The organism is Citrifermentans bremense R1, from assembly GCF_000426865.1.
In the GTDB taxonomy this organism is placed as follows: domain Bacteria; phylum Desulfobacterota; class Desulfuromonadia; order Geobacterales; family Geobacteraceae; genus Geomonas; species Geomonas bremensis.
On sequence record NZ_AUGE01000006.1, the window covers coordinates 115,344 to 167,224 of the forward strand.

Annotated in this window: 46 protein-coding genes, 1 tRNA gene, 1 pseudogene and 2 riboswitches (1 of these 50 only partly in view); of the genes and pseudogenes, 20 read left to right on the forward strand and 28 right to left on the reverse strand. The window is 59.2% G+C overall.

Going from position 1 to position 51,881, the window contains the following annotated elements:
* The 7 genes from K419_RS0106780 to K419_RS0106805 form a co-directional block, all read left to right on the forward strand.
* Positions 1-436 carry the 3' portion of a YdjY domain-containing protein gene (locus tag K419_RS0106780; RefSeq protein WP_026840926.1) on the forward strand. It extends 323 nt beyond the left edge of the window, so 436 of the gene's 759 nt are visible here — the last part of the coding sequence; its start codon lies off the left edge, out of view; it ends in the stop codon at positions 434-436.
* 15 nt (positions 437-451) lie between these two features.
* Positions 452-1,561 carry a metabolite traffic protein EboE gene (gene eboE, locus K419_RS0106785; protein WP_026840927.1) on the forward strand — a complete coding sequence of 370 codons (1,110 nt, stop codon included), beginning with the start codon at positions 452-454 and terminating at the stop codon, positions 1,559-1,561.
* A complete protein-coding gene (locus tag K419_RS0106790; protein ID WP_026840928.1) occupies positions 1,539-2,906 on the forward strand; it encodes an alkaline phosphatase family protein in 1,368 nt (455 codons plus the stop codon). Before eboE ends, K419_RS0106790 begins: the two co-directional genes overlap by 23 nt.
* Position 2,907: 1 nt before the next feature.
* Positions 2,908-3,660, forward strand: a complete 753-nt coding sequence (locus tag K419_RS0106795; RefSeq protein ID WP_026840929.1) for a UbiA family prenyltransferase — start codon at positions 2,908-2,910, stop codon at positions 3,658-3,660.
* A 59-nt stretch (positions 3,661-3,719) separates the two neighbouring features.
* Positions 3,720-3,974 (forward strand): type II toxin-antitoxin system HicA family toxin, encoded by a 255-nt coding sequence (locus K419_RS21720; protein ID WP_035496958.1) that lies wholly within the window; start codon positions 3,720-3,722, stop codon positions 3,972-3,974.
* Positions 3,971-4,297, forward strand: a complete 327-nt coding sequence (locus K419_RS0106800; RefSeq protein WP_026840930.1) for a type II toxin-antitoxin system HicB family antitoxin — start codon at positions 3,971-3,973, stop codon at positions 4,295-4,297. Before K419_RS21720 ends, K419_RS0106800 begins: the two co-directional genes overlap by 4 nt.
* 125 nt (positions 4,298-4,422) lie before the next feature.
* Complete coding sequence (locus tag K419_RS0106805) at positions 4,423-5,214, forward strand: sulfite exporter TauE/SafE family protein (RefSeq protein ID WP_026840931.1); 792 nt, start codon at positions 4,423-4,425, stop codon at positions 5,212-5,214.
* Between the two features lie 186 nt (positions 5,215-5,400).
* On the opposite strand, the gene K419_RS0106810 is transcribed toward K419_RS0106805, so the two are convergent.
* On the reverse strand, positions 5,401-7,875 hold the full coding sequence (locus tag K419_RS0106810; protein ID WP_026840932.1) for a methyl-accepting chemotaxis protein: 2,475 nt from the start codon (positions 7,873-7,875) through the stop codon (positions 5,401-5,403).
* A 742-nt stretch (positions 7,876-8,617) separates the two neighbouring features.
* Here K419_RS0106810 and K419_RS0106815 point away from each other — a divergent pair.
* Together K419_RS0106815 and K419_RS0106820 are read left to right on the forward strand one after the other, a co-directional pair.
* Positions 8,618-10,882 carry an alpha-amylase family glycosyl hydrolase gene (locus tag K419_RS0106815; protein ID WP_026840933.1) on the forward strand — a complete coding sequence of 755 codons (2,265 nt, stop codon included), beginning with the start codon at positions 8,618-8,620 and terminating at the stop codon, positions 10,880-10,882.
* Between the two features lie 29 nt (positions 10,883-10,911).
* A complete protein-coding gene (locus K419_RS0106820) occupies positions 10,912-11,223 on the forward strand; it encodes a helix-turn-helix domain-containing protein (RefSeq protein ID WP_026840934.1) in 312 nt (103 codons plus the stop codon).
* Positions 11,224-11,365: 142 nt separating this feature from the next.
* On the opposite strand, the gene K419_RS23475 is transcribed toward K419_RS0106820, so the two are convergent.
* The 16 genes from K419_RS23475 to K419_RS0106900 all read right to left on the reverse strand — a co-directional run bounded on the left by K419_RS23475 (position 11,366) and on the right by K419_RS0106900 (position 26,024).
* Positions 11,366-12,217, reverse strand: coding sequence for a hypothetical protein (locus tag K419_RS23475; protein ID WP_156912183.1), 852 nt, complete (start codon positions 12,215-12,217; stop codon positions 11,366-11,368).
* 647 nt (positions 12,218-12,864) lie between these two features.
* Positions 12,865-13,779 carry a type II secretion system F family protein gene (locus K419_RS0106830; RefSeq protein ID WP_026840936.1) on the reverse strand — a complete coding sequence of 305 codons (915 nt, stop codon included), beginning with the start codon at positions 13,777-13,779 and terminating at the stop codon, positions 12,865-12,867.
* A 10-nt stretch (positions 13,780-13,789) separates the two neighbouring features.
* Complete coding sequence (locus K419_RS0106835) at positions 13,790-14,740, reverse strand: type II secretion system F family protein (protein WP_035496961.1); 951 nt, start codon at positions 14,738-14,740, stop codon at positions 13,790-13,792.
* A gap of 2 nt (positions 14,741-14,742) precedes the next feature.
* Positions 14,743-16,056, reverse strand: coding sequence for a CpaF family protein (locus tag K419_RS0106840; RefSeq protein ID WP_026840938.1), 1,314 nt, complete (start codon positions 16,054-16,056; stop codon positions 14,743-14,745).
* On the reverse strand, positions 16,053-17,219 hold the full coding sequence (locus K419_RS21725; RefSeq protein WP_051292912.1) for an AAA family ATPase: 1,167 nt from the start codon (positions 17,217-17,219) through the stop codon (positions 16,053-16,055). The genes K419_RS0106840 and K419_RS21725 overlap by 4 nt, the downstream gene beginning before the upstream one ends.
* 45 nt (positions 17,220-17,264) lie before the next feature.
* A complete protein-coding gene (locus tag K419_RS0106850) occupies positions 17,265-18,320 on the reverse strand; it encodes a pilus assembly protein TadG-related protein (protein WP_026840939.1) in 1,056 nt (351 codons plus the stop codon).
* A complete protein-coding gene (locus K419_RS0106855) occupies positions 18,299-19,783 on the reverse strand; it encodes a type II and III secretion system protein family protein (RefSeq protein ID WP_026840940.1) in 1,485 nt (494 codons plus the stop codon). Before K419_RS0106855 ends, K419_RS0106850 begins: the two co-directional genes overlap by 22 nt.
* Positions 19,784-19,855: 72 nt before the next feature.
* Positions 19,856-20,725 (reverse strand): Flp pilus assembly protein CpaB, encoded by an 870-nt coding sequence (gene cpaB / locus K419_RS0106860; protein WP_026840941.1) that lies wholly within the window; start codon positions 20,723-20,725, stop codon positions 19,856-19,858.
* 30 nt (positions 20,726-20,755) lie between these two features.
* The gene (locus tag K419_RS21730) at positions 20,756-21,154 is read right to left on the reverse strand and encodes a TadE/TadG family type IV pilus assembly protein (RefSeq protein WP_051292914.1); all 399 of its coding nucleotides are present in this window, start codon (positions 21,152-21,154) and stop codon (positions 20,756-20,758) included.
* A gap of 77 nt (positions 21,155-21,231) precedes the next feature.
* Entirely contained in the window at positions 21,232-21,414 is a 183-nt protein-coding gene (locus K419_RS21735) for a Flp family type IVb pilin (protein ID WP_035496964.1), read from the reverse strand.
* Positions 21,415-21,542: 128 nt separating this feature from the next.
* Complete coding sequence (locus K419_RS22765; RefSeq protein ID WP_051292916.1) at positions 21,543-22,175, reverse strand: outer membrane beta-barrel protein; 633 nt, start codon at positions 22,173-22,175, stop codon at positions 21,543-21,545.
* Between the two features lie 59 nt (positions 22,176-22,234).
* Entirely contained in the window at positions 22,235-23,371 is a 1,137-nt protein-coding gene (locus K419_RS0106880; RefSeq protein WP_156912184.1) for a hypothetical protein, read from the reverse strand.
* 590 nt (positions 23,372-23,961) lie between these two features.
* The gene (locus K419_RS0106885; RefSeq protein ID WP_026840943.1) at positions 23,962-24,156 is read right to left on the reverse strand and encodes a DUF2314 domain-containing protein; all 195 of its coding nucleotides are present in this window, start codon (positions 24,154-24,156) and stop codon (positions 23,962-23,964) included.
* A 508-nt stretch (positions 24,157-24,664) separates the two neighbouring features.
* Positions 24,665-24,739, reverse strand: a tRNA-Cys gene (locus tag K419_RS0106890).
* A 59-nt stretch (positions 24,740-24,798) separates the two neighbouring features.
* On the reverse strand, positions 24,799-25,392 hold the full coding sequence (pgsA, locus tag K419_RS0106895) for a CDP-diacylglycerol--glycerol-3-phosphate 3-phosphatidyltransferase (protein WP_012530304.1): 594 nt from the start codon (positions 25,390-25,392) through the stop codon (positions 24,799-24,801).
* Positions 25,393-25,409: 17 nt separating this feature from the next.
* The gene (locus K419_RS0106900; RefSeq protein WP_012530305.1) at positions 25,410-26,024 is read right to left on the reverse strand and encodes a lytic transglycosylase domain-containing protein; all 615 of its coding nucleotides are present in this window, start codon (positions 26,022-26,024) and stop codon (positions 25,410-25,412) included.
* 188 nt (positions 26,025-26,212) lie between these two features.
* Here K419_RS0106900 and nadB point away from each other — a divergent pair, with 188 nt between their 5' ends.
* The 7 genes from nadB to K419_RS0106935 all read left to right on the forward strand — a co-directional run bounded on the left by nadB (position 26,213) and on the right by K419_RS0106935 (position 34,702).
* A complete protein-coding gene (nadB, locus tag K419_RS0106905; protein ID WP_026840944.1) occupies positions 26,213-27,814 on the forward strand; it encodes an L-aspartate oxidase in 1,602 nt (533 codons plus the stop codon).
* Between the two features lie 7 nt (positions 27,815-27,821).
* Positions 27,822-28,097 (forward strand): chorismate mutase, encoded by a 276-nt coding sequence (locus tag K419_RS0106910; protein WP_026840945.1) that lies wholly within the window; start codon positions 27,822-27,824, stop codon positions 28,095-28,097.
* A gap of 17 nt (positions 28,098-28,114) precedes the next feature.
* Entirely contained in the window at positions 28,115-28,324 is a 210-nt protein-coding gene (locus tag K419_RS0106915) for a hypothetical protein (RefSeq protein ID WP_012530308.1), read from the forward strand.
* Complete coding sequence (glnD, locus tag K419_RS0106920; protein WP_026840946.1) at positions 28,324-31,008, forward strand: [protein-PII] uridylyltransferase; 2,685 nt, start codon at positions 28,324-28,326, stop codon at positions 31,006-31,008. Before K419_RS0106915 ends, glnD begins: the two co-directional genes overlap by 1 nt.
* Positions 31,008-31,886, forward strand: coding sequence for a site-specific tyrosine recombinase XerD (gene xerD / locus K419_RS0106925; protein WP_026840947.1), 879 nt, complete (start codon positions 31,008-31,010; stop codon positions 31,884-31,886). Before glnD ends, xerD begins: the two co-directional genes overlap by 1 nt.
* Before the next feature lie 91 nt (positions 31,887-31,977).
* Positions 31,978-33,177 (forward strand): cofactor-independent phosphoglycerate mutase, encoded by a 1,200-nt coding sequence (locus K419_RS0106930; RefSeq protein WP_026840948.1) that lies wholly within the window; start codon positions 31,978-31,980, stop codon positions 33,175-33,177.
* 220 nt (positions 33,178-33,397) lie between these two features.
* Positions 33,398-34,702, forward strand: a complete 1,305-nt coding sequence (locus tag K419_RS0106935; RefSeq protein ID WP_026840949.1) for an aminotransferase class I/II-fold pyridoxal phosphate-dependent enzyme — start codon at positions 33,398-33,400, stop codon at positions 34,700-34,702.
* Between the two features lie 226 nt (positions 34,703-34,928).
* On the opposite strand, the gene K419_RS0106940 is transcribed toward K419_RS0106935, so the two are convergent.
* From K419_RS0106940 to K419_RS0106955, 4 genes are all read right to left on the reverse strand, one after another.
* Entirely contained in the window at positions 34,929-36,464 is a 1,536-nt protein-coding gene (locus K419_RS0106940) for a c-type cytochrome (protein ID WP_026840950.1), read from the reverse strand.
* An 89-nt stretch (positions 36,465-36,553) separates the two neighbouring features.
* Positions 36,554-36,629: riboswitch (cyclic di-GMP riboswitch) on the reverse strand.
* 111 nt (positions 36,630-36,740) lie between these two features.
* Positions 36,741-36,817, reverse strand: a riboswitch (cyclic di-GMP riboswitch).
* A 306-nt stretch (positions 36,818-37,123) separates the two neighbouring features.
* Positions 37,124-37,801, reverse strand: coding sequence for a signal peptidase I (gene lepB, locus K419_RS0106945; RefSeq protein ID WP_026840951.1), 678 nt, complete (start codon positions 37,799-37,801; stop codon positions 37,124-37,126).
* Positions 37,802-37,853: 52 nt separating this feature from the next.
* Positions 37,854-39,653 (reverse strand): translation elongation factor 4, encoded by a 1,800-nt coding sequence (gene lepA / locus K419_RS0106950; RefSeq protein ID WP_026840952.1) that lies wholly within the window; start codon positions 39,651-39,653, stop codon positions 37,854-37,856.
* Between the two features lie 217 nt (positions 39,654-39,870).
* A complete protein-coding gene (locus tag K419_RS0106955) occupies positions 39,871-41,514 on the reverse strand; it encodes a methyl-accepting chemotaxis protein (RefSeq protein WP_026840953.1) in 1,644 nt (547 codons plus the stop codon).
* Between the two features lie 212 nt (positions 41,515-41,726).
* Between K419_RS0106955 and K419_RS0106965 the strand changes: the two genes are divergently transcribed.
* Together K419_RS0106965 and rocF are read left to right on the forward strand one after the other, a co-directional pair.
* The gene (locus tag K419_RS0106965; RefSeq protein WP_026840954.1) at positions 41,727-42,836 is read left to right on the forward strand and encodes a putative NPN-dependent ornithine cyclodeaminase; all 1,110 of its coding nucleotides are present in this window, start codon (positions 41,727-41,729) and stop codon (positions 42,834-42,836) included.
* Positions 42,837-42,862: 26 nt separating this feature from the next.
* Complete coding sequence (gene rocF / locus K419_RS0106970; RefSeq protein ID WP_026840955.1) at positions 42,863-43,753, forward strand: arginase; 891 nt, start codon at positions 42,863-42,865, stop codon at positions 43,751-43,753.
* Positions 43,754-43,771: 18 nt separating this feature from the next.
* Here rocF and K419_RS0106975 read toward each other — a convergent pair whose 3' ends face one another.
* The 7 genes from K419_RS0106975 to rsmD form a co-directional block, all read right to left on the reverse strand.
* A complete protein-coding gene (locus tag K419_RS0106975) occupies positions 43,772-44,161 on the reverse strand; it encodes a hypothetical protein (protein WP_026840956.1) in 390 nt (129 codons plus the stop codon).
* A gap of 605 nt (positions 44,162-44,766) precedes the next feature.
* Positions 44,767-45,309 carry a beta-class carbonic anhydrase gene (locus K419_RS0106980; protein WP_026840957.1) on the reverse strand — a complete coding sequence of 181 codons (543 nt, stop codon included), beginning with the start codon at positions 45,307-45,309 and terminating at the stop codon, positions 44,767-44,769.
* 214 nt (positions 45,310-45,523) lie between these two features.
* Positions 45,524-47,773, reverse strand: a complete 2,250-nt coding sequence (locus K419_RS0106985) for an NADP-dependent malic enzyme (RefSeq protein WP_026840958.1) — start codon at positions 47,771-47,773, stop codon at positions 45,524-45,526.
* Positions 47,774-47,838: 65 nt separating this feature from the next.
* Positions 47,839-48,405 (reverse strand): helix-turn-helix domain-containing protein, encoded by a 567-nt coding sequence (locus tag K419_RS0106990; protein ID WP_026840959.1) that lies wholly within the window; start codon positions 48,403-48,405, stop codon positions 47,839-47,841.
* A 394-nt stretch (positions 48,406-48,799) separates the two neighbouring features.
* Positions 48,800-48,994 carry a DUF1858 domain-containing protein gene (locus tag K419_RS0106995; RefSeq protein WP_026840960.1) on the reverse strand — a complete coding sequence of 65 codons (195 nt, stop codon included), beginning with the start codon at positions 48,992-48,994 and terminating at the stop codon, positions 48,800-48,802.
* 39 nt (positions 48,995-49,033) lie between these two features.
* Positions 49,034-49,519: a pantetheine-phosphate adenylyltransferase gene (gene coaD / locus K419_RS0107000; protein WP_026840961.1), complete on the reverse strand. Its 486-nt coding sequence runs from the start codon at positions 49,517-49,519 to the stop codon at positions 49,034-49,036.
* Positions 49,510-50,091, reverse strand: coding sequence for a 16S rRNA (guanine(966)-N(2))-methyltransferase RsmD (gene rsmD, locus K419_RS0107005; RefSeq protein WP_026840962.1), 582 nt, complete (start codon positions 50,089-50,091; stop codon positions 49,510-49,512). Before rsmD ends, coaD begins: the two co-directional genes overlap by 10 nt.
* A 231-nt stretch (positions 50,092-50,322) precedes the next feature.
* On the opposite strand from rsmD, the gene K419_RS0107010 reads away from it, so the two are divergent.
* Both K419_RS0107010 and K419_RS0107015 read left to right on the forward strand, forming a co-directional pair.
* Positions 50,323-51,474, forward strand: coding sequence for a deoxyguanosinetriphosphate triphosphohydrolase (locus K419_RS0107010; protein WP_026840963.1), 1,152 nt, complete (start codon positions 50,323-50,325; stop codon positions 51,472-51,474).
* 112 nt (positions 51,475-51,586) lie between these two features.
* Positions 51,587-51,862, forward strand: a pseudogene (locus K419_RS0107015) (transposase); the annotation flags it as partial.
* Positions 51,863-51,881: the final 19 nt, after the last annotated feature.

Here is a 51,881-nt window from a genome sequence, read left to right on the forward strand (position 1 = left end):
ACACGAGAGCCTATTGCGCACCAGGGTCCAGCCCTACCACCTGCAGCTCGCCTGTCTGCTGTTAGGCCTCGAAGGGGGGCGCAAAGCGCTTTCGGCCCAGGGGGCGGCCGAGACCCCGGAGGGCGAGACGGTGGAGCTGTCGCTTGAGCTTTCCGACGGGAAGAGGGTGCAGACCGAACAGTGGCTGATGCTCCAGGTGGCCGGGGAGCGCAGGGATGTCCCGAAGCTGAAGTGGATCTTCACCGGCTCGCTGGTGAGGGAGGGTGTCTTTGCCGCCCAAAGCGACGGTTCCATTGCCGCTTTGTACCACGACCCGGTGGCCATGATAGACAACAGCTCCCAGGAAGGTGCGAACGACGAGATATGGTACGCGAGGGAGAGCGCCGTCCCCCCCGTTGGGACGCCGGTGACCGTGCTGATCCACCTCTCCCCGTAACCAGGAGGGCTCGACATGAACTCCCGCATCATCACCTACTGCAGCAACATCCACCCGGGCGAATCCTGGGAGGAGACCTTCAAGGCCTTGCAGGAGCATGTTCCCAAGGTGAAACAGGCCGTTTCACCCGATGCGCGCTTTCCCATCGGGCTGCGCCTGTCGGCCCGCGCCGCCAGGGAACTCCTCGCCGCGGGGCGCGCCTCCTTCGCGAGCTGGCTGCGCGAGGAGGGGTGTTATGTCCCCACCATCAACGGCTTCGTTTACGGCGCCTTCCACGGGGAGGCGGTGAAACAGAAGGTCTATCTCCCCGACTGGCACAGCCGGGAGCGGGCCGAATACACGAACCTCCTCGCTGACCTTCTTGCCGAGTGGCTCCCTGCGGGGATGACCGGCTCCATCTCCACCGTCCCCATCGGATTCAAAGCGATCCTCTCCCCAGCCGAGTACCGGACCCGGGTGCTGCAGGTCCTCACGCACCTGGACTCCCTGAAGGAGGAGACGGGGGTCGACATCGTCCTCGCCCTGGAGCCGGAGCCCGCCTGCGTTCTGGAGACGACGGCCGATCTGGTGCGTTTCGTGGAGGAGATGGATCTTCCCGCACCGCTTAGGGAGCGGGTCGGAATCTGCCTTGACTGCTGTCATCTGGCGCAGCAGTTCGAGGAACCGGAATCGGCCCTGTCGCTCCTGGCGGACAGCGGCATCCGGCTGGGGAAGGTGCAGGTCTCCTCGGCGCTCTCCGCCGGGCATGGCGACCGCGCTGCGCTCTCTTCCTTCGCCGAGCCGTGCTATCTGCACCAGGTGGTGATCCGCTGCAGGGACGGCACGCTTATCCGCTACAACGACCTCCCCGCCGCCCTGGAGCAGCACCGGGGAGAGGGGGGGGACGAGTGGCGCTGTCATTTCCATGTGCCGGTATTCCTGCAGGAAGCAGGATCCCTCGGCACCACCCGCGGTTTTGCGGAGAAGCTTTTGCCGCTTCTGGACCGGGACGTGCTGCTGGAAGTCGAGACCTATAGCTGGGGGGTGCTGCCGCCGCAGCTGCGGTCGGAGGATCTCTCCTCGTCCATCATCCGCGAGATCCAGTGGCTGCAGGGGAGCGTCAATGCAACGGACTGTCGTCCTTAACGTAGTGGGCCTTACCCGGACGCTCATCGGCGACGGCACCCCGCGCCTGCGTGAGCTTCTCGCCGCAAGCGCCGACATAAAAAGCATAACGCCTGCCGTCACCTGCTCGGTCCAATCCACCTACCTGACCGGAAAGCTCCCTGCCGGGCACGGCATCGTCGGCAACGGTTGGTACTTCCGTGAGCTGGGGGAGGTCTTCTTCTGGCGCCAGTCGAACCGGCTGGTCCAGGGGGAGAAGATCTGGCACGAGGCGAAAAGGCGCGACCCCTCCTTTAGCTGCGCCAACACCTTCTGGTGGTACAACATGGTGACCGACGTCGATTACGCGATCACCCCGCGCCCTCTTTATCTCGCCGACGGCAGGAAACTCCCCGATTGCTACAGCATCCCCGCGGACCTTCGCGACCGCTTCAACTCCGAGCTAGGCCAGTTCCCACTGTTCCAGTTCTGGGGGCCTGCCACCTCCATCGTCTCCAGCGACTGGATCGGCAAGGCCGCCATGTCCATCGAGGAAACCTATCGCCCGACCCTGCAGCTCGTCTACCTGCCGCACCTCGACTATTGCCTGCAGAAGCTGGGGGCCGGGGGGGATATCTCCGCCGACCTGGGGGAGATCGACCTTCTCTGCGGGCGATTGCTCGACTTCTTCAGCGGGCGCGGCTGCCGGGTGGTGGTGCTCTCCGAGTACGGCATCACCGAAGTGGAGCGCCCGGTGCACCCGAACCGGGTGCTGCGCGAAGCGGGGCTTTTGTCGCTCAAGGTCGACCGGGGGCGGGAATACCTGGATCCGGGTACCAGCCGCGCCTTCGCCGTTGCCGACCACCAGGTGGCTCACGTCTACGTCCGCGACCCGCGCGACGTTCCGGCGGTGCGCGCCCTCTTTCAGGGAGCTCCGGGGGTGGAAGAGGTACTGGACGGGGAGGGGAAGAAGGGGGCGGGCCTTGATCACGAGCGCTCGGGCGAACTGGTGCTCGTCTCCGGCGCGAAGAGCTGGTTCACCTACTACTGGTGGCTCGACGACGCGAGGGCTCCCGACTACGCCCGCACCGTCAACATCCACGCGAAACCCGGCTATGACCCCTGCGAGCTCTTCCTCGATCCCGCCATCAGGCTCCCGAAGGTGAAGATCGCCGCGACGTTGGCAAAGAAGCTTCTAGGTTTGCGCTACCTGATGGACGTGATACCGCTTGATCCGACACTGGTGCGGGGCTCCCACGGCCGGGTCACCGACGACCCCGCCGCCGGCCCCATCTTCATGACCACGGAGCCGAAGCTCCTCGATGCGGGGAGCGTGGATGCGACCGAAGTCTACAGTCTGCTGCTGCGCCATCTGGAGGCGGACTAACATGGCCGAAGACCCTTCTGCAGCCGGCGCCGTCGTGCTGCCGCGTCACTCCAGGTTCAGGGCGTACCTTACCCTTTGCCGGGTGAGCAACCTCCCCACCGTATGGACCAATGTCCTCGCCGCAAGCCTTTTAAGCGGCGCGCCGCTCTCCTGCCGCCTGTTTCTCCTGCTGGCCTTTTCCTTATCCTGTTTCTACCTGGCGGGAATGGTGCTGAACGATCTGTGCGACTGCGAGCACGACCGGATGTTCCGCCCCAGCCGCCCCATTCCCCGGGGCGACGTTTCCGAGCGCGCGGCGCTCACACTGACGGTGGCCTTGTCCTGCGCCGGTTTAGGCGCCCTCGTCTTCGCCCCCGACCTGCGCGGAGGCCTTGCCGCTCTCTGCCTGCTCGCGGTGATTATCGCCTACGACCACCATCACAAAGAGAACCCCTTCAGCGTGCTGCTCATGGCCGGCTGCCGTTTCCTGGTCTTCGTCGTTGCTGGTTTTGCCCTCGCCGGGAAGGTGGCCGAGGCGGTGCTGCTTGCCGGGGGCGCGCAGTTCTTCTACGTCGTCGCCCTGAGCGTTTTCGCGCGCTACGACAACAGCAGGGAGACGCCGTTGCCTTTCCCCGCCATGCCCCTGCTTTTGGCAGGGATCTCGCTTCTAGACGGAGTGATGCTCATGCTTTTAGTCGAACCGGTCTGGCTTTTGGCCGGATTGAGCGGCTTCTTCCTCACCCTCGCCGGCCAGCGTTTCGTGCGGGGGGATTGAACTAGCGTGATATCAAAAAATGATTGCAACACTCTTCAGCTGCTGTTACCATCTACCAAATGAACAAGGCCCACAGGGAAACTCTGGACGCCATCTTCACGGTGCCTGTACCTGCCGCGCTCGAATGGAGACGCATCGAGAGCCTTTTCATCGCCTTAGGCGCAGAAACGATCGAGGGATGCGGTTCCCGCGTCCGCTTCGTTTTGAACGGAATTATCGGCACCTTTCATCGTCCGCATCCCGCCAAGGAAGCAAAAGCGTACCAAGTTCGTGATGCGAGAACTTTCCTGGAGAATGCTGGAGTAAAGCCATGAGCACTATGATGCATAGAGGTTACGCCGCGAAGATCGAATACAGCGATGAAGATGGCTGCTTTGCCGGCCGCATTGCCGGTATCAACGATGTGATAGGGTTTCACGCCGAGGCGGTAAAGGAGCTCAAAGCTGCTTTTGAAGAGGCTGTGGATGACTATATCGCCACATGTGAAAAGATCGGCAGAGCACCTCAAAAAGCATATTCCGGTAAACTGATGCTCAGGTTACCTCCTGAAGTACATGCCCGAGCTGCAATGATGGCTGAAGCACATGGCATGAGCCTGAATCAATGGGCCGCAGACGTCCTCTCCAAAGCGGACTGATTCATTACGTCCCTTTCCTAAGTCATTATTTCTGTCTTTTTCACTCCGTCTTTTTATTTGCTGTTTGAAAAACCACACGGTCCCGCGTATTATGCCTTGCCAAAAATGGTACCGTGAGAATGCTAATGACTATCTGGCTTTCGTATGTCGCCCTGGGGGCTTTTGCCGGGGTTTTGGCCGGCCTCCTCGGAGTGGGCGGCGGCCTCGTGATCGTACCGGTCCTTACCTTCATCTTCACCGCGCAGCACCTGCCTGAGGCGCACATCCTGCACCTGGCCCTGGGCACCTCGCTTGCCAGCATCATGTTCACCTCGGTCTCCAGCCTTAGGGCCCACCACCGCCGGGGCGCCGTCGAGTGGACGGTGGTGCGGCGCATCAGCGCCGGCATCCTGGTCGGCACCTTCGCCGGTTCCTGGGTCGCCTCCCAACTTTCCACCCGTTTCCTCAAGGGCTTCTTCGTCGTCTTCCTGTACTACGTCGCCGCGCAGATGCTGCTCAACATCAAGCCCAAAGCGCAGCGCCAGCTCCCTGGACTTACCGCCATGTCCGGCGTCGGCGGCATCATCGGTGGCGTTTCCAGCCTGGTCGGCATCGGCGGCGGTACCATGACCGTTCCTTTCCTGGTCTGGTGCAACGTAGCCATCCCCCGTGCCATCGGCACCTCGTCGGCGGTCGGCTTTCCCATTGCCCTGGCCGGGGCGGCCGGGTACCTGGTCAACGGCTGGTCCGCGGACCTCCCTCAATACAGCCTCGGCTTCGTGTATCTCCCCGCCTTGGCAGGGATTTCCGTGGCCAGCATCATGACTGCGCCCCTGGGCGCCAAACTTGCGCATTCCCTTCCCATCGACCTGCTGAAGAGGTTCTTCGCGCTGCTCCTGCTCGTGATGGGGACCAAGATGCTGCTGAGCCTGTTCTGACGCTGTCGATGCAGTTGCATGGCGAGCTGGACCAGGCTTTCGCGACGTACGTGAAACTCGCGGAGGAGACTCCGGCGCCAGGCTTAATTCAAAGGATGGACCTTGGAGGCGGGAGCTGACGAGATGGGGAAACGAAGAAGGCCGCCTCCACCCATTACGGGAGAGGCGGCCCTTTTTTGTTGAGGATTAGAACCGCTCGAAGGCGTCGTGGTCGAGCTTGATCGCTATGCCGGTCTCTATCGCCGCCGCTCGTTTCTGCCCCCTGCTGGCGACCGCCTTGGCCGCGGATCCGGAGTAGGTCAAAGACGAGTGGGCGGCGCTCCGTTTGCCGCTGTACTCCCCTTCGTGAGCCGCGCCGTTAACCCGGAAAAAGGAGATGGTTCCCTGCAACTGCCCAGCCTGCGAGGAGAGTTGTTCCGCGGTAGAGGCCATCTCCTCGGCCACCGCCGCGTTTTTCTGGATCACCTGGTCCAGCTGCTGGATCGCCTGGTTGATCTGCTGCGCGCCGCCGTCCTGCTCCCTGCTGGCGGCGCTGATCTCCTGGACCAGTTCCGCCGTCCGCTGGATGTTGGGAAGGATCTCACCCAAAAGGTGACCGGCTTTTTCCGCTATCTCCACGCTCGAGGTGGACAGGGTCGAGATCTCGCCCGCCGCCTTCTGGCTCCGCTCGGCAAGCTTTCTCACCTCGGCCGCGACCACCGCGAACCCTTTGCCGTGCTCGCCGGCCCGCGCCGCCTCTATGGCCGCGTTGAGAGCCAGCATGTTGGTCTGCCGCGCGATCTCCTCGACGATGGAGATCTTCCCTGCGATTTCCTTCATCGCGGCAAGCGTCTCGGCCACAGCTTTGCCACCTTCCTGGGCGTCCGCCGCAGATTTCACGGCGATCTTCTCCGTCTGCGAGGCGTTGTCGGAGGTCTGCCTGATGTTGGCGCTCATCTGCTCCATGGAGCTTGAGGCCTCTTCGGCCGAAGCCGCCTGCTCGGTGGCGCCCTGCGAGGTATTCTCCGCGTTTTGCGCCAGCTCCTTGCTCCCCAGGGTTACGTTGTCCGCCGCCACCTTTACGTCCAGCACCACCTCGGAAAGTTTTCCCACCATACCCGCCAGATCCTTCAGCAGTTCGTCCTTCTCGGAGCGCGGCGTCACCTCGACGGTGAGGTTCCCGTCCGCGATCTCCTTGGTTATGGAGATGATGCGGTCCATCGCCTGCTTCACGCTCTTCAGGCTGTCGTCGATGCGCAGGAAGTCGGCGTGCGACTCTTTGGTGTGCTGGTCCGGCTGCCCGATGGCGAAGTTCAGGTCCAGATCCCCCTGGGCCAGGAGCTGCAGGTTGACCGCCATGCGCTCGATCTCGCTCTTCGTGTAGTCGCGGTTCCTGATGATGGCGGTCAGGTCCTGGACCACCTCGACGTAGCCGAGCTTTTCCCCCTTGCGGTTCAAGAGGTAGGAGGTGTCCTGCTTGCATCCGGAGCCGCACCAGTCGAAATAGCTCTCGCTTACCCCCCTGTGCAGCTGCTTGATGCCGCACCCTTCCGAGTTGCAGATGTTGGCGGCGGCGTTGCTGCAGGGAAGCCCCAGCGCGGTCACCCTGTCCCTGATGCGCCCTTCTTTAACCAGCAGCGCCTCGAAAGGCTTGTTGAGGAAGGTCCAGTTCATGTCGTTGTCGGTCACGTGGATGGGGAAGGGGACCGCATCGATGATCGCCTCGTACCAGTCGTTTTTGTCCACCACCATGTCGAGTGTCTTGTTCACGCCATCGACGATGGCGCGGTACTCGCCGCGGTGCCTGGAGGCGTCGGCACGGGTCTGGAACTCCCCGGCGAGGGCCGCGCTCACCAGCTTCTCCGTGTCCTCGATCATGGCGCCCACCGCGTCCTTCACGCTGGTCAGGCTGTCGTTGATCTTCTGGAAGTCCTCACGCGCCTGCACCGTGTGCTCGTCGGCCTCCGCCACCTTGAGGTCGAAGTCGAGGTTCCCCAGGGCCAGCTTGGTGAGGTTCGCCGCCATCCGTTCCACCTCGGCCTTGCTGTAGTCGCGGTTCCTTATCATGGCGGTCAGGTCGGTGACCACCTCGACGTAGCCGATCTTCTCCCCCTTGCGGTTCATGAGGTAGGAAGTGTCCTGCTTGCACCCCGAGCCGCACCAGTCGAAGTAGCTTTCCGCTACCCCCTTGTGCAGCTGCTTGATCCCGCACCCTTCCGAGTTGCAGATGTTGGCTGCTGCGTTGCTGCAGGCAAGTCCCACTGCGGAATCGCGGTCCCTGATGCGCCCCTCGCGGACCAAAAGCTGCTCGAACGGCTTGTTCATGAAGGTCCAGTTCATGTCGTTGTCGGTCACGTGGACCGGGAAGGGGACCGCATCGATGATGGCGCGGAACCAGTCGTTTCTTTCCGTGAGCCGTTCCACTTCCGCCCGCGTCTCCGAGGCCTGCCGCTCCATCTCCGCCTGCGTCTCTGCGCCCTGCCGCTGCAACGACGCCATCTCACCTGCGACGCTGCGTGCCAGGTATGTCCCCAGCGCGACGATGGCCAAAAGCACCGCCGCGCAGGCGCTCGCCGCTACGGCTGCCGAACCTTGCAGTGCCGCATAGCATCCCAAGCAGCACAGCAGCCCTGCGGCAGCGAAGCCGAACATGATTCTCTTAGCTACGTTTAGATTTTTCATGCACTCCCTATCCTTTGATTGTTAATTGAAGATCGGATGACCCGAGGAAATCGAATTTATTATGCTTCTGTCTTGAGCACCGGCTGATCCAGTTTTGTATTACATTTTATGATATTTCGAAGTGTGTGTTTCGTTGTTGTAGACGCTTCTTCGGTTTTCAACTGATAAAGTGAAGGAAAAAAATGCTTATAAATTTGCAATTCATAAATATTCATGCTTGTAGACTGCAAAATGTATTAGATGTGAGACTACAAAATGTAATACAAAAGCTGAAATACAGTAAGAATACTGTTTGGTCCACATCGTAAGATATACAAATCGCTGAAAATATTTGTAATACATTTTACAGCGCTTGTTTTCATTCTCTTGTTACCAAGCTGAAGCTTGGGAGCCAGGCAAATATAATTCGTCCGCTGGTGGGCGGAGGGGGGTGAGTGGGGATATCGTAGATTTCGATGAGAAGGGTAGTCAGTCTTTAGCTGGAAGGGTGGAAAGCAGTACGAGGTGTTGCAAAGTAGCGGTGTGGAAGTAGTCGATTGGCAGCGTTGTTGGCTCTTTTTGGAGCGATGCGTCTGATCAGATTGTTACGTTACAGCCATAGAGAAAGCTAAAGAATACCCTAAGCTGTCTTGCCTGTTCGCAGAGTTGACTTGCCGACCTGCTGACATATAGTTCTAACCAAACTTCAGTATCTTACGTGGGAGGTTGAGCAAAGGAGAGTTCAAACGCGAAAGGAGGATGTATGGGAATACACGTCAGCATCCACTATGACAATTCGACAGGCTTCTCTGATCCTTACCTGTGGGTCTGGTATGCAGGGGCGGCTGCCGCGGATGACTTCAAGGCCACCGGAACGGACGGCTTTGGCACTGTGTTCGACGTCGACGTCAAGCGATCAGACTTTTCCTTCAAATTCAAGAACGGCCCCGGCACCTCCAGCGCATGGGAAGGCCCTGGCCTGGACCGGCGCTTCAGGCCGCTGAAGGGTTTGCCCGAGACCCAGGTGATGACGGAGATCTGGTGCCGGGGAGGCAAAGCGTTTATCTATCCCACCTTGCCGGCGGCTCCGGAAGCCGGCTCGGCTGCGAATTTCCTCAAAAGCCTGACCCCCGCCAAGGGAATCTATCTGCCCGACTCGGGCGCCCTGTCCGGGCTGGGCGCCACCCCCCTTGCCGGCGGCGGCGTGCTCTTCGGTCTCTACCACCCGAACGCCGGCCGCGTCTTCGTGTTCGGCAGCTTCAACGACTGGCAAAGACCCGGTCACAACACGCCTCTTCCCGCCAAGTTCTGCGAGCTAAAACTGTACCGGGGGTACTTCGGCATCCTCAACACCTGGCTCTTGGTACTGCCGCAGGCAAAACCCGGCGACGAGTACAAGTTCTGCGTCCAGGGGGGCGTGCCCAGCGACGACAAGGGGCGCTTCCAGCGGTACTTCACCGACCCCTATGCCAGAGAGCTTGGCCCCGACTACGGCATGAACAACAGCAAGGTAGTAGACGCCGGGACCTTTGCCTGGACCGATCAGAACTGGCACACGCCCAACCGCTCCAAGCTCATCCTGTACGAAATGAGCGTGTACGGCTTCACCGAGGGGGACAACGGGATAGTCAATCCCGGGAAGTTCGCGGGGATCACCGAGCGCATTGACCAAGGCTACTTCAACGATCTCGGCGTGACCGCGTTGGCGCTGATGCCGCTTGCCGAGTACCCCGGTCCGCAGGGCTCCCGGGTTCTCGGCTACAGCACGTCCCTTTTCTGCGCTGTTGAGCGCGATTTCGGCAGCTGCGACGACCTGCGGCAGCTGGTAGATAGCGCCCACGGCAAGGGGCTTGCCGTCATCCTCGACGAGGTGTTCAACCACACCAGCAACGACTTCAACCCCCTGTACAAAATGATCCTGGAGCACCCGGACGAGGAGTTCAACCCGGAGGAGGGGGGGCTTTACTACAGCGGCAAGACGCGGTGGGGAAACAGGGTCGCGACCGAAAAAAAGGACGTGCAGAACCTCCTGATCGACGCCTGCAAGCTGATGCTGGTGGAATATCACGTGGACGGGTTCCGCTTCGATGCGACCCATACCGACTGGATGGACCATGGCTTCGTGCTGCGCCTGGCGCGGGAGCTTACCTCCTTTTGCCCATCCGTCGTACTCATCGCCGAAAACCTCCCGAACCAGCAGGACCTGAACCGCTCGGGGTACGACGGCTTCTCCCAGTGGTCCGACCCGTTCCACGACAAGATGAAGGCGCTCTTGCGCGAAGGGGTGTTCGACAACAGCAACTTCTACAACGCCGACAAACTCGCCGACATCTTTTACTTCAGCAAGTCCCTCTACGCCGCGCACACCGACAACGCGGTCAACTACGTCGAAAGCCATGACGAAAGCAGCGTGAGCTACGAGGTCAAAACCAACCCCGCCCTGGATCAGCCCGCAACCAAAGAGCGCAAGGCGAGGCTGGGATTGTTTTGCACCATGACGGCGCTGGGGATTCCGATGCTCTACATGGGGGGCGAATTCAACGTCGAGCGGGACAGGAACATCGTGAGCTTCGACTGGCCCAAGGATGGACCCGGCAGCAACGGGTTCTTCCGGTGGGCAAGCAGGCTGATCCGGCTGCGCCGTCGCTATCCCGCGCTGCAGATCGAGGGGTACAGCCCTGCTGAGACGGGGCAGTTCGCCTGGATACTGGGACCTTGGATGGATGGGCGCCACGGCGGTGGGAGCTTGGTCCTCGGGTGGCGCCTATGGCCGACCAAGTTTGCACACGACGCCATGGTGGTGCTGCTCAACTTCGAGAACCGCACGGTGAGCGTGGATCTGGAGTTGGGAGCACGGGGCACCTGGCTTAAACTAGCCGATGCCGACAACGCCAACGACATCGCGCCCGAAGGAAGCAATTCCGTGAGCGACGCAGCCGCCATAAAGAGTTATGACGGCCGTTTCGGCAACTTCGATCTCCCCAGTTCGAGCTGCTTTCTTTACAAATGGGAGAGCGATCAGGCGTAGCAGCGCCCGTCAGAAGGAGGTATTTGGTAATGAGCTATAAACCAATTTCGTATCATCCCAAGAACAAACTGGAGCAAGAGCTTCAAGATCCCAGCTTCAAGCAGGAAGGGGAAGCCTTGGAAGATGAATTTGCCGCGTTAGATGTCCTGCTTAAAGCACGTAAAGCAGCGGGGCTTACCCAGGAACAGGTTGCCGCCAAGATGGGTGTATCACAGCCATCGTTGGCAAGGGTTGAAGCGTCGCTTTGTTCTCACCGGCATTCTCCATCTCTGGAAATGCTTCGCAAATACGCTGCGGCTGTTAATTGTAAACTTGAGATAAAGCTGGTGCCGCAGCACTGATGATATAGATCGTTTGTTGCACGGCACACGATTACTCCCCCCTCATTGCATGCCCCGCCCCCGCGATCTCCAGCGCCGGAAGCGGGTTCCACGCGTACAGTACCGCCCGCCATGGTGAGCGCCACCGGTGTCTGCGTATATTTCAGTATTCTTTCCAAACCAACCCCGTTTCTGAATTGAACTTTGTGATCCCATCTGAATCCTTAATAGTGCCGCTGAAACTGGTGTCCTCATCCCAGAGCACTCCTTCCGGCATCATTACTTTGAGAATATAATTGTCTTTGCCCACTTTTCTGGTCCCTATTTCTTTGTTAATCGGCCTGCTGCTCGTGCCGTGAATTGTCAGGGTGCATTTGGCTTCCTGTGGACCGGTATCCTCTGAGCCGCGAAATTCATATATACCGTCAGACGCAACTTCTATGACTGCCTGGATTGTGTCCTTTCCTGTAAATGATATTTTGGGGAGGATGGACTTAATGTCCCTGCTTTGCCTCATGCTCATAGGGATATGGTGGCGACGCTTCGGATATGGACGGAAGAGCACCATGATCTTGGTACTGCTGGGAGCCATGCCACTGCCGGTTACGTACAGCTCCAGATCTCCCTTTAACCCAGCCTCGAAGATGCGAGGCACTTTTCGTTGCATCTCCGCGGTTGGATTCTCTGCTTTGTCGACCGTCGGTTTTACCGGTTCGGATGCAGTCGAGGGGGGACCGGCAACAGTCTGCCGAGTAGTAAAGGGCTGCGTCACTGCGGCTGCTTTAATTTGAGTCGGCTTCTGCCGATCTGGCAGCGGCTTGGTGAGAAAACCTGCTGAAGACGAGGGCGGAATACCAGGTCCACGGATCGTATCTTTCTTGATGACTGCAGCATCGCTGGTAGCGGCTCCGGTCGCCGATCGTAAAAAGGGCGCGGGATGGGGAGGGCCCGCATCAGCAGAGTCCTGCCTCGCCAACGCACTATGTGCGGTCTCTGTCTCGCGCGATTTTGTCACCGTTCGCACCGATGCAAGGTGAGTTAGATCCCCCCTCATCGAAGACGGTCGACCATCTCGGCGGAGCTGCTGCAATGGCAGGGTAGGCGGCACTGGCGCGGCGGATACCGTACTCAGCAGCCGACGCTGCTCCGGCACCCGCGCCGAGGAAAACCTCGTCATCGGGAGGGGGAGGAACTTGGCATTAGCAGCAGGTTCCTGTAGACCAGCGGGAGCGGACGAATGGTTTGCGGGCTGGGCTGCTTCCTGAATTATTTTGGTTGCGGAAGTTGACTCCTCCATTCGCACTGGTTCCGGTTGGCCGGGTGGGGCGGGTGGGTCTGTCTTCTGCTCCATCTTTTCCGTTACCTCGTCCCTGTCAAAATGGTCGGAATGCTTCAGGTCGGGAAGCTCTGGCGGCGTGGAGTCGGCCGGCGCAGGCTCCGGCGTGAGCGTGCAAACCCACACTACCTCGGTCCTGTTTTGCCATTCCGCCGCCAGTGTTGCGATTATCAAAAGATGGAGGCAGAGCGAAAAAGCGAAAGCCCCAAGTTTCTGCCATGGGCAATGACGGTCATTTAACGCTGAGGCGCGACGACGCTTCTTACCTGCAGCACGTGACGGGGGAATTCCCACCGCTTTACCGAGATCGGTCTTCATCAGCCTATTTAATGTTTAAACATCTTGAATATGCTGAAGAAAGCCGGTACCAGCAGGACCACCATGAAGGCGGGGAACACGCAAAAAGTAAGCGGGAACAGCATCTTCACTGCCGTCTTTGCTGCTCGCTCCTCTGCCAATTGCTTCCTCTTCATGCGCAGGGAATCCGAGTAGATGCGCAGGGTCTTACCGAGACTCGTGCCGAGTTTTTCCGTCTGGATCAGCATGGAAATCAGCGCCTTGATGTCGTCCAGGGTCGTCCTCTCCGCGAGCCCCTTGAGAGCTTCCGACCTGGGCCTTCCGGCACGTATTTCAAGGATGACTGCGTTGAGCTCTGCGATCAGAGGACAGTTCTTGTGCTGGAAATTTTCCGCCGTCTTGATAATAGCGGCGTCGAGACCGAGCCCTGCTTCGACGCACACGGTGAGCAGATCTAGTACGTCCGGAAGGGCATGGAAAATTGCGATTTTGCGGGCGGCAGCGCGATGGTCCAGCCAAATGGTAGGCAGAAGATACCCTGCTATGGCACAAGCGGTTGCCACGAGCAGGGAGATACTGCTGGCCATGGTCCCTCGTGGCAGCGCGAAAAGCACCAGATAGCCGGCTGGCAGGAGAAAAGCCAAGAACAGCTTTGCTCCAAGGAAGACGTAGACGGCCTCTTTTTTGAAGCCTGCGGCTGTGACCGCTTCGCGGTAGGTACGGAGATCGGCAGGTCTTGTCTGCAGTTTTATACCCAGCTCCGACAGGATCGTCTGCCATTTTGCTGGCGTGGGCACCAGGGTGGACGCTTCTTCCTCTTGCTGCGGCATGAGTTTTGTCAGCCGTTGCCTCACCGACTCCTGTCTGCTCAGCAAAGGGTATAGCAGCACACCGGTCAGTACCGTCACGCTGGCGAAGATGAACGCGGTGATCAAGGCTAGCATGAGGTACCCCCTAGATGGCTATGTTAACTATCTTCCTGATGATAAAAAAGCCGACAACCTGGCCCAGGACTGCCGCACCTAGAATAAGCTGGCAGAGCCGTTGGGTGAAGAACACGTCCAGATATCCCGGACGAAGCAGATATAACCCTGCAAACATAACCACCGGCAGGGCGACCAGCACGTATCCGGATATGCGCCCTTCGGCCGTGATGACGTCGACCTGCCTGCGGATTTGTAACCGGGATCTGATCGTCTCGGCCAGCTTATCCAGAATTTCCGAAAGGTTCCCTCCCGATTCGCTGTTTATCCTGACCACGGTTAAAAAAAAGTTGAAGTCCTGGCTGTCGACTCTCTCGCGGAGCGAGATCAGAGAATCTGCTATCCGCACGCCGAGTTTCTGCTGTTCGTAGGCCAATTTGAAATACCCCCCCGACGGTTCCGGCAATTCAAGACTGATCAGTTCCACTGCCGCGGCCAGGGAGTGCCCCGCCCTCAGTGAGCGCGCCACCATAACCAGTGCATCCGGCAGTTGTTCGGCGAAGAGTTTGAGGCGCTTCTTCCTGCGGTAATCGAGATAAGCAAAGGGGGATGCCGCTAGTGCCAGAGCAGCCAGCAGTGAAAGGAAGACGTTTTCTTTCCAGGCAAAGAGAACGATAAAGCCCAAGGCCGAGATGGAGCCTGTCACAAGCAAAAAACCGAGGGTGGAGATATTCACCCCCGAGAGCGACACTTGTCTTTTGAGGAACGCCGCTAGAGGAAGCCGCGCGAGAAACCGCTCGGCAGCTGTCGTTTCAGGCAACAGTACATGCTTGGAGTCTGCAGTGCCGCTGGAGGCACCGTCCCCCATCTTTCTCAGTCGGTGCCTGAGCCGGTTGGAGTGTCTCGCTCTCGTTAGAACTGAAAAGAGCGAGAAAGTGCCCAGAAAAACCGCAACGAAGATCAGCAGCAAGGTCGCAGTCATTTTTATTCCCCTTCAAAAGTTTCCGCAGCCAGTGACAAGCCCTGGATCTTCATGCATTCCGCAAGCCTTGGCCGCACACCGGTTCCCCTGAACTTGCCTTGCACCCGCCCGTCTCGGTCTACCCCAGTCTGCTCGAAACAGACTATGTCCTGCATGACTATTGTTTCGCCCTCCATGCCGGTTATCTCTGAGAACTTGACGATCCTGCGGGTTCCGTCGGGGAACCGTACGAGGTGTATGATGATGTCGATCGCGGAGGCTATCTGCTCTCGGATGGCACGGTCAGGCAGCTCCATTCCTGCCATCATGACCATAGTGGAAAGCCGGGACAAGGCATCGCGCACAGTGTTGGAGTGGATAGTGGATATCGAGCCGTCGTGGCCTGTATTCATCGCCTGCAGCATGTCCAGCGCTTCTGCGCCGCGCACCTCACCCAGTATGATCCTGTTGGGGCGCATGCGCAGGGCGTTTCGCACCAGGTCCCGCTGGGTGACTTGGCCGGATCCCTCAATGTTTGGCGGGCGGGTTTCCAGCCGCACCACATGGTCCTGTTTCAATTGCAACTCGGCCGAGTCCTCGATGGTCAGAATTCGCTCGTTTTCCGGTATGAACTCGGAGATCACGTTGAGCAAAGTCGTTTTGCCCGTGCCGGTCCCCCCGCAGACCAGGATGTTCATCCGCGTCTTGACCGCTCCCTCGATCAGCGTGGCCAAGCGCTCGTCCAAGGTGCCCAACGCCAGGAGGTCGTTCATTTTGAGCGGCACCAGCCCGAAGCGGCGGATGGAGAGGGCCGGGCCGTCCAGGGCCAGCGGGGGGATGATGGCGTTGACACGGGAGCCGTCGGGTAGCCGGGCGTCGACGAAGGGGGATGACTCGTCGATTCTTCTCCCGACCCTGGTTACGATGCGCTCGATGATCTGCCGCAGGTGGTTGTTATCGCGAAACACTATATTCGTCTTTTCCAGTTTGCCCTTTCGCTCGACGTATGTACTAGCATAGCTGTTGACCAGAATGTCCGAGATGTCGGGAGAACTCAGCAAAGGTTCGATGGGACCCAAACCGAACGTCTCATGCTGCACCTCCAACACCAGGCTCTCCTTCTCTTGGCGACTAAGTGGAACTCCTTCCTCAGCGATGAGCCTCTCGATTACCGCGCCGATTTCCCGCTCCAATTCGCCGGCACGGAGCAGTTCGAGTTTGGATAGATCTATGCGGTCTATAAGCAGGCGATGGATGCGGCTCTTCAATTCCTGGAAGGAAGGCTGGACACGGTCTGTAGCAGCTTCCTGCCCCGAACGGTAATCTGAAAAATTCATGTCATCACCCCTATAGTGCCGGTTCTTAACCGTGCGCTGTCCTGGCATAACTGCCGGGCCATTTGGTCCATCGATTTGCTAAAAGACGATTTGGGGAGGTAAAGCGCCAGCGGCACTCCTTTGTTTACGGAGGTCTTGAGGTCCGCGTAGTTATTTGGAAGCATGTGATATGCCTTGGTGCGGAGCACCTTCTCGGCATCGGAAATCTTGATGTCGTCTCTGGGCAGGTAGCGGTTGACCACCAGCTTTACCCGATCCGGGCCAAAACCTACGTCAGCCATGGCAGTTAGGTACCGTTTTGCGGTTCTTAAACAGGGAACGGTGAGTATCGTTGCGAAGAGGATCCGGTCAGAGAGTTTGAAGGTGGCCAGGTTGCAACCGAATAGTTCTCCGCCTGTGTCGATCACAGTGTATTCGAAGGTGGTGCGCAGCACGCCGATGACTTCCTGAAGAAGTTCAGTAGTGATCTGGTTCGCTTCCTCCATGTGGGTCGGACCCTCCAGGACGTGCATTCCGCTTGGGTGAGGAGCGATGACGCTCTTGAGAAAACTGGCATCGATCTGGCCGGCCTTGGGCATGACGTCGGTCAGAGTGTAGCGGGGGCTCAGATCGAGAAATGCGCTGACGTCACCGCTGTAAAGGTTGAGGTCGACCAGCACAGTGCTGTGTCCTTGGGCGGCGAGCATCGCCGCCAGGTTCACTGCTATGGTGGTGGTGCCGACCCCGCCCGACGGATGGTAGACGGAGAAGACCGTCCCGCAATTTGACGCATGTAAGTTTTTGGCCGTCCGCTGCCTCGCCACTTTATTGATCGCGTCGACCAGTTCTGCGGCCGGGACTGGACGAGTCAGGTACTCACTGGCTCCGGCACGGATCAGCTTGAGTATCCACTCGGGGCTCATCGCCGCGCTGCTGATGAATGCCGTGCTCTGTGGACAGCGCGAGAGCAGGAGCTCTGTTTCCCTCGTTCCCCTCTCCAGGTCGTTGACCTCCAAAATCACTATGTGCGGGCTTGAAGTCTGAATCGCCTGCATTCCCTCCTGCAGATTCCTGGCTGCACCGACCAGGCGTACATTGCCCTCCATGTTCATCAGCGTGCTGTTGATCTGGCTGACTGAGGCGGCATCACTGTCTATGAGAAAAGCGGTTGTCTGTTGTTTCATATGAAGGAGTCCCTTCTTTTCTTCCCCTCTGGGATGGTATGCAGTTCATTGAACCAGCCGCGGCGGAGTCAAAGTGTTTGTGGGTGGCCCACCCGGCATGGTTCCTGGGGGAGAGGTAAAGTACTCGATGAAATGGCCGTACACGTACTTGCCGCTGCCGCCGACCGCTCCGTCGATATGGAAGGTGGCAAAACCGGTAATGGGGAGGTCCCCCTTCACTGAAAGATCGCTGGAGCCGGTATCTACAATCGCCATGATCACATCCTTGCCTCCCTCCGGGAGCCAGTCTGTAAGGATCGGGCTGTAGAGCGCCGCTTTAGCACCGGGCTCGATCCAGATTTCATCTCCGGTGGCAAGCGAGGTCGGGTTACCGTTGTTCATCAAGTCGGTGATGGTCGGGACATCGTTGTTATCTGTCTTAAATGAGGTCCACTGGCCTGAATAACATGTCTCTCCTCCGGGCAAGTAGGGAGAGCTGACCTTTATTTGCGGAGGAGGGTCAGGCATGGGAATCTGCGAAAAGTAATGGTCCGTCATGCACTTGGAAAGGGCTAACGGGAAAAGCCCGCCAGGGGGGACGATTCCCGGGAAGCCCAACATTGCAACTGCCGGCCTGGAGCCTACCGGCGAATAAGGCTTTTTGAAGATTTGCATGAAAAAGTTATTCACCGGGCCGCCGTTACTCCCGTCAGAACGGGAGGCTACTACTCGCACCGCCGGGATGTCCGCGGGGCCGGGACTCGCCAGCGTAGTCGGCTGCAAAACATTGCTGCTCATATTCCAGTAACCAACCTCGATCATGGCGTCTTTCAAAGCCGTATTGTCCGAGCTGTTCTCGGTGATCATCTGCTGCGCCTGGAAACGAGCCACCTCCCACTGCAGCGTCGGGAGCTGGGTAGGGTCGGTCGGCCTTGTGAAGAGGTGCCAGGCGCCCTTCAGCGCCGCGGCGTCCGCGGCGTTCTGCAGCTCGCCGCGCACCTTGAAAAGATGACCTCCGTCCACGGCCAGCCCCAGGAACCCGAACAGCATCATCAACAGGATCGCCACGTAGACGATCACCATTCCTTTTTCATCGCTGATCAATTCGGAATTGGTACCCATTGGAGTTCCTTTTCTTGCTCGGGAGTCAGAGGCTTGTCCGTGGGAAGCAAAATCCGGCTTCCCGGAGCGCTGGCAGTAACGAGCTTGGGCGTGATGAAAAAGACCAATTCTTTTTCCTTTACGTCGTCCTGGGTGGACCGGAAGAGGGCGCCAAGAATGGGGATGTCCCCCAGAATTGGTATCTTTGACATCGCCTTTATCGCCTCCTCCTGCAGCAGCCCGGCCAGGATCAGGCTTTCGCCATCCTTCAACTTGACGCGGGTACGAACCTCCCGCGTGTCGATGATCGGGTAGCCGTTTACAGCAAGGACACCCGTTATGCTGCTAACCTCGGCCGGGTCTATCTTCAGCGAGATAAGGCCGTTCTCGAGCACCTCCGGCTTGAAATTCAGCTTTATCCCTACGTCGATGAACTGGATTGATGTGGCGGATAAAGCGCCGACACCGGATACGATGGAATAGGGGATCTTGCTGCCGGCCAAGAATTTCCCCACCTGTCCGCTTTGCACCATCAGGTTCGGCTCGGCCAGCACTTTGGCCAGGTTTTTCGTAACCAGTGCCCTCAATACTGCACCTATGCCGGCTTTGAACGACGAGACGCCGAGTTGGTAAGAATCGATGGGGGTGAAATTGGCCAAGCCGGGGACAGGCCCGGCTATGCCGGTGGCCTGCGATCTGACAGACCCGTCAGGGTTTCTAATCGTGAGTTCGCCGACGGGCGCTCCCACCAAATTTGAAAACCCCTCGGCGCTGGCTCCCCTTATGAAAGCACTTATCCCCAGCGACTTCAGTGCGGTCTTATCCACCTGGGCCACCTTTACTTCCAGGAGAACCTGCTGGGGCTCGACTATCTCAACGTGATTCAGGACGGTGACCACTGTGTCAGCGCCTCCTCCCTGCCGGCCTGTTTCGGTGTCGGACAACTGATAGGAGGACCTGGATGTGTCGAGTGGCGGATCGGCTGCGGGAGCTCCCGCTTTCGAGCCGTTGCCGGCGGTATAGGCCTGCGCCAGTTGGAGCGCCTTTGCCACCGTCTGCTCGTTTGCGGCCTTCCCTGAGAGCACGATCGTATCGTTCACGTAATCGACCTTGATGCTGTCCTTCGGGGCCATATGCTGTATCTGGTCTTGCAATGCCTCGATCTGGCTCTCCAAAACGCTCTCATTACGCTTGACGCGAACGTCGAAGAAGCTGGTTTTCCCCGCTGTGTCCCAGACAATCAAGGTCGTGGAGCCCACCTTTTTCCCGTTGATCTGCAATTGAGTAGGGGAAATAACCACAAGCTCGGCAACGTCGGGAGAAGCGATAGAGACTCGCTCCGATTTCGTATGCAGATCGACCAGCACGCTCCTGTTCACCACGACCTCAGTGGTCACTGCCGCGTGCGCGGCTGCGGGAGTGCAGAGAGCTATCAAAAGTGCCAAGAGCAGGCAGACTTTCCTTCCGGTTACGAGCGGTTCCATCCAGTCACCTCGTCATAAGAAATGGAAAATAACATCTCAGCTGTTGATGGAGTTTCATATCCCAAGTGACCTCTAGTCCTGTGCAAACTCGCGCACAGACTTGCTTCCCCCTTTGATGACCTCCATCGTAAACTTAGCGGGTTCATGTGGGGGCGCCGGCTTGGCGACCGCCACCTTGGTGCGGGTTGTAGCACGTCGGACCATCTCGGGGCGCGTCGGCGTCTCGATTCCCCCCAGCGCCTTGGACACCGTGGCGCCCTTCGTGTCGATGGAAGCAACATCGATGACGTTCCTGAGGAGTAATTGGAGGGATCCCTTCTTAGTGCCGACGATGAGCTTTTCAGCCTCTTCGGGAGTCACATCCAGCGTTACCGTCGGCACAATCCCCGGCTTGCCACCTTCCTTTTGTTCGGTGACCTGCCCGGTTGCCAGCACTGGAACGTTCTGCAGGATTATCTTGCTGATGTTGTCCCGTTCGTTGGTGCTTCCTGGTCGCGGTATGGTGAGAAGGACATCGACCCTGCTGTTGGGGGTGATGAAACCCGCAACCCCTGCCACCTCGTTGACGGAGACCGTCACCGCACGGTGTCCGTCAGGCACGATGTAGGTCATAATGCCGCCGGAAGACTTGAGCGGCATGAGCTTGTTCTCCGTTATGACTTCTCCCGCGCTCAAGGGACGCACCACGACCCGCCCTACCAAGGGCTTGTAGTCCTGGTATCCACCTGCTGGCAAAGCATCCTTAGGCCACGTCGCCAGCTTGACCTGGGCGGCATCCAGCTTTGAGCCTAGGGGAAGATCCACGGCAGCGGATGCTATCGGCACACCCTCGTATGGCTTGTTTGCCTGCTTCTTGAGATAGTTGTTCGCCAGAAGGGTTGCGAGTCCGCCAAGCAAGAGCGCAACTATGGTTACCGTGGTCATGGCACTCGGTCTGGTCATGGTCCCTCCGAATTTTTTTACTGTTATCCCCTACTCATAGAACATTGATGCCTGGCCCGTTAAAGTGATGTTCAAGGTAGAGGTAACGGGATACATAAATACGAAATCGTAAGGCACTGTTACCGTTATGGTGCTCACTCCATGTTGTGGCGGCGTAGATGTAGACTCTATGGCGATAGCTTCCGGCGTGACAGGAAAGGTGCACGCATCCTTAACATGCCCTCTCAAGGTTGTCAGCGCAGGATCGACAGTAGGGTCAGTAGATGTGACGGATGCTCTGCGGGCACCCTCGCGTGCAGCGTTGGTAAGGGCATTCTTTATGTAAAAGGCCCTACCGAATTCTGTTATGCCGAACACTATAAGAAGCAAGAGTGGGAGTAGGAGTGCCAGTTCCACCATCGCCTGTCCTTTTTGGTCGCTCTGCTTCATAGCTCGCCTCTAGAATCTGTGGATTAGGGAGGAAAGAACGGTAGCCGTCTTTCCTCCCTTTGACGCAGGCTCTTACCCTAAGGAATAGCCACCGCGATTTTGCTGAAAGTAGCGCTGACATCGGTACCGACAGTTGTTACAACTCCAATGCACACCGCCGCGATAAGCGCCAACATCAGCCCATACTCAACCATCGTGGCGCCTTTTTGGTCCTGCAACTTCGAACGCATCTGGACGTACATCTTGGTAAGCTTTTCCATGTGTCATTCTCCTTTTTCAGTTAGTTGCGTTGACGTTTTGTCTCTAAAAGCGGCCCCATGCCGTTCCAGGAGATGTAATGCCCCCCCTAACACCATCACAATTCACTAACTCAAGAACAAACCACAACTCAGTTCAGAAAAAACCTCACACCGACCAGCCCCACAAAAGATATCGGATCGTATTCTGCTACGGTCGTCCCCCCCGATTTCAGATCAACATCTGGAAATATCAGGCCTCGCAAGTCCAAGTTCAAAGCTATATGTCTGGATACAAAGTAATCGCCGCCCACATTCACATGTCCTCCGACCACGGTGTCCGCCTTCCCCTTGTTACCGCTAAAATCCTTCACCGAGGAGAGAAGGACATCCACCCCGCCCCCCAAATACGCGGCGATATCTTCCGATACGTTGTTACGCAGTTGCAGCCCCAGCGAGACGTCTACGTTTTCAATCTCCAACGCCTTGACTCCAGCATTCTTGTAGTCCCGTGGTGCGAGGTAGAGCGCACCGGCTTCGATGGCCACGTTCCTGGTCAGGCCCAGGATCAACCCGCCGCCGCCGGCGAATGTCGAGCCCGAGCTGAGCTTTTCATCAGAGAGCGAGTTGGACGCGACGAAGTCCCGTGAGTAGTTGCTAGTTGCGACAGTGGCGAATCCTAGCTGCCCAGTGATGCCAATCCGCCCCGCGATGCTTTCAGCATCGGCTTTGGCGGAAGTAACAGCTAAAAGCGTGATCGCAAACAGTACGCTCCACTTTTTCATAGGTGGCCCCTTTGAATTCTCAAGACATTCGAATATGGGATGGGTTATGAATCCGCGGCTTATCTGGTTACAGATGCCGATGCAGTATTGCCTGCAGCATCCGTAACTGAAATTGATACAGGTGCCGTCCAGGCAGAGCTATCTACCAGATGAGCGGTCACGCTGGAGCCGTCGGGCAATAGAAGGGCATTTACCAATGGAGGGTTACTACTGGAAACCGAGTATGGCTTGATACCGCCGGTGATGGTGAAGTTTAGATCGGTAGACGATCCAAAGCTGGACGTGCCGGGGGCGATGGTGAGCGGAACGTATTTGGTGGTCATGGAAACGACAAACCCGGTGTAGGTCAGCAGTGCAGGCACACCCGAAGCTTCGCTGGTGACTGCTTTGTAGATGATCGAGTCAGTGTGGGTGACGCCTTGTGGAGGTGCGGTTATGGTCACGCCCACGTTGAAAATACCCTTACCGGCCGAATCGGTTATCACTGTCGGGTTTTTAAAGATGGTGGAGGCCTTCCCGGTTAACTGGTTGTCAACCGAGATTGTTACCGGAACCCCCACACGCGGATTACCGTTAGCGTCCGTCAGCTTGATGGGAAGCTGCTGCATGAACTCGAAGGTGTCTCCTGCGAAGTTGGCATCTACGATTTTGTCCAGGGTAACGAGTGTACCGTCCGGATCGGTTGGACCTTTGGAAGTGACAAACTCAATAATGCCTTTGCCTCGCACTATTTGGAAAGTCGTATAGGCACGGATGTGTTTCCCGTTAACTGTGGTTTCCGCCATCAGGATGACGTTGGTCGTGCTGAGCACGTTGCCTGGCGATACGATGCTCACCGCTTTTCCGTTGGAATCGGTAGTGACCGTAGTAAGAGCGGGATCTACAGTGGCCGGCCCTGCGGCAACGCTGAAGGCGACCGGAAGGTTCTCAACAGTTGCACCGTCTGAACCTTGAATGTTTGCTGTAGCGAGCAGTTGCCCGACATTCGCATCCAACGATGGCCGGTCGACCGCGAGCGCGATGGCAAACTTGCCTGTAGCACTGGATGTATTATTGAAGGAGGGAGGAGCCGAGGCTGAAACTTGACTGGGTGCCGGAGCAGGATTGAAGCTGCCATTGCTGGAACTGCCACAACCGCCTAAAACTAAACAGATAGCAGCCCACACTGTTATAAAAACAGGCTTTAGATATTCCATTTCTCAACCCCCCCTCAAAAAATAGGCATTCAATAACAACAGGTATTACGGTGGAGCTTTGCTAAGAGCTTGTTCACGTCAGTGAAAGATTGTTAATTTTTCTGACTGAGTGTGAATTTATCCGACATTATTTTTTTCGCAACCTTGACTGTGTTCCCGATGCGGATGTCCTTTGAGTGCAGCAGTATCGGTAACTGTGCAAATTTGTGGGGAAAACAAGCAGAAAATTTATATTCTGGCGACGAGTTACAAGGGGATTCTATTATCGATATAAGATAAATGATGGCTCCTGAATGCACCGAATGCCTAACTGGCATCTCAGGCTTATAGTGAGAGAGGGTAGCTTTAGAAGGGGGGAAAAGTGCGATGGAAGGGGAGGGATTTATCATTATGTTTGGATCTCACCCGGTCTAGGGATGGTCCGAAAGCTATCAAATCCGATAGCACGAAAAGGACTGTCCTGGAAAAGTTCTGCGTGGGGAGGAGGGGGGGACACAAGCCAGGCTGTCTAGGACTTGAATATGACGCAAGCGAGCTTGCGGTGCAGATGATGGAGGTGGGTTATTTTTTAGGTGTATGAAATGGTTGATTCAGATTTTGAACCCAGCCTTTTTCAGGAACTCTGCTTTTTCCGGCGGCGACATCTTATCCACGAAATAGCGGATCGTGTAACCCCCGACAAGCTTGCACCTGTTTAAGGCGTCACCCACACTCTCCGCACTGGGGGTACACCCTGTTCCCATAAGCATGGCCATTCCGGCGAATACCAGCAGCACTCTTTTCATGATTCCATCCTTTGCTCCAACCGCGGCCGCTCTCTTTTCCGGTGCATAGGCGCGTTGAAACTATTCTAGTATGCCTGAGGGATACGCCCCTGAGAGTAGTCTAATGTGTCATCGCCTACCACTTTGCTCTTATGAACTCAATTCCTTTAATGTTTTCGAGAACAAAGCGAAACCGTTGCGGTATTAATTTCGTCAGCCGATGTCATAACATGGCGGCGCGGCGCGCCTGGGAAGCTCTCATGTTGACCCGGTACCAATAAATGTTATAGGGTATCAGCGGAAGCAGGACAGCGGAGGCGAGATCATGCAAAAAAACACCAGCGTCACTCTTGGCGCACACTATTGAGGGTGAGGAAAGCGGCACTGCTGATTATTCCCTGGAGAGCTTACTTTCGGATCTTGACGATGAAGGGACGCAGTCATAAAGATAAGAGGAGCTTGTTGCGGTATGAATAACGCGGAAAGAAAAAAAGGCTTACAGTCATTGACTGTAAGCCTTTTTCTATTATGGAGGCGGCAATCGGATTTGAACCGATGAGTGAAGGATTTGCAGTCCTTTGCCTTACCACTTGGCCATGCCGCCTTGTGCATCGAAGGAGCCCGTTTATAACCTGAAACATTCTCTGTGTCAACGGGAAATTTCTACTTGGCTATGACCCTGACGAACTTATTGAGATAGTCGACACCGGACCAGATAGTTATCACAGTTGCGATCCAGAGATAGAACATTCCGACGTTATGCATGTTCACTACCAGCAGGGGGTGGTCGATGGAAAAGAACCAGCGGTAGTCGTAGTGCAGCAACAGGCCGATGATGGCGACCAGCTGGAAGATGGTCTTGAACTTCCCCAAATTGCTCGCGGGTATCACGATCCCCTCGGTAGAGGCGATGCCGCGCAGCCCGGTGATGATCATCTCCCGCCCGAGGATCACCAGCACCATCCAGGCCGGAACCCGGTCGAAGGGAAGGATCATGATCAGGGCGGCCATGACGATCAGCTTGTCGGCGATCGGGTCCAGGAACTTCCCGAATACGGTGACGATTCCCATGCGGCGGGCCAGGTAGCCGTCCAGCCAGTCGGTCACCGACGCCGCGGCAAAGAGCGCCGCGGCCCAGAAGCAGGGCTCGCGCTCAGGCGACAGGAGCAGGACGCACAGAATCGGTATCGCCGCGATCCGCACCATGGTGAGGATGTTGGGGATGTTCATTATCTTCGCTGGGGGGGGGGAGGACATGCTGTCTGCCTTTATCGCTATCTGTAGTTGTTCCGGTAACTCAACACTTTGGCCACGTAACTCTGCGTTTCCTTGAAGGGGGGGATGCCGCCGTACTTGGCGACGGACCCCATACCCGAGTTGTAGGCGGCCAAGGCCAGCGACTCGTCTCCCTTGAAGGTGTCCAGGAGGAACCTCAGGTAGCGTACCCCGCCGCGGATGTTGTCGGAGGGGTTGAAGCAATCCGAGACCTTGAGCCCCTGGGCGGTCTTGGGCATCAGCTGCATGAGCCCCTGGGCCCCCTTGGAGGAGACGGCGGAGGGGTTGTACCCGCTTTCGGCATGGATCACGGCTTTCACGAGCGAGCTGTCGACGCCGAACTCGCGGGAGCAGGAGTTGATTATGGGCTCGAATTCTGCGGGGTTCCTGGCGTAGCCGGGGAGCTTGAAGGCGGTCCTTAGTTTCTTGTCCTTCTTTATGTCCCTCATGAACACCTTGAACCGCTTGTCGGTAGGTGCGTCGGTGAAGTGCAGGGTCCCGTCGGGATCCTCATAACGGTATATGTCGGCACGGGCCGGGGCGAGGGGGGCGCTGGAGAGCGCCAGCAGCGTCGCCAACCCCGCAAAAAGCAGTCGTTGAGACCTACAGGGCATGAGCTTCCTTTTTTAATGGGTGAGAGAAATCAGCCACCGGAAATATAGACCAATAAGCATGATAATTCAAGGTCTAATGTGAACCCAAGGGGCGATAACCTGTCAAAAGTCTTGACAAAAATGCCGCGGAGATCAATAATTTGCCGGTTTTTCAATCAAACGGCCGATTCAAGGCTAGCGGGGGAGTTATGAAGGTGCAGAGTGATTTTCTGGTCATTGGCAGCGGCATCGCGGGGCTTTCCTTCGCGCTGCAAGCGGCGGCTCACGGTACGGTCGCCCTGCTTGCCAAACGTGATATAGCGGAGACCGCTACGAACTACGCCCAAGGGGGGATCGCGTCGGTTTCCTCGAACGAGGACTCCTTCGACGCCCACGTGCAGGACACCCTGGTTGCGGGCGCCGGCATCTGCCACGAAGACGTGGTGCGCCTGGTGGTCGAGGAAGGACCGCAGGTGATCGCCAACCTCATCGAGTGGGGGGTGAAATTCACCAGGAACACCAGCGGCGAGGCCTACGACCTCACCCGGGAGGGGGGGCACAGCCAGCGGCGCATCCTGCACGCAGCCGACATCACCGGCCGGGAGATCCAGCGCGCGCTGGTCGAGGCGGCCCACGCCCACGACAACATCACCATCTACGAAAACCATGCGGCCATCGACCTGATCACCGAGTCGAAGGTGCTCAAGAAGAAAACGGAGCAAAACCGCTGCCTGGGCGCCCACGTACTCGACGTGAAGGCGGGGGTTGTGAAGACCTTCAGCTCCCGCATCACCCTTTTGGCCTCCGGAGGGGCTGGGAAGGTCTATCTGTATACCTGCAACCCGGACATAGCCTCCGGCGACGGGGTTGCCATGGCCTACCGCGCCGGCGCCACCATCGCCAACATGGAGTTCATGCAGTTCCACCCGACCACTCTGTTCCACCCCAACGCTCGCTCCTTCCTGATCTCGGAGGCGGTACGCGGCGAGGGGGCGATCCTCAAGCGCCGCGACGGCACCGCCTTCATGGAGCGCTACCACCACCTCAAAGACCTGGCCCCCCGCGACATCGTGGCCCGCGCCATCGACAACGAGATGAAGACCCACGGCGACGACTGCGTCTACCTGGACATCAGGCACCGAGGCGCTGAATACATCACCTCCCGCTTCCCCAACATCTACCAGACCTGCCTCGACTACGGCATCGACATGACCAAGGAGATGATCCCGGTCGTGCCTGCGGCGCATTATCTGTGCGGCGGGGTGGCGGTGGACAAGAACGCCGAGACCGACGTGAAGCACCTCTATGCCATCGGCGAGGTCGCCTTCACCGGCCTGCACGGCGCCAACCGGCTCGCCAGCAACTCCCTTCTGGAAGCGGCCGTCTACGCCGGGCGCGCCTTCCACCACGCCGTCGAAGTCTTGAAGGGGGGAGGCTTTCCCTCCTACGCCATCCCGGAGTGGGACAGCGGCACCGCCACGAACTCCGACGAAATGGTCGTCGTCTCGCAGAACTGGGACGAGATCAGGCGCTTCATGTCCAACTACGTGGGGATCGTGAGAAGCGACAAGAGGCTTGCGCGCGCCATGCACCGCATCGAGCTGATCCAGGACGAGATCGAGGAGTACTACTGGAACTTCATCGTCACCTCGGACCTGATCGAGCTCAGGAACATCGCCACCGTCGCCCAGCTCATCGTCACCTGCGCCCAGATGAGGAAGGAGTCGCGCGGGCTCAACTACAACATCGATTACCCGAACGTGGACGACGCCAACTGGAAGTGCGACACCTTCGTCAAGAAGCAGTTCTGAGGAAGACATGACCATAGACGAGATCAGGCAGGAGATAGACCGGCTGGACAGTGAACTGCTGCGTATTTTCAACGAGCGGGCCTCTCTTGCCCTGAAAATCGGTGAAATCAAGAAGGGTCTCGATCTGCCGGTCTACGACCCCGCGCGGGAAAAGCGGATCTTCACCAGGATGAGCGCTGAAAACAGCGGTCCCCTGGACGACCAGGCCATCGTGCGGCTCTTCGAGAGGGTGGTCGACGAGTCCCGCCGCCTGGAGCGGATCAAGACCGCAGGGGATCACTGAGGCAACAGGAGGTTCAAGTGCTGATAGTAATGCGCAAGACGGCCGACGAAGGGGCGCAGGACACCATAAAGGCGTACCTCATCGACCGCGGTTTCGACATACATCAATCCACCGGCGCCAACCGCGTCATCATCGGCGTGATCGGCGACACGGAGAGCATACCGGAGGCGGAGATAGCGGCGTTCCCGGGGGTGCTGCAGGTGGTCCGGATCGCCAAGGAAGAGTGATGCGCCTGAACATCAACGCATACCTCTCCGAGTCGCACAAAGGCGACGGCAAGAGCTTCGAGGAGAAGCGCGGCGCCTACTTCGCCGCTGCGCGCGAGTTCCTGGAACACTTCAGGGAGGAGTCCAAGCGCGGCCACCGCGAGGGGGAGGACGGCATCTCGGTGGTGCAGTCGATCACGGCGATGACGGACGCACTGGTGGTCCGGCTCTTCACGGCGCTCTCCGACGACCTGCAGATGCATAAGACCGGGCAGCTTGCGCTGGTGGCGGTCGGGGGGTACGGCCGGCGCGAGCTGAACCCTTACTCCGACCTGGACCTGATGTTTCTCTACAGCGGCAAGGAGTCCAAGGTGGTGGAGGAGGCGGCCAACCGTCTGCTCTATTTCCTGTGGGACCTGCGCCTGGACGTCGGCTACTCGGTGCGCACCCTTTCTGACTGCGTCGAGATGGCGGGGGGGGACCTGACCGTCAAGACGGCGCTTCTGGATGCGCGCCTTCTGACCGGGAGCGAGCAGCTCTATAACGACCTGAAGAAGCTGATGGTGACCCAGGTGCTCTCCAAGAGAAGCGACTCCTTCATCTCGGCGAAGCTCGACGAGCTCAAGAAGCGGCGCGAGAAGTACGGCTCCAGCGTCTATATCCTGGAACCCAACATCAAGGAAGGGGAGGGGTGCCTGCGCGACCTGCATACTGCGATGTGGGTGGCGAAGATCAAATACAAGGTGGACGAGCCGCGCGAGCTGGTGATCAAGGGGGTGCTTTCCGAGGAGGAGCTGGGGCTCTACTACAGCTCGCTCAACTACCTCTGGCGCATCAGAAACGAGCTCCACTACTTGGCCGGCAGGAAGAACGACCAGCTTACCTTCGACGCGCAGACCTCCATCGCCCGCTTCTTCGGCTACGAAGACAGCGGCAAGACCCTGGCGGTCGAGCAGTTCATGCAGGACTTCTACCTGCACGCCAACCGCGTCGAGCATTTCTCGTCTTTATTGATCACCAAGTGCATCCAGCGCGACGACGGCAAGCGCAAGATCCTGGGATACTTCACCCGCAGGCCGGTAGGCGACGGCTGCTACGTGGTGAAGGGCGAGCTGGTGGTCCCCGACGAGTCGGTGATCGCCAAGGAGCCGGTCCGCCTGATGCGGATCTTCGAGCATGCCCAGAAGCAGGGGGTGACGCTGGCCCTTGGTACCAAGCGGCTTGTGCGTGACAGTCTGGACCTGGTGAACGACAAGTTCCGCCGTTCCAAGGAGGCCGGCACCTCCTTCGTCAATATCCTGCAGTCCGAGAAGGGGCTTGCCGAGACCCTGCAGCAGATGCACCACCTGGGGTTTTTGAACCGTTTCATCCCGGAGTTCGAGCGGATCTACTGCAAGGTGCAGCACGACGCCTACCACATCTATACGGTCGATACCCACACGCTCTTCGCCGTCGAGGAGATCGTCAAGCTGTGTCGCGGCGACCATGCGGATACCCTGCCGCTTTTGACCCAGCTCGCCCGGGAAGTGGACAAGCGCTGGCTGCTGATACTGGCGGTGATGCTCCACGACGTCGGGAAAGGTGGCGGGGGCGGGCACGCCGAGATCGGCGCCGAGCTCTCCAAGACCATCGCCAGGCGGCTGGGGCTTACCCGCGAGGACACCGAGAGGCTGCAGTTCCTGGTACGGCACCATCTGCTCTTGGCCCACATAGCCCAGCGGCGCGACCTGCACGACGAGAGGATGATCATCCAGTTTGCCCGCCAGATGGAGAAGAGCGAGAACCTGAAGATGCTTTATCTGCTCACCTACGCGGACATCAAGGCGGTGGGGCCCGAGGTTTGGACCGAGTGGAAGGCGCTTCTCCTGCAGGAGCTCTACGAGAAGGCGTTCCGGGTGCTGGAGCGCGGCGACTTCAAGCTCGAGGCCTCCGGAGACCGGGTGCGCCGGGTGAAAAAGACCGTCTTCGAGCTTTTGGCCGACGACTACCCGGGCCAATTGGTCAAGGACGAACTGCAGGCGCTCTCCACCAGGCATCTCCTTTCCTATTCCCCCGAGGTCATCGCGGCGCATGTCCGGACGCTCTTGAGGCTCCCGAAGGATCAGCTGGTGGTCCAGCTCGCCCACGAGGTGGACAAGGGGTACACCAACTGCACCGTCTGCACCTATGACGTTCCCGGTCTTTTCTCCATGATCACCGGTGTCGTTGCGGCCAACGGCATGAACATCCTCGGCGCCCAGATCCACACCAACACCAACGAGAAGGTACTGGACATCCTCCAGGTCGGCTCCCCCCAGGGGTTCGTCATCACCGAAGAGAGCCGCTGGACCCGTTTCCAGAACGATCTCAGGCAGGTGCTGGAAGGGAAGGTGAAGGTGAGCGCCCTGGTGGCGAAAAGGCACCGCCCGAGCATCCTGTCCGAGAAGGCCAAGCCGACCGTTCCGGCACGGGTGGAGATCGACAACGAGGTCTCCTCCGACTACACGGTCATCGACATCTACGCCCACGACAAGATCGGGCTTTTGTACGGCATCACCAGCACCCTGACCCGGCTCGGGCTCTACATCGGCGTCTCCAAGATCTCCACCAAGGTGGACCAGGTGGCCGACGTCTTCTACGTGAAGGACATCTTCGGGCAGAAGATCATGAACCCCGGCAAGCTTGAGGAGATCCGCAAGGAGCTCCTCGACGCAGTCGACGGCTAGTGGACCGCTACCTCGATCTTTTTCTGAACTACCTCCTGGTGGAGAAGGGGGCGGCGGCGAACACGGTCTCCGCGTACAGCCGCGACCTGAGCCGTTATCTCCTTTTTCTGGGCGAGCGGGAGCCGGACGGCATCCGCCCGAGCGACGTCACCGGATTTCTGGCCAAGCTGAAGGGGGAGGGGATAGCCCCCAGGAGCCGTGCCCGGGCACTTTCGGCCCTGAGGATGCTGCACCGTTTCCTGCTCCGGGAGGGGTATAGCGAGCTGAACCCGACCGCCATCGTAGAGGCCCCCAAAGGGGTGCGGAAGCTGCCGGCGGTCCTTTCCGGGCGCGAGGTCGAGGCGCTTTTGAGCTCACCGCTCGACACCGGCGCCCAGGAGCTGCGGGACAAGGCGATGCTGGAGCTTTTATACGCCACCGGGCTGCGCGTCTCCGAACTGGTGGGGTTGAAGCTTAGCGAGGTGAACCTTTCCGCCGGCTACCTGATGACCATCGGCAAGGGGGACAAAGAGAGGCTGGTGCCGATGGGCGAGAGCGCCTGCCATGCCACCGGGGTCTATCTGCAGCAGGCGCGCGGCGAGCTGTTGAAGGAGAAGGCGAGTACGCTTCTTTTCCTGAGCCGGCTGGGCGGTGGAATGAGCCGCCAGGCCTTTTGGAACATCATCAAGAAAAGGGCGTTGCAGGCCGGGGTGAGGACGAGCATATCGCCGCACACCCTGCGTCACTCCTTTGCCACGCATCTTTTGGAGAACGGCGCCGATTTAAGGAGCGTGCAGATCATGTTGGGTCACGCCGACCTTTCCTCCACCCAGATCTACACCCACGTGACCCGCGAGAGGATGAAAAAGCTGCATGCCGAGTATCACCCGCGGGGGTAGGCGGAAAGTCGGCAGAGGTCCATAGGGTCCATAAAGTCCATCAGGTCCACAGAATAACCACCAACCAAAGCAGCAAAAAAGGAAAGCCAATATGAAGTACGTAGTTCTTCTGGGCGACGGGATGTCGGACCAGGCTGTCGCCGCTCTCGACGGCAAGACGCCGCTGCAGGCGGCGAAGACCCCCAACATGGACTTCATGGCCAGACGCGGGAAGCTGGGGCTCGCCCACACGGTTCCCGAGGGGTACCCACCCGGAAGCGACGTCGCCAACCTCTCCATGTTCGGCTACGACCCGGTTCAGTGCTACACCGGCCGCTCGCCGCTGGAAGCCGCCAGCATGGGGGTCGAGCTCGGCCCCGACGACGTCGCCTTCCGCGTCAACCTGGTGCACCTTGAGGCCCGCGGCGGCAAGCTCATCATGGAGGACTACTCAGCCGGCCACATCACCACCGAAGATGGCCGTGAGCTGATCGAGGAGCTGCAGCGCCAGTTGGGGGACGAGGAATTCTCCTTCCACCCGGGGGTCAGCTACCGGCACCTGATGGTCTGGCACAACGGCAAGAGCCAGATCAAGGCGACCCCGCCGCACGACATCACCGGTCAGGACATCATCTCCCACATGCCGTCCGGGGAGGGGAGCGACCGCCTCATCTACATCATGAACTCCGCGCAGATGATCTTTCACAACCACCCGCAGATGAAGCGGCGCTCCGCCAAGGGCGAGATCGCAGCCAACTCGATCTGGCTCTGGGGGCAGGGGAAGGCGCCGGCGATGGAGGAGTTCGGCCCCAAGTTCGGCCTCACCGGCGCCGTCATCTCCGCCGTAGACCTGATCAAGGGGATCGGCGTCTATGCCGGGCTCGACATCATCAACGTCCCCGGGGCCACCGGCTACCTCGATACCAACTTCGACGGCAAGGCCCAGGCCGCCATAGAGGCGCTGAAAGAGCGCGACTTCGTCTTTGTGCACGTGGAGGCGCCCGACGAGGCTTCCCACTCGGGGAAACTGGCCGACAAGATCAAGGCGATCGAACTCTTCGACGAGAAGGTGGTCGGCCCCGTGCTGGAGGGGGTCAAAAAGTACGGCGAGTACCGCATCCTCTGCGCGCCGGACCACCCCACGCCGATCGCGCTCATGACCCATACCTCCGACCCGGTCCCCTTCGTCATCTATGCCGGCGAAAAGGACGAGAAGCGGGAAGTGGCAGGGTACGACGAATCCTCCGCCGCCGCCACCAAGCTCAAGGTCGACCCCGGCTACAAGTTGATGGAACTCCTCCTGGGGCGCTAATACCCGCCTGGCAGCGCTGCCTTCCGGGCGCTCCCCCTCCATCCGGAGAGGGGAGCGCCTAAAGTCGTACCTGTATACCACAAATATTAGTCGCACCCCTTCAACCCTCACATTAACCGTTGACAAGAAGGCGCTATAGAGATTTAATGGCGTGTCTTTGACCGCACCAGAGAGCGGAACTGCCCCCGGGCACTACCATATTAAGCTTCAGGAGGAATTAATGAATCCATTGGCCGCGGAACTTAACGAGTCTCTAGCCCAGCACAGCCCCCATGTCCTGGAGATGCTGTCGGATCTCGGCAAGAATCTCTTCTTCCCCAAAGGTATCCTTACCCAGTCGGCTGAAGCCAAAGAGAAAGCCAACAAATTCAACGCCACCATCGGCATCGCCACCGAGAACGGCGGCCCGATGTTCCTCTCCTGCATCCAGGACAAGCTCACCGCATTCGATCCCAAGGACATCTACCCGTACGCCCCGCCGGCGGGCAAGCCCGAGCTGCGCTCCCTGTGGCGCGAGAAGATGCTGCGCGAGAACCCGAGCCAGGTAGGCAAGCATTTCAGCAACCCTATCGTCACCAACGCGCTCACCCACGGCCTCTCCATCGTCGCCGACATGTTCGTGGACAAAGGCGACCACCTGATCCTCCCCGACATGCTCTGGGGCAACTACAACCTGACCTTCGGCACCTGCTCCGGCGCCATCGTGAAGAAGCATCCGACCTTCACCGCTAGCGGCGGCTATGACATCGACGCCTTCAAGGCCGTGCTGCAGAACTCCGCCGAGGAGAAGGGGAAGGTCGTCGTGCTCCTCAACTTCCCGAACAACCCGAGCGGTTACACCCCGACCCCTGCCGAGGGTGACGCCCTCGTGGCCGCCATCAAGGAAGTCGCCGACGGGGGCTGCAACGTGGTCGCCATCACCGACGACGCCTACTTCGGCCTCTTCTACGAAGACAGCATGAAGGAGTCCCTGTTCGGCAAGCTCGCCAACCTCCATCCGCGCATCCTCGCCGTCAAGCTCGACGGCGCCACCAAGGAGGAGTTCGTCTGGGGCTTCCGCACCGGCTTCATCACCTTCGCCGACGGTAACGACTACGAGAACGCACCGGTCATGAACGCGCTGGAGAAGAAGGCGATGGGCATCATCCGCGCCCGCATCTCCAACTGCCCGCACCCCTCCCAGACCTTCGTCGTCGAGGCGCTGCGCTCCCCGGACTTCCTCAAGCAGAAGGAGGAGAAGTTCCAGGTCATGAAGGGGCGCGCGCTGAAGACCAAGGAAGTGCTCAACAGCGGCAAGTACGAGAAGGCGTGGGACTACTATCCTTTCAACTCCGGCTACTTCATGTGCCTGAAGCTGAAGCACGTGGACGCCGAGAAACTCCGCGTGCACCTGCTGGATAAATACGGCGTCGGCGCCATCTCCACCACCAAGACCGACCTCCGTATCGCCTTCTCCTGCATCGCCGAGAAGGATATCCCCGAGCTCTTCGACATCATCTACAAGGCGGCGCTCGACCTGGCCTAAAGCCGGTTCGGGTTCCGCAGGCGATTATCCCCAAGCGGGAGAAATCGCTATAAAAATAAAAGCCCCTGTCGCGTATGCGGCAGGGGCTTTCTTTATGCGAAGTACATCTTCATCATCGATGGATGTTGCACTCTCCCCACTTTGGCAAAGAAGAGGCTATTGCGTCCCCCCCTTTTGCGAAGGGGGGACAGGGGGGATTTGCCTCAAAGTGACTCACCTTTTACTCCTAAATCCCCCACGCCTTGGTGCCGTGGCAGGAGTTGGAGCAGGTTCGGTTGGTCGAATTCCAGCCGATGCTGGTTGCCAGGTTCTTCACGCCGTTGGCATGGGTGGCGGCATTGACTGTGGTCGTGCTGTAGCCGGTGCCGTGGCAGTTGGCGCACGTGGCGCGGGTGCTATGGTAGGCGTGCTTGCCGTTAGCCGGAGGTATGGCATGGCAGCTGCCGCAGGCAGGGGGAGTCGGAGGCGTCACCACGGGTGCTGTGGTGGTCGCTATCGCCGCGACCTGGGCCGTGGTAAGGGTGCTCAGGCTTCCCATCCCCCCGGTATTGGCATTGATGGCCCCCTGAATTGCCAGCGCTGTTTTCCCCTGTTTGGCGCTGCCGTGGCAGCCGTTGCAGTACTGGGTATAAAGCGCCTGCCCGTCCAGCGGCGTGGTCGCCGGCGGTGGCGTCACCACAGGTGCTGTGGTAGTCGCTATCGCCGCGACCTGGGCCGCGGTAAGGGTGCTCAGGCTTCCCATCCCACCGGTGTTGGCATTGATTGCCCCCTGGATCGCCAGTGCGGTTTTACCCAGTTTGGCGCTGCCGTGGCAGCCGTTGCAGTACTGGGTGTAGAGCGCCTGCCCATCCAGCGGCGTCGACGCCGGCGGAGGAGGCGTCATCACGGGCGCTGCCGCGGCCGCTATTGCGGTGATCTGCGCGTCGGTGAGGGTGCGCAGGCTTCCCATTCCGCCGGTGTTGGTGATGATAGCACTATGTATCGCCAGCGCCGATCTCCCCAGCTTTGCCGTGCCGTGGCAGCCGTCGCAGTACTGGTTGTAAAGTGCCATCCCGTCGAGAGCGCCGGTTGCGGGAACCGGGATAGCTGCCGCATTGAAGGTGGCTGCGGCAAGATCCATCACGCTTCCGTTACAGATGACGCTCCCGCTCTGCTTGTTGACGATGCTGACCGCGCCCGCCGACAAGGTCACTGTTACCTGATCGAACATCAGGTCCATGTTCTGATGGTTCGCAACGAAAGGGGCGGTGATCGGGTCGGTCCCCGCGATGCCGAACTGCGCCAATAGCGGCTGCAGCTTGGCCAGTACCGTCGTGCTGGCCGCGGCGAGGTTATCCCCGGTAAGCCTCGTGTGGGCGGGATCGGGGTCCGCGTAGGCCGTCGCCGGATCGGCGACGCCAGCGGCGCTCGCCACGATCAGGTCGCTGAGGGGGTTGATGTTGGCCCTTCCGCTTCCTTTGGCGAAGGAGTGCAGCGTGTGGCTGGTCCCGCCGGCGCTCCCTTTGGCCTGCATGATGAAGGGTGCTGTCATGCCGGTGACGTCGAAGGCGAAGTTGCCGTTCTGGTCGATGGCGGCGCTTTTCTCGCGCGGCTGAGCCGAGGAGTCCTTCAGGGTTACCTGGCCTGCGAGGGGTGCTCCGACGGCGGCGACGCCGCTGACTACGTTGGCGGAGGAGGAGCCCCCTCCGCCGCCGCAGCCTGCGATGACTGCCATGAGAAACAGGTACAAAACTGCAAGTTTGGTCCTTATCAGTTGCTTCATTCGATCTCCTTTTGGGGGTTGTGCTGCTTGGCGCCGTGGACTTCGGGGACAAAAAAACCGCGCTGCGTCATATCTAACTCACGTGATATTTCGGCAACCCGGCTGTCTCGGTGAGACCCTTGGGCTTTCCGCCCCATCCTCGCGGATGGTTTAGCATTTGTCGTCTACCAGTCGATGTGGCCGCGCGCTTTTGCGGCAGTTGTTTCTGCCTGTTTCCTTCCCCTTTGCCTGCCCCTGGACGCAAAAAAGCCGGGGCAGGAATATCGTGGTTGATATTTCGGCGACCCGGCTGTCTCGTGGAGACCCTGTAGGCTTTCCGTCCCACCCTCGCGGATGGTTTAGTATTGTCGTCTACCAATATATTGCTTTCTAGATGTGCCGAGGCTATCAGACTCTTACAAATCTAGTCAACAAAAAATATTTTCACTGTCAGCCGAACCTGATCCAATGCGCGCACTCCTCATTAAAGGTAAAGTCTCTGTCATAGCGAAATCACTATGACTTTTGCCGTACCAGCTAAGAGCTTGAATGCGTGAAAATTTTTTGCGGTGACAGTAAGAAAGTTGCCGGAGAAGTGGAACGCAGGTGCAAAAAAGCCCCCTGGACGGCGCGGCCGTGCAGGGGGCTTTTTTATGACAATGACAGAAACGGGGAGGGAGCTAGTCGATGAGCTTGCCGATGCTCCCGAAGCGGACCCTGAGCTTGTCCTTGTCCCAGGACCAGTACTTGATGAAGGCGAGCCCCTTGATCTTGTCGCGGGTCACGAAGCCCCAGAAGCGGCTGTCGTAGGAGCGGTCCCTGTTGTCGCCCATGACGAAGTAGGAGTTGGCCGGGACGGTGACGGGATCCTTGTTGTCCCTGGGGTTCATCTCCTTCGGGATGTTGTCGGACTCCTTGTGCACCTCGTGCGGGTTCGCGTAGAGTTTTCCGTTCACGTACACCCGCTTGTTCTTCACCTCGACCACGTCTCCCGGAACGCCTACCACGCGCTTGATGAAGTCCTTGGACGGGTCTTCCGGGTACTCGAAGACGACCACGTCGCCCTGGCGCGGGTCCCTGATGGTGAGGACGCGGTTGCCGGTGAAGGGGATCTTCGAACCATAGATGAACTTGTTGACCAGCAGGTGGTCGCCGATGGCAAGCGTATCCTCCATGGACCCGGACGGGATCTTGAAGGCCTGCACTATGAAGGTACGGATCACGAGCGCCAGAAGGACCGCGATGATGATCGACTCTGCGTATTCGCGAACCACATGCTTCGCCCTGACCGGCTGGTCCGGCTTGACCGGAGACTGCGCAGGCTTGTTGTCTTCGCAGACGTTTTTGTAATCTTCCATTCCCTTTGATCCCCTTGTCTTGATGGAAAGGCGTAAGCCGTCCGGGTTGGGGCTACCCCTCTACCTTGAGGATAGCCAGGAACGCCTCCTGCGGGAGCTCCACATTGCCGACGTTCTTCATGCGCTTTTTGCCTTCTTTCTGTTTCTCCAGGAGCTTCCGCTTCCTGGTGATGTCGCCGCCGTAGCACTTGGCGAGGACGTCCTTTCTCATCGCCTTGACCGTTTCGCGCGCGATGACCTTGGTCCCCACCGCGGCCTGGATGGCGATCTCGAACATCTGGCGCGGTATCAGCTCCTTCATCTTGGAGACCAGTTCCCTCCCGCGGTAGTACGCCTTGTCCTTGTGGATGATGAGCGACAGCGCGTCCACCACCTCGCCGTTGATCATGATGTTGAGGCGCACCAGTTCGCTCTGGCGGTAGTCCAGAAGCTCGTAGTCCAGCGAGGCGTACCCCTTGGTGATCGATTTCAGCCGGTCGTAGAAGTCGAGCACCACCTCGTTCAAGGGGAGCTCGTAGACTACCATGACGCGGGTAGGGGTCAGGTACTTGATTTCCCTCTGCACGCCGCGCTTCTCCTCGCAAAGGGCGAGGATCCCGCCCACGAAGTCGTTGGGGACGTGGATCGAGGCGAGGATGAACGGCTCTTCGACATAGGCGATCTCCTGGGTCGGCGGGAGCTGGTTCGCGCTCTGGATCGAGGTGAGACTGCCGTCGGTGCCGTGTACGCGGTAGACGACGGTGGGCGCCGTGGTGATCAGTTCGAGGTTGAACTCGCGCTCCAGGCGTTCCTGGATGATCTCCATGTGCAAAAGCCCGAGAAAGCCGCAGCGGAAGCCGAAGCCCAGCGCAAGCGAGGTCTCGGGGTCGTAGGAGAACGAGGAGTCGTTAAGTTTCAGCTTGGCCAGCGCGTCGCGCAACTGCTCGTACTGCGAGGTGTCGATGGGGTAGAGGCCGGAGAAGACCATCGGCTTCACCTCTTTGTAACCCGGCAGGGCGGCGTCGCAGGGGTTGTGCAACAGCGTCACCGTGTCGCCTACCTTTGCGTCGGCCACCTCGCGGATCCCGGCGATGATAAACCCGACCTCGCCGGCGGAAAGCATCGGGGTCTCCCGCATTTCCGGGGAGAAGACGCCGGCCTTAAGCACCTCGTAGCTCTTGCGGTTCGACATGAGCTGGATCTTGTCACCCTTCTTCACCGTCCCGTCCACCAGGCGGACCAGGATGATGACCCCCTGGTACTGGTCGTACCACGAGTCGAAAAGGAGCGCCTTCAGGGGCTTGGTCGCGTCTCCCTGCGGAGGGGGGATCTTCTTGACGATCTCTTCCAGGATGTCCTTGGTCCCGATCCCTTCCTTGGCGCTGGCCAGCACCGCGTCGTGGGTGTCGAGGCCGATGATCTCCTCGATCTCGGCCTTGACCCGTTCCGGCTCGGCCGCGGGGAGGTCGATCTTGTTCAGCACCACGAACACCTCGAGGTTGGCGTCGAGGGCCAGGTAGACGTTGGCTAAAGTCTGGGCTTCCACCCCCTGCGAGGCGTCGACCACCAGCAGGCCCCCTTCGCAGGCGGTGAGCGAGCGGGAGACCTCGTAAGTGAAGTCGACGTGGCCTGGGGTGTCGATCAGGTTTAGGATGTAGTCTTTGCCGTCGTCGGCGCGGTAGTTGAGCCGCACGGTCTGTGCTTTGATGGTGATGCCGCGTTCGCGTTCCAGGTCCATTTTGTCCAGGAACTGGTCCTGCTTTTCCCGGGCCGAAACGGTTCCGGTGAATTCGAGTAGGCGGTCTGCCAGAGTGGATTTGCCATGGTCGATGTGGGCGATGATGGAAAAGTTGCGGATATGCTCGATTACCATATTGTCCTTTAGCTCGCGGAGGTTAACTCATGAAATATATAGAAGGGGTTGTTAATTGTAAAGTGATTTCTGGGGCTTTAACCTAAGGGAAAAGGAGCTGAAGAGGGAAGCTCTCCCCCTCCCTTGACGGGAGGGGGAACTTTTGGGGAAAAATAAAAACCCCTCCTCCCGGGTGTTCGTGGGAGGAGGGGGCGGATTTACGATGCGTTTTACTTTCCTACCTGAGCGTGAACTGCCCTACCAGGCGCTGCAGGTCGTCGGCCAGGCCGGCAAGATGGCTTGCCGCGGTGGCGCAGGTGTGGGCGCCCCTGGAGGTATCCTGCACCACGTCGGTTATCTGCATGATGTTGTTGGTGATCTCTCCGGTGGTGGCAGTCTGCTCCTCGGCTGCGGTCGCGATCTGGTTTACCTGCATGGTCACCTCGCTGATCTGTTCCAGGATTTCCTGGAGCGAATCCCCCGACTTCGCCGCTTCCCTGGTGCCGTTCTCCACCTCGCGGACACCTTCCTCCATGGCGCCGACCGCTTCCCTGGTCTCGCTCTGGATCGACTTGATCATCTCGCCGATCTCCCTGGTGGCGCGGGTGGTGCGCTCGGCCAGGGCCCGCACTTCGTCGGCCACTACCGCGAAGCCGCGCCCCTGCTCGCCGGCGCGGGCGGCCTCGATGGCGGCGTTCAAGGCCAAAAGGTTAGTCTGGTCGGCGATGTCCTCGATGGTGCCGATGATGGCGCCGATCTGGTCGCTCCGCTCGCCAAGGCCGGCTACGGTCGCAGCCGACGACTTCACCTGTTGTGCGATACGGTTCATCACCAAAACCGTCTGCTCGACCACCGCGGTTCCGGTTTTGGCCCGGGCCGTCGCCTGCTTGCCCCCTTCTGCTGCCATGTGGCAGCTCTGGGCAATTTCCGACGAGGTGGCGGCCATCTCTTCGCTGGCTGTTGCGACGGTGCCGGTCTGGGCCGCGACCTCTTCGGCCCCGGTAGCTATCTGGTCGGAGGTGCTGTGCAACTGGTTGGCGGCAGCGGCCACTTCCACACTGTTCTGGGAGACCCGGTTCATGGTCTCGTTCAGCTTGTCCGCCATCACGTTGACCTCGGCGGCCAGCATCCCCATTTCGTCCTTGGTCTCGATTCCCGAGCGCGCGGTCAGGTCGCCCCCGGCGACTTCGGCCAGGGTGTTGAACACCATCTGTAGCGGCTTGCTGATGGAGTTGGCGATCAAAAGGCCGATCAGCGCCATGAACAGGGTGGCAACCCCTGCCAGGACCAGCATCACCACCACGGCGGAACGGTAGCCGGCGACATCATGCCGGTAGGTCTGATCTGCCGACTTTTCGTTGAAGGAGACCAGCTCGGTGACGGCTTCGGCCGGTTTTTTGTAAAGCGGGGCGACCGAACCGGTGGCAAAGGCGGTCGTCTCGCTGCGCGCCTGCGGGTTCCCCACTGCAGCCAGGGCGAGTTCCTGCAGTTTCGCCCCCTGCACCAGGTAGGCCTGGTATCCCTCCTTGAACCGCCCGATCTGCTCTCTCTCTTTAGGGTCCAACTCGTAGGTCAGGAATTTGGCCAGTCCCGCATCTATCGCCTTTTTGCGCAGGTTCAGGTCATCGACCTTTTCCTGCAGCTTGGCCGCGTCCTCGAGGGACAGCATGTAGACCAGATCCAGCCTGATGGCCAGAAATTCGTTCTTCATGTCGTTTAAAAGGCCCACGTGCGTGACCGCTTCGCTCAGGTCCTTTTCGTCGTTAGCCATGACGCTCATTTTCTGCAAGCTGGTCGCCGCGAATACTGTCAAAGTGATCACTGCTATAGCTACCAGGAAAAGGCACTTCGTCTTAACCTTCAAGTTCATCCACAAGTTCATCGCGGGCTCCTTTTTATATGTCGATCAACATGAGGCCGGCCCGGAGGGTATCCCGGGACCTGATAGAGAGACGTATCGGATGGCTGCTGTGAAACTTTAGATGAGTATTGTCTGACCTTGTGCCGGAGGCTTTCCTGTAACAGTTGTAAGCTTTCTCCCTCATGTTAAAGTTTCTCCTGCCGCCCCTTTTGTCATGGGGCTAGGAGGTTTCAATGGCGGCTCTTTCAGATGTGATACCGAACTTCACCGCGCCGGATTTCCGCCGGCCCAAGCTGGCCGACGCCCCGGCGGCGCGCACGATCCCGGCACCCGGGGATGGCGTGCTGCCGCAAAACTACCACGCCACCTCGAACCATCCCGAATACGTGCATCTGGGGGGAGGGGAGTGGCTCCTCGCGCCTCAAAGCCGCATGGACTGCGTGATCGTACTCAAGGGAAGGGGGCTGGAGGTGGTCGAGCCGCGTCGCGTGCGGCGCGGCGACCCGGTCGTGGTGGGTAGGACGGAAAACGGCGAAGAGGGGATCTACCTGCACATAGGGGGCTTCCTGAACCTGGCCGAACCGTTCGCCGACAAGTTCTCCTTTCGCAGCCGCGGCACCCGCGAGACTCCCTTTTCCCGCTCCTACGACGAGTTGTACCAGGTGCTGCGCCACGACCGGGATCACGGCTACATCGTCTGGGTCCTGGGGCCCGCGGTAGCCTTCGACATGGACTGCCGCAACGCGATGCAGGGGCTGGTGGAGGCGGGTTACTGCCACGCACTTTTGGCGGGGAACGCGCTTGCAACCCACGACCTGGAGGCGGCGCGCTTTCGCACCGGCCTCGGGCAGAACATCTACACCCAGACGGTGATGCCGATGGGGCATTACAACCATCTGGACATCATCAACGAGGTGCGCCTGCGAGGGGGGATCCCCCAGACCATCGAAGGGCTGGGGCTTTCGGACGGCATCATGTACGCCTGCGCCAGGAAGGGGGTTCCCCTGGTTCTCGCCGGCTCCATCCGTGACGACGGTCCGCTCCCCGAGGTGATCGCCGATGCCTATCAGGCGCAGGACGCCATGAGAGTGCACGCGCGGCGCGCTACCACGGTGCTGGCCGTGGCCACGCAACTGCACTCCATCGCCTTCGGCAACATGGTTCCCAGCTACAAGGTAATGGAGGACGGAAGGGTGCGGCCGGTCTACTTTTACGTGGTGGACATGACGGAGTTCTGCGTGGACAAACTGGCCAACCGCGGTTCGGCGCAGGCGGTGGGGCTCTTGACCAACGCGCAGGATTTCGTAGTGAACCTCTGGAACCATCTGAAGCACAAGGGATGATCTGAATGGGAAAGGCAGGGGGGAAGATGGAAAGCCGTATCAGGATGATAGGTGTGCCGCTGGACCTGGGGCAGGAGCAGCGCGGCGTCGACCTGGGCCCGGGGGCGCTGCGCTATGCGGGGCTGTCGGCACGCCTCACCGGCCTGGGGTATCAAGTGGAGGACATAGGTAACCTGGAGGTGCCGGTACGTGACGTGGTGACCGTTGAGCGGCAGCAGCATTACCTCCCCTCGATAGGGAAGGTCTGCGAGACGGTTTATCAGGCAGGCCGCACGGCGGTGGCGCAAGGTTGCATCCCCGTCTTCATGGGGGGGGACCATTCGCTGGCGCTTGGCTCCATAGGCGGCGTGACCCATGAACAGCCGACGGCGGTGATCTGGGTCGACGCCCACGGCGACTTCAATACGCCTGAGACCTCCCCCAGCGGGAACATTCACGGGATGGTATTGGCGGCGCTTTTGGGGGAAGGGCATTCGGAACTGGTGCACCTGGGGAGGCCGGGGCCGAAGCTTAGCGGCAGCGACGTGGTCCTGATCGGGCTGCGGGAGCTGGATCCGCAGGAGAAGGTCAGGCTGCGGGAGAGTTCAGTCAACGTCTACACCATGAGGGACATAGACGAGCGGGGCATCGGCGCCATCGCGCGGGAGGCGCTGGGAAAGCTCGCCCACAGGACCCGCCTGCACCTGAGCCTCGATCTCGACGGCCTGGACCCGCTGGAGGTTCCCGGCGTCGGCACCACCTCGCCGGGAGGGATCACCTACCGCGAGGCCCAGCTCCTGATGGAGATCATCGCCGATACGAAGCTTCTTTGCTCCATGGACATCGTGGAGATAAACCCGATCCTGGACCACGGCAACCGCACCGCAAAGATCGCCGTGGAACTGGCCGCCTCCGCTTTCGGGGAGGCGATCATGTAAAGTTGAAGCGTCCGCTGGCTACTTCTTCAGGTTGTGCTTTTTGACCACCTTGATCTTTTTCGCCTCGAAGAGAAAGCCTTGAGGGTACTTGTGAAACGCGCCGGTCGCCCTGATCTCGTCACCCAACGACGGGGCCTCTCCCGCGACCTTGACCGGGATGAAGAGCTTCTCGCAGTTGCCGGTTTTGCACTGCAGTTCTTTCAGGTCCATGACGCCGATGATGGTCTTGTCTGTCTGCGAAACCCCGCCCATGACCCCGGCAAGGGTGAACTCCCCGGTGAAGGCTTCGGGCTTGCTGCCGACCTCGTTTACGTTGACTACCTTGGCTTCCCCTTGACACCCCGCCATCCCCATGGCAATAGCCGCGCCCAAGGCAAGCGCCATTGTCAACCGCCGGTACGTTTTCATATGCATCTCCTTTTGAGTCTGTTGTCGTGGACGGATTCGTCCGGTTTATCTGTCTTAGCGGCAGCGGTCGAATATCCGTTTGCCAGCGCCGACAATCTATTTAGCTGCGGGTTCAATGTCAAGCTGGAAAGCAACAGGCATACGAGGTGTCGAGACAACTGGTGGATCAATGGAGTGATTGGACAGAGCAACGACGGGATGTGCTTCCTGCTGAAAAAAAGCGGCCCGCGCTCTCGTTCACCGTACGAGAACACGGGCCATAACAGGAAAAGAAGGCTGCTTTTACTGCGGGTTTCTACTGTCCACGGTGACACCTCGTCTTGGGTAGGGACAAGGCCGGAACCGCGGAATTTAAACGCCCCTGGGTATGAGCGTGCGCCGCGTGGCCTATCGGAGCGCCGGGCACCGTCAATCTTTATGCTTTGCAACTAGCTTAGTCAACGTATCTAATAGCATTGTTGCCAAAACGAAGCAAAGCGTAGCGTGTTCTTTACGCGCGCATTGCGGGCCCTTCGCGTCCCGCGTTCAAAAAAATCACTTTTATAAAAAAGGGCCCGTGTCTGAATCAAGACACGGGCCCTTCAATTTTGCTTTGCGGGGGGCACTCAGTACCCCCTGACGATCACCTCCAGGTGCCCGTCGTTGGGGCAGAAGATGAGGCCGTGGACCGGCACGTCCCTGGGGATGAGCGGGCTGTTGCGAATGATCTGGGTGACCCGCTCCACGTTCTCCTCGGGGCAGGCGAAGGCTCCCATCCATTGGCCCAGGTCGGGAACGAGGCTGTCGATGGCCGACGGGTCGACGCCGCGGGCTATCATCTTCGCCTTCAGTTTTTCCGCGTCGACCGATGACATGCCGCAGTCCTTGTGGCCTATGACGAAGATCTCCTCGACTCCCAGAAGGAATATCGCCGCCACGAGGCTCCTGATCACCCCACCGTTCGGGTCGACCAGCGTATTGCCTGCATTCTTGATCACTTTGGCGTCGCCGCGCTTGATCCCCATCGCGGGTTCCAGGAAGTCGACCAGACGGGTGTCCATGCAGGTGAAGATGGCAAGTTGCCGCTTAGGGTCCTTGGGCAGGGGGGGGAAGGCCCCCGGCTTCACGAATTTCTCGTTGTTGGTTAGTACTTTGTCAAGCAGGGTCATTTAGCACCGTTTGTTGGCGAAAGTTAATTTGACTCACTGTAGGATGCAGTCTTTTAAGCTGAAGCCGGACATTAGTCAAGCAAAACTGCACTCCCTTGTGTTTACGTGAGAAAATACGGGAAACGTCTCTCTTGGTCCCCCCTCCCGTCAAGGGAGGGGGGGGGATTATCCCCGCAACTCTCGGAAGAGCCTTTTCGGGGGAGGGGGGCTCCGTCTACAGGTTCTGTACGTCCACCACGGCGATGGCGGCCATGTTGACGATGTCGTTGACGTCGTCGCCGCGCTGCAGTACGTGCACCGGTTTGTTCATCCCCATGAGGATCGGGCCTATCGCCTCGGCGCCGCCCAGGTGGTGCAAGAGCTTATAGCAGATGTTCCCGGAGTTGAGGTCGGGGAAGATCAGGATGTTGGCCGGGGTCTTCAGTTTCGAGAAGGTGAAGCCGTCCAGAAGATCGGGGACCACGGCAGTGTCGGCCTGCATTTCACCCTCTACTATCAGGTTGGGGGCGCGCTCCTTGACGATCTCGACGGCGCGCTTGACCTTGCGCGTCTGCGGGTGGTCCACCGAGCCGAAGTTGGAGAAGGAGAGCATGGCGACGCGTGGCTCGATGTCGAGCTTGTGGACCATCTCGGCGGCGAGAATGGCCGTCTCGGCCAGCTCCTCCGCGGTCGGATCGATGGTCACCGTGGTGTCGGCCAGGAAGTAGACGTTCTGTTTGGACACCATCATGTAGAGGCCGTGCACGCTGGAGAGCCCCCCCTGCTTGCCTAAGACCTGCAGCGCGGGGCGGATGGTTTCCGGGTAGTGGGTGTCGATCCCCCCCAGGAGAGCATCGGCGTGCCCCATGTGCACCATCATGTTGCCGAAATGTGCCCGCGACTTGCGGCGCATGATGCGGCGGCACTCGGAAATGGTGAGGCCTTTCCTCTGCCTTAAGCGGTAGAGCTCCGCGGCGTACTCCTCGGTGAGCTCGGAGTCGGACGGGTCCATGATCGGCACGTCGAGGTCCAGGTTGAGATCGTCCATCTTCTGCTTGATCTTCTTCTGGTCTCCGATCAGGATCGGCTTGGCGATCCCCTCCTCGACCAGCACCTGGGCCGCGCGCAGGATCTTGTCGTCCTCACCCTCGGAAAAGACCACCTTCTTCGGGTCGCTCTTCGCCTTGTTGATGATCATGCGCATGATCTCTTTGGACTTGCCCTGCGAGGACTCGAGCTGCTCGATGTACTTGCCCATGTCGGCGATCGGCATGCGCGCGACCCCCGTGTCCATGGCAGCCTGGGCGATCGCCGGGGCCACGTGCAAAAGCACGCGCGGGTCGAAGGGTTTGGGGATGATGTAGGTCGGGCCGAAGCTGAACTTCTCGTTGCCGTAGGCCTTGCTGACGGAGTCGGGCACCTCCTCGCGCGCGAGTTTCGCCAGGGCGTGCACCGCGGCGAGCTTCATCTCCTCGTTGATGGCGGTGGCGCGCACGTCGAGCGCGCCGCGGAAGATGAAGGGGAAGCCGAGGACGTTGTTGACCTGGTTGGCATAGTCGCTCCTGCCGGTCGCGATGATCACGTCGCCGCGCACCGCGTGCGCCTCTTCCGGGGTGATTTCCGGGTCGGGGTTCGCCATGGCGAAGATGATCGGGTTCGGCGCCATGGAGCGGACCATCTCCGGGGTGAAGGCACCCTTGGCCGAGAGGCCGAAAAGGACGTCGGCCCCTACCGCCGCTTCTTCCAGGGTGCGGAAGTGGGTTTCGGCTGCGAAGAGTTCCTTGTAGGGGTTCATCCCCTCGACGCGCCCCTTGTAGATGACCCCCTTGGTGTCGCACATGATCATGTTGTTGGGTTTCACACCGAGCGCGATGGCGAGCTTGGCGCAGGAGTTGGCTGAGGCGCCGGCGCCGTTGACGACGATCCTTATGTCCTCGATCTTCTTTTGCACCAGCATCAGGGCATTCAGAAGGGCCGCCGAGCAGATGATGGCGGTGCCGTGCTGGTCGTCGTGGAAGACCGGGATGTTCATGGTCTTCTTCAGCTGCTCCTCGATATAGAAGCACTCGGGCGCCTTTATGTCCTCCAGGTTGATGCCGCCGAAGGTCGGCTCCAGGAGCTGGCAGGCCTTGATGATCTCGTCGGGGTTCTCGGTGTTCAGCTCGATGTCGAAGACGTCGATATCGGCGAACCGCTTGAAGAGGACACCTTTCCCCTCCATGACCGGCTTGCCGGCGAGCGCGCCCAGGTTTCCAAGGCCCAGGACCGCGGTGCCGTTGGAGACGACCGCCACGAGGTTCCCCTTCGCCGTGTACTTGTAAGCGTCGTCCGGGTTCTCCTGGATGGCCAGGCAGGGTTCCGCGACTCCCGGAGAGTAAGCGAGGGACAGGTCAGCTGCGGTCTGGCACGGCTTGGTGGCGATGACTTCGATCTTACCTTTTCTGCCGCTTGAGTGGTAATCAAGGGCACCCAATTTTTTGCTCATGCATTTCTCCTTTGACTCATCAGATTCGCGGCTATGCGCCATTAAAGTATCTGCTGCCGGTGCAACTACTTGGTCACGACTACCAGCACCCGGACCTCCTTGCCGTCGTGGCTTAGGAGCCGGTGACCCAGGGTCGATTCGAAATAGAGGGAATCCCCCTCGTTAAGGGTGATCTTCTGGTCTTCCAGGATGAAGTCGGCGGTGCCGTTCATAACGTAGATGAACTCTTCGCCGTCATGGCTGTAGGTGTTGGCCTCCGGAGCCTTCTCGGTGAGGGTGACCATGAAGGCGTCCATCTTCTTGTTCTGCTTGAAGAAGGAGAGGGATTCGTAGAAGTACCCCTGGCGCGTGCCTTCCTTCGAGATGACCCGCGGCACGATGGTACGCTGATCGGCGCGCACCACTTCGAACCTGCGGTTGTCCTCGTCCTCGCTGAAAAACTGCGCCAGCTTCACGTCGAAGAACTTGGCGATCTTCGACAGTGTCGCGATGGGGGGGGAGACGTTGTCGTTTTCGATCTGAGAAATAAGCGCCGGGGAGAAACCGGTCTCGTTGGCGACAGCCTGAAGCGTCAGCTTCCTTGCCAAACGAAGCTTCTTGATCCTCGGCCCGATATTGTACTCTGACGACATTCTGTTCACTCCTGTTTAGGTGTAATCCACCGTTTTACTGATCCTAAAATTATTCAGTTTTGATAAAAAGTCAATTTAATTGTTGTTTGGTAGCAAGAATTAATTGCCCACGGCAGGGTCGTGAAAGTGCCGGTAAAGAGCGGATCCGCGCATTGCGCCGGGCGCGTCGCCGGGCGGGGCGCCGTTTTGTGACCGTGGTTTATTTCGAGGTTTACATTACCTGGCGCCGGCAAAGCGGACCGCGTTCTGTCTCGCCGAAAAGAAGTTCGGCGAGCGGCGGCTAAGTGAAACTGCCTCGGTCCGGAGATTGGGGGGCGCAGGGAAACGGCGGCCGTCCGTGCGCGGGGCGGCCTTGCCCGTCACGAGCGGACGGGATCAAAGGGAAGTGGGGGTGCTATTTCTTGATGTTGTTGTTGAGCTCGCACAAGAGGGATTCGACGTCGATCTTGTGCACCGTCGCCCCGTGCTCCAGTTGCTCGAAATCCGCCAGCTGACAGTCGTAGCAATCAAGGCGGTGGCGTTCGAAGACCGGGAGGGTTTCGGGGTAACGCCTGAGGATTTCGCTGATGGTCATTTCTTTCCTGATCACTTGGGCCTCCGAGAAGGTGCAGCGTCTGGTCGATGCCGGTCAGCCCCTGAATTTCGCGTCCAGCGCGCTTTTCACCAGCGGCGGGACCAGCTTGTCCACCGGGCCGTTCAGGCAGCTTACCTCCTTGACGATGGAAGAGGAGAGGTAGCTGTAAGGGACGGAAGTCATCATGAACAACGTTTCCACGTCGCGGGTGATGTTGCGGTTCATCTGGGCCAGCTGGAACTCGAACTCGAAGTCGGAGACGGCGCGCAGGCCGCGTATGACGACGGAGGCGCCGACGCGCCGCACGTAGTCCACCAAAAGGCCGTCGAAGGTCTCCACCCTGGCCTCCGGGCGGTCCTTCAGGATCTCGGCCAAAAGCTCGATTCTCTCCTGCACGGTGAAGAGCGCGTTCTTCTCGGAGTTGCGGGCCACCGCCACGATGACGCCGTCGAAGATCTTGAGGCCGCGGTCGATGATGTCGAGATGCCCGTAGGTTACGGGGTCGAAGGAGCCTGGATATACAGCCAGCTTCAGGGGCACGTTTCACCTCTGTCCGAAATAGTTAAAAAGGAGAGGGAGGTGTCGCCGTAGACGCGGCGCTCGATCTCCGTTAGCCTGCCGAAACTGCGGGGAATGTCCTCTTTGGCCGCGAACTCGGCGACCACGGTCGAGCCTGCATCGATGAGGGGGGAGGAGGAGAGAAGCTCCAGCACCCGCTCCGTGTGCCCCTCGCCGTAGGGTGGATCGAGAAAGACCAAGTGGAAAGGCTTCTCGCCGCGCGCGAGCCACTTGAGCGCCGCCGCCGCTTCCTGCGTCACGACCTTTCCCTTCTCCGTGAACCTGGTGGTCTCCAGGTTTTTCCGGATCGCCTCTGCCGATTCCCGGTGCGCGTCGATGAAAACGGCGCAATCGGCGCCGCGGCTCAAGGCTTCGATGCCGAGGTTCCCGGTCCCTGCGAAGACGTCCAAAACCCTCATGCCGCCCAGGTCGCCCAGCCGGCTTAATAGTATGCTGAAGAGCGCCTCCTTGACCCGGTCCGAGGTAGGGCGTACCCGCATGGTCTTGGGGGCGAAGAGCTGGCGCCCTCGGGCCTCACCCGCGATCACACGCATGCAAAGAACTTCCGGTTACTGTATTTCATATGAATGAACATGCTCCTTCCTCATCGATGCAGCTTATGTCTCTGTTTTCGGATGGGGCAGTCATATAGATTAAAAGTAATACAAAACGCAGAAGCTCTATTAGCACGATGCTTCCATCACGTCAATCAACTTTGCTGTTGACACTGTTGCCAGCGTGTATATAAATTACAGACTTTTAGCTCACTTGAGCAGGGGGTGCGAATGAGAGAGGGGCATGCCATGGAGCGGGCCGACCTGGCGGGGTACGCTGCGACCAGCGCCGGTTCCAAGGGGCGCAGGTACCAGGAGGAATTCCGGGACAACAGGCCCGCCTTCGAGCGGGACCGTGACCGCATCATCCATTGTGCCGCCTTCAGGCGCCTGGAGTACAAGACCCAGGTCTTCGTCAACCACGAAGGGGATTACTACCGCACCCGGCTCACCCATTCCCTCGAAGTGGCGCAAATAGGGAAGGGGATAGCCAGGAGACTCGGGCTAAACGAGGAACTGACCGAGACCCTGGCGCTTGCCCACGACCTCGGGCACACCCCCTTCGGCCATACCGGCGAAGAAGTGTTGAACCGGCTCATGGAAGGGGCGGGCGGCTTCGAGCACAACCTGCAGTCGCTTCGGGTGGTCGACGAACTCGAGGAGCGCCACCCGCACTTCAACGGGCTGAACCTTTCCTGGGAGGTGCGCGAAGGGATAGTAAAGCACTCCTCGCAGTACGACACCCCTGCCGCCTCCATCTACCAGGAGTTTCTCCCCGGCACCGTTTCCAGCATCGAGGCGCAACTCATCAACTCCGCCGACGAAATAGCCTACAACAACCACGACATCGACGACGGGCTCAAGTCCGGCTACATCAATCTGAACCAGCTGAAGAATGTCGAGCTCTGGAGCGAGGTACACGAGAAGATACTCGCCAAGTATCCCGGTATCGACATCGACCGCGGCGTCTGCCAGACCGTGAGCGCCCTGATCGGCGTATTGATCACGGATTTGGTCAACACCACGGCCGAGAATCTGCGGACGCTCAAGATAGAGACCCAGGAGGACCTGAAGCGGGTGAACCTTCCGGTCGTCGCCTTCAGTCCAGCCATGGCAGAAAAAAACGCCCAGTTGAAGCGCTTTTTGTTCCAGAACCTGTACCGGCATTACAAGGTAGAGCGGATGCGGGTCAAGGCCGAGCGTTATCTGGCCGAGCTTTTCGAGATGTACATCAAGCACCCGACGCTATTGCCCATGAAGCACCAGGCGAAGATGGAACGTGACGGAAGGGAGAGGGTGATTTGCGACTACATAGCCGGGATGACCGACAGGTTTGCGCTGGACGAGTTCAAGAGGCTGTTCGAGCCGTACGAGAGGGTTTAAACCCTAAAGGCCTAAGACCTTAAGATCTTCGCCACAGAGGACACGGAGGTATAGTGGACCCCATTTTCAGGACAATAGTTTAAGATGGCGCCTGCGATAAAAGGAGCAGGCAATGAGCGAACGGAAGCGCAAAAGTTTCACCAGCCAGTACAAGACGAAAGTGGCTCTCGAAGCGATCCGCGGCGTCAAGACGCTGAACGAAATCGCCCAGGAATTCGGTGTCCATCCGACTCAGGTGGGCGAGTGGAAACGAGAGCTCATCGCGCAGGCGCCAGGCATCTTCGAGACTAAGCGCGGCCCGAAGCCCGATGATCCGGCGGCCAGTCCGGAGCGGCTTTACTCCGAGATCGGGCGGTTGAAGATGGAACTGGACTGGCTTAAAAAAAAGTCCGGGATCGACCAATAGC

What these genes read in the sequence shown, in the direction of transcription:
- K419_RS0106810 (WP_026840932.1), bottom strand. Translation starts at nt 7,875, where the DNA reads ATGAAAAATCTAAACGTAGCTAAGAGAATCATGTTCGGCTTCGCTGCC.
- rsmD (WP_026840962.1), bottom strand. Translation starts at nt 50,091, where the DNA reads ATGCGTGTGATCGCGGGTGAGGCCCGAGGGCGCCAGCTCTTCGCCCCC.
- K419_RS0106930 (WP_026840948.1), top strand. Translation starts at nt 31,978, where the DNA reads ATGAAGTACGTAGTTCTTCTGGGCGACGGGATGTCGGACCAGGCTGTC.
- cpaB (WP_026840941.1), bottom strand. Translation starts at nt 20,725, where the DNA reads ATGACCAGACCGAGTGCCATGACCACGGTAACCATAGTTGCGCTCTTG.
- glnD (WP_026840946.1), top strand. Translation starts at nt 28,324, where the DNA reads ATGCGCCTGAACATCAACGCATACCTCTCCGAGTCGCACAAAGGCGAC.
- K419_RS0106955 (WP_026840953.1), bottom strand. Translation starts at nt 41,514, where the DNA reads ATGAACTTGTGGATGAACTTGAAGGTTAAGACGAAGTGCCTTTTCCTG.
- K419_RS0106975 (WP_026840956.1), bottom strand. Translation starts at nt 44,161, where the DNA reads ATGAAAACGTACCGGCGGTTGACAATGGCGCTTGCCTTGGGCGCGGCT.
- K419_RS0106790 (WP_026840928.1), top strand. Translation starts at nt 1,539, where the DNA reads ATGCAACGGACTGTCGTCCTTAACGTAGTGGGCCTTACCCGGACGCTC.
- K419_RS21725 (WP_051292912.1), bottom strand. Translation starts at nt 17,219, where the DNA reads ATGAAACAACAGACAACCGCTTTTCTCATAGACAGTGATGCCGCCTCA.
- K419_RS21735 (WP_035496964.1), bottom strand. Translation starts at nt 21,414, where the DNA reads ATGGAAAAGCTTACCAAGATGTACGTCCAGATGCGTTCGAAGTTGCAG.
- K419_RS21730 (WP_051292914.1), bottom strand. Translation starts at nt 21,154, where the DNA reads ATGAAGCAGAGCGACCAAAAAGGACAGGCGATGGTGGAACTGGCACTC.
- K419_RS0106805 (WP_026840931.1), top strand. Translation starts at nt 4,423, where the DNA reads ATGACTATCTGGCTTTCGTATGTCGCCCTGGGGGCTTTTGCCGGGGTT.
- K419_RS0106985 (WP_026840958.1), bottom strand. Translation starts at nt 47,773, where the DNA reads ATGAGCAAAAAATTGGGTGCCCTTGATTACCACTCAAGCGGCAGAAAA.
- K419_RS0106910 (WP_026840945.1), top strand. Translation starts at nt 27,822, where the DNA reads ATGACCATAGACGAGATCAGGCAGGAGATAGACCGGCTGGACAGTGAA.
- K419_RS0106880 (WP_156912184.1), bottom strand. Translation starts at nt 23,371, where the DNA reads ATGGAATATCTAAAGCCTGTTTTTATAACAGTGTGGGCTGCTATCTGT.
- K419_RS0106855 (WP_026840940.1), bottom strand. Translation starts at nt 19,783, where the DNA reads ATGGAACCGCTCGTAACCGGAAGGAAAGTCTGCCTGCTCTTGGCACTT.
- K419_RS22765 (WP_051292916.1), bottom strand. Translation starts at nt 22,175, where the DNA reads ATGAAAAAGTGGAGCGTACTGTTTGCGATCACGCTTTTAGCTGTTACT.
- K419_RS0106900 (WP_012530305.1), bottom strand. Translation starts at nt 26,024, where the DNA reads ATGCCCTGTAGGTCTCAACGACTGCTTTTTGCGGGGTTGGCGACGCTG.
- K419_RS0106830 (WP_026840936.1), bottom strand. Translation starts at nt 13,779, where the DNA reads ATGCTAGCCTTGATCACCGCGTTCATCTTCGCCAGCGTGACGGTACTG.
- K419_RS0106795 (WP_026840929.1), top strand. Translation starts at nt 2,908, where the DNA reads ATGGCCGAAGACCCTTCTGCAGCCGGCGCCGTCGTGCTGCCGCGTCAC.
- K419_RS0106940 (WP_026840950.1), bottom strand. Translation starts at nt 36,464, where the DNA reads ATGAAGCAACTGATAAGGACCAAACTTGCAGTTTTGTACCTGTTTCTC.
- K419_RS0106815 (WP_026840933.1), top strand. Translation starts at nt 8,618, where the DNA reads ATGGGAATACACGTCAGCATCCACTATGACAATTCGACAGGCTTCTCT.
- K419_RS0106990 (WP_026840959.1), bottom strand. Translation starts at nt 48,405, where the DNA reads ATGTCGTCAGAGTACAATATCGGGCCGAGGATCAAGAAGCTTCGTTTG.
- K419_RS0106820 (WP_026840934.1), top strand. Translation starts at nt 10,912, where the DNA reads ATGAGCTATAAACCAATTTCGTATCATCCCAAGAACAAACTGGAGCAA.
- pgsA (WP_012530304.1), bottom strand. Translation starts at nt 25,392, where the DNA reads ATGTCCTCCCCCCCCCCAGCGAAGATAATGAACATCCCCAACATCCTC.
- K419_RS0106800 (WP_026840930.1), top strand. Translation starts at nt 3,971, where the DNA reads ATGAGCACTATGATGCATAGAGGTTACGCCGCGAAGATCGAATACAGC.
- rocF (WP_026840955.1), top strand. Translation starts at nt 42,863, where the DNA reads ATGGAAAGCCGTATCAGGATGATAGGTGTGCCGCTGGACCTGGGGCAG.
- K419_RS0106935 (WP_026840949.1), top strand. Translation starts at nt 33,398, where the DNA reads ATGAATCCATTGGCCGCGGAACTTAACGAGTCTCTAGCCCAGCACAGC.
- K419_RS0106885 (WP_026840943.1), bottom strand. Translation starts at nt 24,156, where the DNA reads ATGAAAAGAGTGCTGCTGGTATTCGCCGGAATGGCCATGCTTATGGGA.
- K419_RS0107010 (WP_026840963.1), top strand. Translation starts at nt 50,323, where the DNA reads ATGAGAGAGGGGCATGCCATGGAGCGGGCCGACCTGGCGGGGTACGCT.
- eboE (WP_026840927.1), top strand. Translation starts at nt 452, where the DNA reads ATGAACTCCCGCATCATCACCTACTGCAGCAACATCCACCCGGGCGAA.
- K419_RS0106835 (WP_035496961.1), bottom strand. Translation starts at nt 14,740, where the DNA reads ATGACTGCGACCTTGCTGCTGATCTTCGTTGCGGTTTTTCTGGGCACT.
- lepB (WP_026840951.1), bottom strand. Translation starts at nt 37,801, where the DNA reads ATGGAAGATTACAAAAACGTCTGCGAAGACAACAAGCCTGCGCAGTCT.
- K419_RS0106965 (WP_026840954.1), top strand. Translation starts at nt 41,727, where the DNA reads ATGGCGGCTCTTTCAGATGTGATACCGAACTTCACCGCGCCGGATTTC.
- K419_RS21720 (WP_035496958.1), top strand. Translation starts at nt 3,720, where the DNA reads ATGAACAAGGCCCACAGGGAAACTCTGGACGCCATCTTCACGGTGCCT.
- K419_RS0106980 (WP_026840957.1), bottom strand. Translation starts at nt 45,309, where the DNA reads ATGACCCTGCTTGACAAAGTACTAACCAACAACGAGAAATTCGTGAAG.
- lepA (WP_026840952.1), bottom strand. Translation starts at nt 39,653, where the DNA reads ATGGTAATCGAGCATATCCGCAACTTTTCCATCATCGCCCACATCGAC.
- K419_RS0106840 (WP_026840938.1), bottom strand. Translation starts at nt 16,056, where the DNA reads ATGAATTTTTCAGATTACCGTTCGGGGCAGGAAGCTGCTACAGACCGT.
- K419_RS0106850 (WP_026840939.1), bottom strand. Translation starts at nt 18,320, where the DNA reads ATGGGTACCAATTCCGAATTGATCAGCGATGAAAAAGGAATGGTGATC.
- nadB (WP_026840944.1), top strand. Translation starts at nt 26,213, where the DNA reads ATGAAGGTGCAGAGTGATTTTCTGGTCATTGGCAGCGGCATCGCGGGG.